Below are 56901 nucleotides of genomic sequence, written 5' to 3'. Positions count from 1 at the left end.
GGTGGCGCCCATCACGCGGCACCGGGACCGCACGGTGTCGTGAATCTTCCTGCGTTGTTGGTCGAGGTCGTCAACCTGCTTCTGCAGAGCTTCCGCTTGCCGCGCGAGCAGCGGGCGCGCGGCTACGCCTGTCAGCCTGGCCCGCGCGCCGGCCATGCGCCCGGTCAGTTCGCCGATGTCACTGGCGGCCTGCGCCGCATCGCGCTCCGCGCCCGCGATCTGCCTACGCGCACCATCGGAGATGGTCTCGGCCTCTGCGAGGTCAGCGCGCAAGGTGGCGAGCTGTGCTTCCTTCCGCTTCGCGAAGAGCCCGCTGGGGGTTCCCAACTGGCCGATCTTGAGGCGAAGCTGCGCGGCATCGGCTTCGGCTCGCAGCCCGCTCCCCTCAGCGGCCTCTTTCGACGTCGTCGCCGCGGAACGGGCCGTGCGCGCCGCGGAAAGCGCCTGCTCCAACGACGCCAGCTCGTCGTGCAAGGAGATGGCTGCGCGGGTGTCCTTCAACGCTTTCATCGCCTGGGTGAGGCTCTCGTCGAGCTGCTCGGATATCCGAGCGGTGATCCGGGCGGGGTCGACGAAATCGCCATATCGGTCGCGCAGGGACGGCACTTCGATATCCCCGGCACGCTGAACGAGTCCCTCCGTGAAGCGTTCTTCCGCCTTGAGAAGATCACACATCCGCTCCAACGCCTGGTCGACGGCGACCTTCGTCGGCGCGAGGAACAGGACGTTATGCCCCTGCCTGAAGCACCCCTCGACGATGTGGCCGACGACATCGGTCTTCCCTGTGCCGGGTGGGCCCCAGAGGAAGAGGATCTGACTGCCGAGGGCCCGTTCGATCGCAAGCCTCTGCTGGGAATTCAGCCTCAGCGCCTGCCAGTCGGACACCCAGCGCCCCGGGTCGGCGTCCTTGGCGACGACGGGATCGCCACGTCCGACGATCCATCCAGCGCTCTCGACCCGGACAGGGCTGTCGTCCTGTCCCACCGATTCCAGACGCTCGGCCATCAGGGCCAGACCGGCCGTATCGTCCTGCCGGATCTGGACGTGGGAAACAGATCTTCCCAGATCCTCCGTGGCGATCAGCCGCACCTTGCCGTCGGGCATACGGGAGACTTCCGCCGTCGTCCAAAGGCCCCGGGAGCGTGAGGGGCGAACGAGTACGGGCACGCCCTCAAGGGAATGATCCCACTTCTTGCAGACGAAAATGTATTCGAAGCGCCCCGCAGAAGAGGAAGCGAGTCGACCGCCGGAGAGCGATACCTTCTGCCTGTCCTGACCGTCGCCGCGTCGCTCAGCCTGAATTTCCCCACGAACCGCCGTCAGCAGCTCGGCTGCCGGATACGGCTGCTTGGTCTGCGTCATGCACCGCCCCCGTCATTTCCACTTCAGCGCAATGTTTGCACTGCGATACAAACATCTCCGCGCCACCCCCGAAAGCACGCGAGCGACATAGCGGCCCAAACACGGCGATTCCGCCTGGTTCAGATAGCTGTGTCATCACCTTGCTGGGGGCAGGGGAGGTCGGGGGCCTGGGGGTTCGGGGAGCAGGTGACCACGGCCAGGGAGAGGAAGGACGTGCGGCCTGCGTAGAAGCCCAGGGAGACGTCGGCGCCTTGGGTGAGGCGGGTTGTGGTGGTGGCCAGGAGGTGGGAGAGGCGGGCGGTGTTGGCTTCGCCTCGGGAGAGGAAGCCGGGGGCGTGTTCGGTGAGTTGTTGGCCCAGCCAGGTGGCCGCTTCCTTGGGTTCGTGGAAGGTGGCGCGGATGAGGCTCGGGGATTTGAGGAGCCAGTACGCCGTCTCCATGGGCGGCAGCTCGGAGCGGCGGAAGGTGTCGAGGAGGGCGCGGTAGTGCTCCTCGTCCTCCGGGGTGATCGGGGGCAGGGGGCGGTCGGGGAGGCGGCGGAGGTTTTCGTGGTCGAACAGTTCCTTCTCGCCCAGCCAGGAGTACGCATGGAGGTGCACGCGTCAGCCGTTCCCCCTGGGGTGGAGGGGGAAGGTCCGCTGATGGGGTGATGGGGGCTGCCGGGTCAGGAGACCGTGATCTCGGCTGCCGAGTCGTAGAAGGACAGGTGGTTCTTGATCTCCGGTACCGCGTCGATCGGCTGTGCGTACGCCCACACGACATCGGGGCGCAGGGCTGCGCCGCTGTTCGGGCCGATGTACGTCCAGTACGCCGCCTCGCCCTTGAAGGGGCAGGTGGTGCGGGTGTCGGTGGGCTCGAACAGGGTGAGGTCCACGTCCTCCGGCGGGAGGTAGTAGCGCACAGGCAGGCCGGTCTCGTGGAGCAGCAACGGGCGGTCCGTCTCGGCGACTACCTGGCCGTCGATGGTGACCTTGACGTGTTGCGTGCCGCGGGCCACCTCCACGCGGTGTCCGGAACCTGAGCCGGTGTGGGGGTGCGGGGTGGGCATCTTCACCGTCCTCCTCGGGGGGTTCTGCTGGGGGCCGTACTCAGGTCAACGCTTGCCCTCGGCCGTAGATTCCGATGTCTCCTCGCGGGGCCACGGGCGGCCGTCCTGGTCTTCCACCTCGCGGTTGAAGCGGGTCAGGGCCTCGCCGAAGCGGGACAGGTCCTCCGGGGTCCAGTCTTCGAGCAGCCGGGCCAGGCTGGTGCGGCGGCGGTCGCGTTCGGCGGTGAGGCGTTCGGCGCCCAAGGCGGTGACGCGGAGCTTGCGGGCGAGGCCGCCGTCGGGGTCGGGGATGCGCTCGACCAGGTCGCCGCGGAGCAGGGCGCCGGTCTGGCGGTTGACGGTCGAGACGTCGAGCTGGAACGCGTCGGCGAGCTGGCCGATCGACATCGCGCCCTCGGTGTCCAGGCGGGAGAGGAGTAGGTAGGCCGAGCGGTCGAGGCGGTCGGGCGCGCAGGGTTCATCGGCGGATGGTTCGCCCGGAGATGTCCTGCGGTCCCGGGGTGTCAGGACATGACATCTGGCGACCAGCATCAACTCGCGTTCCAGCAGTTCCAGCCGCTCCCGCACGCTTCCTCCTCGTCGCCCCCGCTCCATGGAACAGAAGTGTGCACGATACACAGCATGTGTAGGATGCACATCTCCTACTCATCCCTGTTGTACCGCTTGGAGGCCTCATCCGCATGGCCCAGTCAGCCCCAGCTCGCGTCGAGGAGCCCACCAGCGCCGCGCCGGTCGGCGCCGCGCTCCCGGAGCGCGAGGTCGGTGGCGGTTTCGTGGCGGTGCTCGCGTTCTGCGGCATCGCCGTATCGGTGATGCAGACGCTGGTCGTCCCGCTCGTGAGCGAGCTGCCGCAGCTGCTGCACACCACCAGCTCGAACGCGTCCTGGGTGATCACCTCGACCCTGCTCGCCGGGGCGGTCTCGACGCCCGTCATGGGGCGGCTCGGGGACATGTTCGGCAAGCGCCGGATGCTGATGGTCGCGCTGACCCTGCTCGTCATCGGCTCGCTGACCTGCGCCGTCACCTCCGATCTGGTCGTAATGGTGGTCGGCCGGGCCATCCAGGGCGGGGCGATGGGCGCCATTCCGCTCGGCATCAGCATCATGCGGGACGAGCTGCCGCCGCAGCGGCTGGGCTCGGCGATGGCCCTGATGAGCTCCTCGCTCGGCATCGGCGGTGCGCTGGGGCTGCCCGCCGCCGCGTTCGTCGCGCAGCACACCAGCTGGCACGTGCTGTTCTACGGGGCCGCCGGGCTGGGCGCGATATCGATCGCGCTGGTGCTGGCCGTCGTCCCGGAGTCCTCCGTACGCACCCCGAGCCGCTTCGACCTGGTCGGCGCGGTCGGGCTGACGGCCGGGCTCGTCTGTCTGCTGCTGCCCATCACCAAGGGCGGCGACTGGGGCTGGACGAGCGGCACGACGCTCGGGCTGTTCGGCGCGGCCGCGCTGATCCTGCTCCTGTGGGGCGTCTTCGAGCTGCGCACCGCCGAGCCGCTGGTCGACCTGCGGACCACCGCGCGCCGCCAGGTGCTGCTGACCAACCTCGCCTCGATCATGGTCGGCTTCTCGTTCTACGCGATGTCGCTGATCTTTCCGCAGCTGCTCCAGCTGCCGGAGGCCACCGGCTACGGTCTCGGCCAGTCGATGGTCATGGCGGGGCTGTACTTCGCCCCGATGGGCGTGGCGATGATGCTCGTCTCGCCGCTGTCCGCGCGCATCAACGCCGCCCGCGGCCCCAAGGTCTCGCTGATCATCGGCATCATCGTGATCGGTGCGACGTACGGCGCGGGCGTGGTGATGATCGACGAAATCTGGCAGGTCGTGACGCTGGCCACCGCGCTCGGCGTCGGCATCGGCCTCGCGTACTCGGCCATGCCGACCCTGATCGTCAGCGCCGTACCAGCCCGTGAGACGGGCGCGGCGAACGGTCTGAACACCCTGATGCGGTCCATCGGCATGTCCACCTCCAGCGCGGTGGTGGGGGTGATCCTGGCCCATCAGACGACGGACTTCGGCGGGGTCGCGCTGCCGAGCAAGGACGGCTTCCAGATGTCGTTCATGGTGGCGTGCGCGGCCTCGGTCGTGGGTCTGCTGATCGCTTTCTGTCTGCCCGCCCGGCGCCCTGCCCCGGTCACCTCCGCTCCTGCGGCCGTCTCCGTGCCGAGCGCGCGGAGCACGCAGATCGCGCCGAGCACTCCGATCGCGCCGGAGCCCGCCGTCGAGAAGGCGGTTGCGGAGGACGTGGCTCCCGCCGCCCTCTCCGGCAGCGTCATCCACGGCCGCGTCCTCGGCTCCGACGGCACCCCGCTCGCCGACGCCGCCGTCACCCTGATCGACACCGGCGGCCGCCAGCTCGGCCGTACGGTCAGCGGGCGCGACGGCCGCTACACCGTGACCGCGACCGGCAGCGCGAGTGTCGTCCTCATCGGCTCGGCCCCCGGGCATCAGCCGCAGGCCGCCACGCTGCTGGTGGCGGACGTCGCGGTCGTCTGTGATCTGCGGCTGACCGGAGGCGGCGGGCTGACCGGAGCCGTCCGGTCCGAGAACGGCGGGCCGCTGGCCGGGGCCACCGCGACCGCGACCGGCGCGGACGGCGAGGTGGCGGGTTCGGCGAGGACGGACGAGAAGGGTGCGTTCGCGTTCGCGGAGCTGGCCTCCGGCACGTACACGCTGACGCTCAGCGCCGACGGACACCGTCCGCACGCCACCCAGGTCGAGCTGACCGCCGGTGAGCCGATACGGGTCGACATATCGCTGCGGCCCGCCGCGCGGGTCGGCGGCACCGTACGTGACCAGGGCGGACGCCCCCTGGAGGACGCCCGCGTGGCGCTGCTGGACGCCTCCGGCGATGTCGTCGGGCAGTGCGTCACGGGCGCGGACGGGGGCTTCGGCTTCGCGGGGCTGACCGGTGAGCACTACACGGTGGTCGCCAGCGGTTACGCACCGGCCACCCGGCCGGTCACGGTCGGCGGCGCCGCCCCGGAGGCCCGGGACGTCGACTTTCTGCTGAGCCACGGCTGAGTCCCGGTCATGAGCCGCGGTTGAGTCTCGGCTGAGTCACCGCTGATTGTCGTGCCGCCCCGTGCAAGCGGGGCGGCACAGCAATGAGCACAACACACATAAACCCCCGGCGGTCCGCTGTTCCCGCTCATTCCTCGGGCAGGCTCTCCCACGCCTCGCCCTTGCGGAACAGCTCGTATCCCTCCGTGTCCGCGATCGACTCCGCCTCCGCGCGGCTGCCGACAGAGATCTCGTACGTGTGGCTGTCGACCGTCGCGTGGACACCTTTGCCGTCGGTGATCGTCTCGATCGAGTGCGTCTCGTAGATGACGCGCCCCGGCTCGGCCTTGCTCCAGACCACGTGCATGCTCACTGCCATCGGATCACTCCCGAAGACGAGCCCCCTGGTTTCAGGGTCTCACGGCACGCGGCTACCGCCTTCCGAAGATCGCCACATGCGCCAGGGCCAGCACCGCGAGCGCCCCGCCGAACCACATCACGCCGACGAGCGCGATCCCGTCCGCCGCCCGGCCGCCGAGCAGCGCGCCCAGCGATATCGCGATGTTGAAGACGCCGACGAACAGCGCCGAGGCCGCCTCCCGCGTGTCCGGCGCCGCGTGCAGCACCCAGGTCTGCGAGGTCACCGACACCCCGCCGTACGCCAGCCCCCACAGCGCCAGCAGCGTGACCGCCCCGCCGAGGGTGCCGCCCGCGACCGGGATGAGCAGGACCGCGGTGGCCAGAACGGTGAAGATGACCATGAGGGTGCGGCGCGGGTCGCGGTGGGCGGTGGCGCCCGCCAGGAAGTTCCCGGCGATGCCCGCCACGCCGTACGCGAGCAGCAGGGTGCTGATCAGTCCCGTCCGTACGCCCGCGACGTCCTCCAGCACCGGGCGGACGTACGTATACGCGCCGAAATGGCCGGTGACCAGCAGCAGCGTGGTGATCAGCCCGACCCGCAGCCGGGCGTTGCGGAACAGCCCCGGCACCTCGCGCAGCCGGATGGTCTCGGTCGCGGGCAGCGGCGGCAGGGTGACGGCGAGGGCCGCGGCGGTCGCCAGCGCCAGCGCGCCCATCCCGGCGAACGCGGCGCGCCAGTGGACCAGGTCGCCGATGAGCGTTCCGACCGGTACGCCCAGGACGGAGGCGACGGCGATCCCGCTGAAGATCAGCGACGTGGCGGGGCCCGCGGACTTCTCCGGCACCAGCCGTACGGCGAGCCCCGCGGCCAGGGTCCACACCCCGCCGATGCACACCCCGACCAGTACCCGGGCCAGCAGCAGTACGGCGAAGCCGGGGGCGAGGGCGGAGGCCAGGTTGGCCGCCGCGAGGAGTCCCATCAGGCCACACAGCACCAGCCGCCGGTCGAGGCGGCCGACGGTGACGGTCAGCAGGGGCGCGGCGACCGCGGCGACCAGTCCCGGCACGGTCATGGCCAGGCCCGCCGTGCCGGGCGAGACCCGCAGCGCGGAGCCGATGGAGGTGAGCAGGCCGACCGGGAGCATCTCGGTGGTGACGACGGAGAAGGTGCCGAACGCCACGGCGACGACGGCGAGCCAGGCTCTGAGCGGCGAGTACGCGGGGGCGGCTGACCCGGATGCGCCTGCCGGAGCGGTGAGTTCCGTGGTAGGGGGCGTGGAATTCGACATGACTCAAATGAACCGCCGCCTCTGGCCGGGAACAACGCCGAAATCCTCAGTCTTCTATGAGCGGGACTCATGGATCGGTGGAGCGGTCGGCGGAGCGGTCGGTACAGAAACCAGTAGAGGGATCGCAGGAGGGAGGCCGATGTCCGGGCTGGAGATCCGCGAACTGGAGTGTTTCCTCGCGCTCAGCGAGGAGCTGCACTTCGGCCGCGCGGCGGAGCGGCTGTACGTGTCGCAGAGCAGAGTCAGCCAGTTGCTGCGCGCGCTGGAGAGGCGGATCGGCGCCCGGCTGCTGGACCGCACCAGCCGACGGGTGCGGCTGACCCCGCTGGGAGAACGGTTCCTGGCCGAACTGCGGCCCGCGTACGACGCGCTGTACGGGGCGGTCGAGGGGGCCAGGGGCGCGGCGAGCGGCCTCACCGGCGTGCTGCGCGTCGGTTTCCAAGGGGCCGCCGACGAGCGGGTGATGGCCACGCTGGCGGCCTTCCGGGAGCGGCATCCCGGCTGCGAACCGGAGACCGTGGAAATCCCGATGGCCGATCCGTTCGGCGCGGTGCGCGGCGGCGAGGTGGACGCGGCGATCGTCTGTCTGCCGGTCGGGGAACCGGATCTGGTCCTGGGCCCGGTATTCTCCCGGCAGCCGCAGACGCTGGTGATCCGCGCCGGGCACCCCCTCGCGGGGCGGAACGCGGTGGACGCCGAGGAGCTGGCGAGCTGCCCGCTCGTCGCCCCGTGCGATCCGGCGCCCCGCTACTGGCGGGAGTTCATGGCCCCGCCCGTCACCCCCGGCGGCCGCCCCATCCCCCACGGCCCGCGGGTGCGCACTCTCCAGGAGGGGCTGACGGCGGTGGCGGCGGGCCGGGGCGGGATGCTGCTGTGCCCCCCGACCGCCGAGTACCACGGCCGCCGCGACATCACGTTCGTCCCGGTCGAGGGGCTGCCGGACTCGATGCTCGGCCTGGTGTGGCGGCGGGCCGGGGAGACGGCGCGGATACGGGCGCTGCGGCAGGCCGTGGACGAGCTGTGCGTGCCGCCGCTCCCCCGCACCGCTGGACCGCCGCCACCCCGCACCGCTGGGCCGCCGCTCCCCCGCACCGCGCTATCCGGCGGCCGTCCAGATCCGCCGCAGCGCCTGGTAGTCGACCACGGCGATGCCCTCCTCACGGAGGATGTCGCGCGCCTGGGGTGAGGTCAGGAAGGCGTGGTCGGTGCTGCGGATCTGCCAGCCGCCGGGGTCGACGGCCCGGGCGTGGGCGTCGTCGAGTCCCGGGTGCACGGCCCATTCGGTGAGCCCGGGCGGCAGCTCGCGCAGCAATTGGGCGTAGTGGGCCGCCTTGTCGTCGAGGCCGAGGGCGAAACTGTCCAGAAACGGGTGGTCGAGGGCGGGAAGTCCGCGCCGGCGCAGCGCGCGCCGGGCGGGTTCCCGCCAGATCCGTGCCGCGAGTCCGTACTCGGCGGCCAGGGTGAGCGTCAGATCGCGGATGTCCTCGCGGCCGCCGTCGGCCAGACAGTGCCAGTCCAGGTGGACGGGGGCGAGCCCGGCGTCCAGTACGGCGTCGATCTGGGCGCGGAACTCGCGCTCGACCTCCGCCGGGCGGGCCCGGGCCAGCAGCTCCGGAATCCCGGCGGGGTCGTACAGCTCGCCCGCCCCGTCCAGCAGCGAGGGCACCCGCTCCTTCGGCGACAGCGGCCCCCAGGGGAGGCGGGGCAGGTCGCGGACGAGGGTGAGGTGGACGCCGAACGGGATGTGCGGCCGCTCGCGCAGCAGTTCCAACGCCTGCGCCGCCGCCGGGCACGGCACCATCAGGCTGCACGACGCCGCGATGCCGTTTTCGATGGACTCGACGACGGCGGAGTTGACGGCCGGGTACATGCCGAAGTCGTCGGCGTTGAGGAGGAGCGCGCGGGCGTCGGGGGCCAGGCCCAGCAGCTCGGTGGAGGTGGGCCGGGGCGCGGGGTCCATCGGGTCGGCGGGGCCCATCAGCGGGTCTCCCTTCGCATGCACACCCGTGGCCAACGGTCCAGCCCGTGCCCGGCCTCGCTGCGGCGGATCTCCCAGAGTCCGGGGGTCAGCTCGGTCTCGGTCAGAGGCCGGAAACCGCAGCGGGCCGCGTAGTAGGGGGCGTTCCACGCCACGTCCACGAAGGTGGTCAGGGTCAGCGCGGGTACGCCGTCGGCGGCCGCCCGCGCCGCGACGTACTCGATCAGCGCCCGGCCCACCCCGCGGCGGGCGCTGTCCGGGTGCACCGAGATCTGCTCGATGTGGGTGTTCCCGTCGACGGGGTCGGTGATCACGTAGGCCATGGCCCGGTCCGTGCCGTCCACCGCCACCCAGACCCGCCCGGCGCGCTGATAGCGCCCCAGTTCCGCCAGGCTCAGGGGCTCGTCATCGGCGATCTCGTCCATCCCGATGTCACGGAAGCACCGTCCGGCGGCGCGCTCTATGTCCTGGAGATGGGGAAGTTCCTCGAAGGTGCTCGTTCGAATCCGCACCCCACCATCATCCTCCGGATGGGGCCGACAAAGAGGTGCCCCCCACCGCCGTGGAGAGCACCCTTTGGCCGTTCTTTCAACACAACCGTCCCCGGCCCGGGCCATCCCCACATGACCTCGGCATTTCCGGTGGCGGTGATCAAGAACCTAGCAAGCCCCGGGTAACGAGGTCATGTTGGAGGGGAAACTATTGGGCCGTACACCAACTCTTCACTTCATCGCCGACGTTCGGCACCAGCTCTACGCATCCCGGGCGAACAGCTCGTTCAGCTCGCCCTGCGGGATCTGGGCCTCGGCGAACGTCAGCGTCCCCCGCTCCAGCAGCTCCCGGGCGCTGTCCCGTACGAAGCCCAGCGCGGCGCGCGCGATGCTGCCGCCGAGGCTGAGGCGGGCGACACCTGCGGAGCGGAGGGCGTCGGCGGTGAGGCCGGTGGAGCCGAGGCCCATCACCACGTTGAGCGGGCCGTCGACCTCGGCCACCAGGGTGGTGATGCTCGCGAGGTCGTTGACGCCCGGTACGTAGAGGCAGTCCGCGCCCGCCTCCCGGTACCTGTTGGCGCGCCGGATCGCGTCGGCGAGCGGGACCGGTGAGGGCAGCATCAGGCCGTCGGTGCGGGCGGTGAGCACGAAGCCGGTGCCGTCCGCGTCCGCGGCCTCGCGGGCGGCGGCGATGCGGGCGACGGCCAGCTCCTCGTCGTACAGCCGCCCGTCCGCGAAGTCCTCGATGTTGCCGCCCGCGAGGCCCGCGCCGACGGCCAGCCGGACGGTCTCCGCGACCGTCCCGGGCTCCGCCCCGTACCCGTCCTCCAGGTCGCCGTTGACGGGCAGGTCCACGGCCTCGGTGATCTGGCGGACGCGGTCGAACATCGTGGCCCGGGAGACCGCCTTGCCGCCCTCCGGGATGGTGTGGTCGGGCCTGCCCAGCGAGAAGGCGATCCCGGCGCTGGTCGTCGCGAGCGCCTCGAACCCCGCCTCCGCAAGCACGATCGCGCTCCCGGCGTCCCAGGCGTTCGGCATCAGGAAACCGGTGCGGTCGTCGTGGAGACGGCGGAAGGCGGCGGTGTGGCGGGTGGCCATGGGGCAGATCCTCTCCGGCGGAACGGCAAGGCGGCGCGCGCCCGTGTACCGAGGGAACCACACGCCACCGACAACGCGTCGCAGCCATGTGGAGTGGCACTCGGCCCCCGACGAGCCGCCTCAGTCCTCGACCGCCCCCTGCGCGATGATTTCCCCCTGCGCGATGGCCTCCTCCACCTCGCCGGTCCGGGCGGCCTCCTCGGCGGCGAAGCGCTGCGCGTCCAGGCGCTGCGCCACCTCCTCGTCCTCGTTCATCAGCAGGTCCAGGTTGCTGTCGCCGAGTTCCAGGACGCCCATGTCGACGTAGGCGCGCTGCAGGCGTTCGCCCCACAGGCCGATGTCCTTCACGCACGGCACGATGCGGCTGAACAGCAGCTTGCGGAACATGTGCAGATACGGGGAGCGCTCGGCGTACTCCTCGGCGTCGGCCTTCGGGATGCCCAGGTTCTCCAGCACCTCGACGCCGCGCAGCCGGTCGCGCATGAGGTAGCAGCCCTCGATGACGAACTCCTCGCGCTCGCGCAGCTCCGCGTCGGTCAGGTCGCGGTAGTAGTCGCGCAGCGCCATCCGGCCGAAGGCCACGTGGCGGGCCTCGTCCTGCATGACGTAGGCGAGGAGCTGCTTGGGCAGGGGCTTGTCGGTGGTGTCGCGGATGAGGCCGAACGCGGCGAGGGCCAGGCCTTCGATGAGGACCTGCATGCCCAGGTAGGCCATGTCCCAGCGGGAGTCGCGGAGGGTGTCGCCCAGCAGCTCCTGGAGGTTGTCGTTGATCGGGTAGAGCATGCCGACCTTGTCGCGCAGGAAGCGGCCGTACAGCTCGGCGTGGCGGGCCTCGTCCATGGTCTGGGTGGCGGAGTAGAACTTGGCGTCGAGGTCGGGCGCCGATTCGACGATGCGGGCGGCGCACACCATCGCGCCCTGTTCACCGTGGAGGAACTGGCTGAACTGCCAGGAGGCGGCGTGGCGGCGCAGTTCGGCCCGCTCCCGCTCGGACATCCGGTTCCAGTGGGGCGTGCCGTAGAGGGCGAGCGCCTCGTCGGGGGTGCCGAGCGGGTCGTAGGGGTCGACCTCGAGGTCCCAGTCGATGCGCTTCGTCGCGTCCCACTGCTTGTCCTTGCCCTTCTGGTACAGGGCGAGCAGCCGGGCCCGGTGGTCGTCGTATTCCCAGTTGAACCGGGCGGCACCGGCGGCGGGCACCTGCCACATCGGGTCGCCGGGGTCCATGGCGTAGAGCTCCTGCGTCGACACGGCGTCTCCTTCGCCTCGCTGCGCTCCACCACATCCGCGGGGGAATCCGCTGGGGATTGACGGGCTTGCTGACACAGAGTCTCATAAGGGGTGTCCCGGCCGCGACCACTCCCGCGAGGTGTCTGACGACGATGACGATCCCGACCGAATCAGCCGCGCCCCGGGACGCGCTGGGGCTCCTCAAGGACCGGGAACGGGTGGCGGAACGGCTGCTGCGGGCCTCCGCCCGGCACTCGTTCGACCCCGACACCGAGCTGGACTGGGACGCGCCGCACGAGCCGGACAAGTGGTTCTGGCCGCCGGAGCTGGTCTCCCTCTACGGCACCCCGATGTGGCGGCGGATGTCCGAGGAACAGCGGATGCTGCTGTCGCGCCACGAGGCCGCGGCACTGGCCTCGCTCGGCATCTGGTTCGAGATCATCCTGATCCAGCTGCTCACCCGGCACATCTACGACAAGCCCGCGACCAGCGCCCATGTCCGCTACGCGCTCACCGAGATCGCCGACGAGTGCCGCCACTCCCAGATGTTCGCGCGGCTGATCGCCAAGGGCGGCACCCCCGCGTACCCGGTCTCCCGGCTCCACCAGAACGCGGGCCGGTTCTTCAAGACGTTCTCCACCACGCCCGGTTCGTTCACCGCCACCCTGCTCGGCGAGGAGGTGCTGGACTGGATGCAGCGGCTGACGTTCCCCGACGAGCGCGTCCAGCCGCTGGTGCGCGGCGTGACCCGCATCCATGTGGTGGAGGAGGCCCGCCATGTGCGGTACGCGCGGGAGGAGCTGCGCCGCCAGATGGTGCGGGCGTCGCGCTGGGAGAAGGAGCTGACCCGCGTCGGGTCGGGCGAGTTCGCCCGGCTGTTCTCGCTCGCCTTCGTGAACCCGCGGGTGTACACGGACGTCGGGCTGGACCGGCGGGCGGCCGTCGCCCAGGTGCGGGCGAGCGGCCACCGCCGCGAGGTGATGCGCGGCGGCGCCCGGCGGCTGACCGAATTCCTCGACGACGTCGGGGTGCTGCGCGGCGCGGGGCGTCGGCTGTGGCAGAGCAGCGGCCTGCTGTAGCGGGCGTGCGCCGGGGCGCCCTCGTCAACGGGGCGCCCCTCGCCACCTGCCCGGGGGCGGTTACGCTGCCAGGCATGACGACGAGCAGTGGCACCGCCCCGGCGGACGCGGACCGGGCGACCGCCGCGCCCCCGGCCACCGTGCGCCGCGGGGCGTACCGCAGGCTCAGCGTCGAGGCGCGGCGCGCCGAACTGATCACCGCCGCGCTCGGCCTGTTCGCCCACCACGTGCCCGAGGACGTGTCGCTGGACGACGTCGCCTCGGCCGCGGGCGCCTCCCGCCCGCTCGTCTACCGCTACTTCCCCGGCGGCAAGCAGCAGTTGTACGAGGCCGCGCTGCGCAGCGCGGCCGATGAGCTGGAGGGGTGCTTCGAGGAGCCGCGCACCGGCCCGCTCAGCAGCCGCCTGGGCAACGTGCTGGACCGCTATCTCACCTTCGTGGACGAGCACGACGCGGGGTTCAGCGCGCTGCTGCACGGCGGCAGCGTGGCCGAGACCTCGCGGACGAGCGCCATCGTGGACGAGGTACGGCGGGCCGCGGCCGAGCAGATCCTGCGGCATGTGGCGGCCGACGCGGCGGCGGACGGGCCCGCCGAGGAGCCCGGTGCCCGGCTGCGGATGATGGTGCGCACCTGGATCACGGCGGTCGAGGCGGCCTCGCTGATCTGGCTGGACGAGAACAAGCAGCCCTCGGCCGGGGAGCTGCGGGACTGGCTGGTGGACCACTTCGTGGCGCTGCTGACCGCCACCGCGGCGACCGACCCGCAGGCGGCCCGGGTGATGCGGGCCGCGCTCGCCGCGGAGCCCGCGCACGGCCCGGTGGGCGCGCTGGTGCGGCGCGTGGCGCCGGTGTTCGGCGAGGCGCGGCACCTGCTGTGAAGCTGGTGGGGCGGTGAGGAGCGAGGAGACGCCGTTCGTCGGCGGGCCGCTGGACGGCCGGGTGCTGCCGGTGCTGGTCGGCGCCACGGGGCAGCCGCCGAAGACGTACGAGGTCCCGGTCCCGGACGAGGCGGGCGGACCGCCGACCGTGCACGTCTACCGACGCGTCCCGGCGGGCATGTCCCGGCGGCTGGGGCTGATCCGGGGCTGGCGGTACGAGTACGACCCGGAGGGCAGGCCGGGCAGCGGACCGAAGTGGCCGTGGTCCAAACCGGGCTGAGGCGGTCGGGCCGATGCGACCGGGCAGAGGCGTGCACGGCCGGGCCGAGGCGTGCCCCGGACGGCCGTTCCACCAGCCGTGACCAGCCCTCCGGACGAGTGACCGTGTTGGGCCGACTCGCCCATCATTCTCCCGAAAGTACGACTGTCACGCCACGTTCCTGCTGAGGTGGTCGTCGGACCCAGTTCCCGCAGCCGGAGGTGTGAGCCCGTGTCAGGACGGATCGTAGGCTCGGTCTGCGCGGCGGCGATCACCGCGGCCGCCGCGCTCGTCCCGCCCGTCCCGGCGGCCACGGCCGCCCCTGCCCTGCCCTCCGCCCGGCCCGCGGACCGGTCCGTCGCCGGGCTGCTCACCCAGCTCAAGACGCTGTACCGGAAGGCGGAGGAGGCGACCGAGGCGTACAACGCGACCGAGGAGAAGCTGCGCCGCCAGCGGGCGAAGACCCGGGGCCTGACCGACGACCTCGCCCGCAGCCGCACCCACCTGGCCGCCAGCCGGGAGGACGCGGGGCGGCTGGCCCGCCAGCAGTACCAGGGCCACACCCCGCTCTCCACGTACACCTTCCTGCTGACGCTGCTCACGCCGCACCCGGAGGAGGCCGCCGACCAGGCGCGCGAGCTGGACCGGGCGGCGGTCCGGGAGGCCGCCGTCGTGGAGCGGCTGATCAAGGGCGAGCGGCACGCCGACGCCCTCGCCACCCGGGCCCGGACCGCCCTGGACAAGCAGCTGTCGCTGAGCGCGAAGAAGAAGAAACAGCGCGACAAGGTCAAGAAGCGGCTCACGAACATCGAGAAGATGCTCGCCTCGCTGACCGCCCGCCAGATCACCCAGGTGGCGGAGAAGGAGCGCGAGGAGACCAACAAGGCGCAGCGCAAACTGGTCGCCTCCGGGGCGCTCGGCGGCTCCACCCACCGGACCCAGGGCGTCGCCCCGCCACCCGCCCCGGGCCCCGCGGATACGGGTGCGGACGCGGGTACGGACACGGGCACGAGCAACAGCGGCAGCCAGAACACCGGCGACGCCCAGGGCGCGGGCGACGGCCAGGACACCGGACCGGTCCCGAACAGCCCGGCCGGGGGCGCGGGCGGGGGCGCGGGCAGCGGTACGACCACCCCCGGCACGGTGCCGAAGACCCCCGGGCGCCTCCCGATGGCCTCGGCTTCGGCCGGGCAGCGGGCGCTGCGGTGGGCGCTCAACCAGATCGGCAAACCGTATGTGTGGGGCGCCGAGGGGCCGAACGCCTTCGACTGCTCGGGGCTGACCTCCCAGGCGTGGGCACACGCCGGACGCGTCATTCCGCGCACCAGCCAGGAACAGTGGCGCCGACTGCCGAGAATCTCGCTCAGCCAGCTGCGCCCCGGTGACCTGGTGATCTACAACAAGGGCGCGAGCCATGTGGCGATCTACGCGGGAGGCGGCCAGGTGGTACAGGCCCCCCGCCCCGGCACCACGGTGCGGCTCTCCGCGCTCGCGTCCAACCCGGTGCAGGGCGTGGTCCGTCCAGGCGCTGGCCGGCGCTAGGGCCGCCGGTCGGGCACGAGGGCAGGCGGGGTCAGTCGCCGGTTCGGGGTCTCCAAGTACTCGGCGGGACGGTAGGCGCGCTCCTGCGCTCGGTCGGGGAAGCGGGCGCAGGGACTGGTACCAAGGCTGACGACCTCGTGGGAATCCGACTCCCAGTGGATCGACAGCCGGTAGCCGTCTTTGTCGGCGACCACGCCGAAGTTCTGCTTGTTGATGGATTCGCCCCAGTCGACTTCCCAGCCAGTCGCCGTGAGGTGGTGCTTCAGCCGGTCGAAGGCGGCCCGCACCCCGGAGCCGTCTTTCCTGACGACGGTCCAGGTGTGATCGACGTTGTAGACACCGTCGAGAGGCTTGTCCTCCATCGCTTCCAGGCCGTCGGGGTAACACTCGCCCGTCGAAGCGGAGTTGCTGGAATGGTGTTCGGCGGGGTCCCTTGGCCCGGACCTCGGCGTGAGCACGGGCCCGAGGTCCAGTACGCGGTAGGCGTCCTGGTTGTGGGCCGCCATGCGCCGCAGCATTTCCGGCGGCGGCACTTTGTCGTACCACTCCGGCAAGCCGTACATCAGGAACCAGGCGCCGCCGAACAGCATCAGCACGGGTGTGAGCACAAGTACGGTGATCCAGCGCCCTCTGCGGCTGGGCGCCGAGGCGGGCTCGGGTGCGGTCATGAACATCACCGTAGGCAGCCCCGCGGCGGCACGTATCCGTACGGATACTCACCTCGGCCCCCGCATCCCCGCGTACTCTCACGGGCATGGGGCTGGACATCACGGTGCTGGTCGCCGACTGGTCATGGCTGGGCGAGGCGCCGCCCGGGGAGAGGCTGTCGCGGTTGCGGGGTGCCTGGTACGCGGACGAGACCGGGCTGTGGGATCACGACGCGCCGGTGGTCGAAGGCGACTGGAAGTGGCCGCGGGGGCCCAACGGCGCCTTCTTCGCCGTCTACGAGTTCTGGCGCACCTGTGGTTCGTTCAAGGCGCACTTCTGGGCCGGGGAGCGGTGGGAGTCCGTACGCGACCATGCCGACCCGCCGGTGCGGGCCGGGTTGGACGCCTTGCTGCTCGGGCTGGTCTGGGGAGGGCTGGACGGTGAGGCGGTCCACGTGGATCGGGGCTTCTTCTGCGATGACCCCGCCGTCACCTACGGCGTGCTGCTCGCGAGGTCGCCGGACAGCGTGCGGGAACTGGCCGCGGTGTGGGAGGACGTACGGCCCCGGCTCGACGGGTTGCGTGGGGCGTTCGACGAGCATGCCGCCGCGCCCGGGCGCTGGGTCGGCGACTTCGACGAGTTCACCGGCCTGCTGGACGACTGGGGCCGCGTCCTTTCCGAGGCCGCCCGGCGGGGCTGGGGGCTCGTGGGGCTGAGCGAGTAGGGGGCGACCGGCCGCCTCGGGCGTGAGGTCAGGGGCCTTCGGGGAGGGAGGCCAGGTAGGACGCTGCCTTCTCCGGCTCGTAGAAGAAGTGCTCGAAGTCGGACGGGTCGTTGAAGCCGTTGGCGACGCGGTCGGCCACCGGGGGCAGGTCGCCCGCCGCGCCGAGCAGGTGCACGATGTGCTCCGGGGGCGGGGCGAGCATCGCGTTGGTCCACTTGGTGACGTGCCGGGCGGTCGCCCAGTAGCGGTCGAAGGTCTCCCGCATCCAGGCGGCGTCGAACGGCCGGTCGCCGTGGGCGACGATGCTGTCCAGGTAGGAGGCGGCGCACTTGGCGGCCGAGTTGGAGCCCTGGCCGGTGATCGGGTCGTTGGTGACCACGACGTCGGCCACGCCGAGCACCAGGCCGCCGCCGGGGAGTTCGCCGATCGGGTTGCGTACGGTCGGGGCGTAGCGTCCGGCGAGCGTGCCGCCCGCGTCCGTCAGCTCGACCTTGGTGGCCCGCGCGTACTCCCAGGGGGTGAACCGCTCCATCAGCTCCAGCGTGGCGGCCAGGTGCTCGGACGGGTCGGTGACGCCCTGGAAGACATCGGCCGGACCGCCCGGGACGCCCTCCCAGAAGAGGATGTCGGCGCTCCCGCTGGTGGTGAGGGTCGGCATCACGAACAGCTCGCCGACGCCGGGGACCAGATTGCAGCGCGCCGCGCTGTAGTCCGGGTGCTCGGGGCGCGGGCCGAGTCCGTGCACATAGGAGACGGCCAGCGCGCGCTGCGGGGTGTCGTACGGGGAGCGGGCGGCGTCGCGGCCGAAGAGCGAGACCAGTTCGCCCTTGCCCGCGGCCACCAGCACCAGATCGTGGCTCTGGGTGAAGAAGTCCAGGTCGGAGACGGACGCGCCATGGATGACCAGCTGGCCGCCGCGCTGTTCGAACAGCTCCGTCCAGCCCGCCATCTTGATGCGCTGGTCGACGGACTGGGCGTAGCCGTCGAGCCGCCCGACCCAGTCGACGGCGCGGGTGTGCGGACCCTCGGGGGTCGGCGGTCCGGCGATGGACACGCCGAGGCCCTCCATGCGCGGCGCCCGCTCCTCCCAGAAGTTGAGCTTCAGGTCGCGCTCGTGCTGGAGCGCGGTGTGGAACATGCACTGCGTGGACATGACCCGCCCGGAGCGGATCTCGTCAGCCGTGCGGTTGGCCACCAGGGTGACCTCGTAGCCCTCGGCCTGGAGGCCGAGGGCGAGTTGGAGGCCGGACTGTCCGGCTCCGACGATGAGTATCTTCCGCATGACCGTGACTCTCTCTCAGGCTCGGGACAGGAAGAGGAACGGGGCATTCCAATCCCCGAGAGGAGCTGAGGTTAGTTCACCCGGGTGATACGTCAACGGCGTGGCCCACCAGGGCGAGCAGCGCGTCCACCACCGTCACCCGCTGCCGCGCGTCCATGGTCACCACCGGCACCCCGGGCGATACGGAGAGTGCGTCCCGGACGTCGTCGGGGCCGTAGCGCGGGGTCCCCTCGAAGTGGTTGACCGCCACCACGTACGGCAGGCCCAGACTCTCGAAGTAGTCCAGCGCCGGGAAGCTCTCCTCCAGCCGCCGGGTGTCGGCCATCACGACCGCCCCGATCGCCCCGCGCATCAGGTCGTCCCACATGAACCAGAACCGCTGCTGACCCGGGGTGCCGAAGAGATAGAGCACCAGATCGGATTCGAGCGTGATCCGCCCGAAGTCCATCGCGACGGTCGTGGTCAGCTTCTCGGGCGTCGCGCCGAGGTCGTCCACATCCTCGCTGGCCCGCGTCATCAGGGCCTCGGTCTGCAGCGGAGTGATCTCCGAGACCGAGCCCACGAACGTCGTCTTCCCGACGCCGAAACCCCCCGCTATCACTATCTTGGTGGCGATCGGCGCCCGTGAGCGGTCCGTCTGCCAGCTCTGAAGCCGTTCTTCGGCGCCGGGTATACCGGCCCCGGGTATCTCCGACACATGCGGCGGCGTCACCGTCATCGTCTCAGAGTCTGTGAAGTCCAACGAGCACCCTTTCGAGCAACGCGCGATCCGGCTGGCCGGGACCCCGCCCGGTGCCGTACACACGGATCTTTCCCTGATCTGCGAGGTCGCTGAGCAGGACCCGCACCACGCCCAGCGGAATCTTGAGCATCGCGGAGACCTCCGCGACCGAACGCATCCTGCGGCACAGGTCGATGATGGCCCGTATCTCCGGCAGCATCCGCGCCCCCGGACCGCCGCCCGGCGCCGGGGCCGGGGGCCCGTCCACCGGCCCGTCGGCGGGCTCCAGCGACGCCACGAACGTCTCCACCAGTAACACATGCCCCGTGCGGGTGCGGCCTCCGGTGAGCGAGTACGGACGCACCCGGGCCGGTCTGCGAGCGGCCCGGCCGGACCCTGCCGTCACTGCGCCGACTCCAGCGACCTCCGTAGTTCGGACCGCAGCTCGGGGGTGAGCACATGACCGGCCCGGCCCACGAACAGCGCCATGTGGTACGCGACGACGGACATGTCGCAGTCCGGAGTGGCGTGCACTCCCAGCAGCGAACCGTCGCTGATCGCCATGACGAAGAGACTGCCCTCGTCCATCGCCACCACCGTCTGCTTGACGCCCCCGCCGTCCATCAGCTTCGCCGCGCCGAGCGTCAGGCTGCCCAGCCCCGAGACGATCGTCGCGAGGTCGGCCGTGGAACCCTTCGGGCCGTCCTGGACCGTCGGGCCCGCGGGAGCGGCGACATGCCGCGCGTCGGAGGACAGCAGCATCAGCCCGTCGGACGAGACGACGGCCACCGAGCGGACCCCCGGCACCTCCTCGACCAGGTTCGACAGCAGCCAATGCAGATTACGGGCCTCCGAACTCAACCCGTAGGTACTACTCGGCGCATTCACCCGCGTGCCTCCTCAACCGTGCCGCCACCGTCCTGCGCCCCCGTTTGCGCCGTGCCCCGTTGCCCGGCCTGCCCTGCCGTGCCGTACTGCTCGGCCGTGCCGTACTGCTCTGCCGTGCCGTACTGCTCTGCCGTATCGCGCTGCTCTGCCGTGCCGCGTGCGGCGATCTCGGCCTCCGCGTCCCGGCGGCCGTCCCGCGCGCCGCGCTGAAACCCGCCCAGCCTAGCCCGCAATTCCTCCGCGTTCACCGACCCGGTGCGCTCCTGCGGGTCGGGGTCGCGGAGGGCCACGCTCTGCGGCGTCCGCTTGGGAAGTCCCTTGCCCGTGCGGGGCAGTTGGCCGGTCGCCTCCGGGGCGCGGGAGTGCTGGTCGGGGCCGATCGCGTACGGGTCGTGAGGCTGCTCCCGCGGCTCCGGCCGCTCGGGTTCGGACGGGCCCCAGGCATCCGCACCGGCGGGCCGTACGGGACGGCTGTCGAACGGCTGCTCGCCGCCCGGCACGGTCAGCTCCATCGTGCGTTCGACGACGGGCCCGACCGGCACGACGGGCTCGGCGGGGTCGGCGGACACCGGCGCCGCCTTCGGGGTGCGCTTCGGCAGGACCGGCAGCTCCTCCCCCGGGCCGGGCGCCGGATGCCCGCGCGGCGGCGTCGGCTCCATGGGGTACGGGTCCTCGTCCCCGATGCCCGCCCAGGCCTCGCCACGGGCCGCCCACGACACCGTCTCGGGGCCCGCGTCCGCCTCGGGGGTGGGCTCCGTGACGTCCGTACCGTCCGCGCCGTCGTCCGCGTCGCCGAAGTCCGCCGCGGCGGCCACCGGACGGCGCTGGCCCGGCACCACGCCCGGAACGTCCGCACTGTCCGCACTTTCCGCCTCTGTGGCACCGGCACCGGCCGCGGCAGCCGGACGGCCGTGGACCGGGAGGGCGTTGCCGTTGGCCTCGGCTGCGGCGCCCGGGAAGGCGGGCAGGCCGGTGCCGCCGGGCGCGCCGCTCGCGGCGACCGGCGGGGCGGGCGGGAGTCCGGCGCCGGGCGGGCCCGCCGGAAGGATCTTGACGGGCAGGACGACCACGGCGGCCACCCCGCCCGGCTGCTGCTCGCGCAGCGACACCCGTACGCCGTGCCGTGCGGCGAGCCGGGTCACCACGTACAGGCCGAGTCCCAGCGGGTCGTCCGGCTGCGGGCCCTGGCAGTACTCGGGGACCGGGTCGGCGAGCCGTTCGTTCAGCTCCGCGAGGCGCTCGGGCGTCATGCCGATGCCCTCGTCCTGGACGGAGAGCATGACCTCGCCGCTCTCCAGCAGCCAGCCGGACAGCTGCACCGCGGCGTCCGGCGGCGAGAACGCCGTGGCGTTCTCCAGCAGTTCGGCGATCAGATGGCTGACGCTGTCCGCGGCGAACCCGGCCACCTGGGCGTGCGGCGGCAGCGACTGGATGTGCACCCGGTCGTACCGCTCGACCTCGCTGATCGAGGCGCGCAGCACGTCGAGCAGCGGCACCGGGCCGGGGTGGCCGGCCTGGTGCTCGGAGCCCGCGACGATCAGCAGGTTCTCGCCGTAGCGGCGCATGCCGGTCGCGAGGTGGTCGAGCTGGAAGAGCGTTTCGAGCCGGTCGGGGTCCTGCTCCTGCTCCTCCATGGACTCGATGATCGCCAGTTGGCGCTCGATCAGCCCGAGGCTGCGCAGCGCCAGGTTGACGAAGCTGCTGTGGACCCGGGCGCGCAGCCCCTCCAGCCGGGTGGCGACCGCGTCCCGTTCGGCGCGCAGCTCGGCCGTCTCGTCGGACAGCCGCCGCTGCTCGTCGGCCAGCCGGGTGCGGTCGCCGTCGAGCCGGGTCAGACGCTCGTACTGGCGCAGGGCGGCCTGGTGGAGTTCGTTGACGGCCCGTACGGCGTCGGCGAACTCGTCGTCGCGGCCCTTGAAGGCGATCGGCTCCTCGGCGGCCGGATCGGCGGCGACCCGGCGGGCGCCGAGCCGCAGCGCGGCCAGCGGGCGGGTCATCGAGCGGGCGCTGTGGACGCTGGTGCCGAGGGCGAGCAGCAGACAGGCACCGGCCAGCGCGATGCTCACCTCGATGGCGGTGACGTCGTCGTCGCGCAGCTGCCCGAGCCGGGTGATCTCGGCGGAGGCGAGCGCGGACTCGGCCCCGCGCATCCGGTCGATGCGGGCGGTCAGGGCCGCTGCGAGGCGGGTCTTGTCGACGAACAGGTCCTGGCCGGAGAGCTGGGGCTGATCGGTGAGCCGGTCGAGGTAGCGCTCGGCGGTGGTGACCTCGGTGCCGTTGACGGTGCGGTCGTAGGCGTCGCGCGCGGAGGCCGGGGCGAGCTGCCGGAAGTCGGCGAGCGCGGACTGCTCGCGCACCTCGGTGCGCTGGGCGGCCACGGTCAGCCGGGACCGGCCGTCGCGGTCGGCGAGCGCCGCGAGCAGCAGCCCGCGGGTGGCGGACGCCTCCTCCACGGCGCGGCCGAGCGGGGCGAGCGCGGGGGCGGGGCCGGTGTCGGCGTCCGCCGGGAGCTTGCGGGCGAGGGTGTCGGCGACCCGGTTCAGCGCCTGGACGGCCTCGGTGTACGCGTCGAAGACGTCGAGCGAGGAGCCCTTGCCGGTCAGGGCCCGCTGACGGATCTCGGGGAGGGTGTCCAGCAGCGTGGCGAGGGCGCCCGGAACCTGTCCACGCACCTCCTGGACCTGCCGGTCGACGCGGGCGCGCTGGTTCTCGGAGACGCCGCCGCCGGCGGCGGTGGTGCGGCCCGCGGCGACGAACGCGGTCATGGCGTCGCGTTCGTCGGCGAGGGAGTGCGCGAGGGCCACCGTGCCGCGGTTGGTCTCGGCGAGGTCGACCAGCTGCTGGGCCTCGGTGGCGTCGTCGAGGGCGCCGAGGACGGCGGGGGCACCGGCGGCGAGGACGGCGACGGAGACGAGGGCGACGGAGGCGGTCAGCCGGTTGCGGACGCGCGCGGGGCGCCCCCGCGGCGGCTGTGCCGGTGCCGGTGCTGGTTCCTGTGCCGGTTCCGGGGCTTCCGGCGTGGACCCCGCCTCCGGAAGGGGCCCGGCCGCCCCCTGCTCGTGCTGATCGCGGGGCTCACCGAGGTGCTTGCGCTTGGTGCCCCGAAGCCGCTTCTTCCGCACCGGTGCTCACCATCTTTTCTCGCCCGACCGCTGTGGTTCCAGACCGCTGTGGTTCCAGAGGTGACGACGGATCAACCCTTGTGTTTCCCCACCCCCGGCAGGGACTCCGACCCTTCCAGGGACGGCTCCGGAGCGGGTACGCATCACCTACCCGGCCCACCCGAACGAGTGAACCGCATTGCGTAGTTGAGCACCAACTTTCGTCACGGACCATACCCGGCGGCCGATTTTCCCGGGCTGGAAAACGCTTGCCCGTCCTGGCAGGATGCCCATCCCCCTGCCCACCTCCCCGGCCCCGTCCCCGGCCACCTTCCGGCCACGCCCCGGCCACGTGCCCGGAACGGGAGCGACCGCTTGCCGTCCGGCAGACTGATGGCATGCGCATCGAACTCGCGACCGCCCCCGGCGACCCGCGGCGCCCCAACGAGGACTACGCGTCCGTAGCCCTGCCCGCGTCCGGACACGGCGGCGCGCTCGTGGTGCTGGACGGGGTGACCCCGCCGCCCGACGGCGACTCCGGATGCGCCCACGGCGTGCCCTGGTACACCGCCCGGCTCGGCGGCGCGCTGCTCGAACTGACCGGTTCGCGGCGGGACACGACGCTCGCCGACTGCCTCGCGTATGCGATCACTCGCACCGCCGAGGCACATAGTTCAACTTGTGACCTTTCTCACCCCCTCACCCCCCAGGCGACCGTGGTCGTGGCGCGCTGGGACGCGGACCGGGTCGAGTACCTGGTGCTCTCCGACTCCGTCCTGCTCATCGAGCGGACCGGGGGCGCGGTGACGGCCGTGCTCGACGACCGCATCGACCGGCTGCGCGCCGAGGGCCGCCGGGTCGCCCCGCTGCGCAACACCGAGGGCGGCTTCTTCACCGCCGCGGCCGACCCCACGGTCGCCGCCAAGGCGGTCACCGGCAGCCTGCCGCGCCCGGAGGTACGGACGCTGGCCGCCCTCACCGACGGGGCGTCGCGCTGGGTCGAGGTGTTCCACGAGGGCGACTGGACCGCCTGCCTCGGACTGCTGCGCAAGGAGGGGCCGCAGGCGCTGATCGACCGGGTACGAGCGGCGGAGCACGCCGACCCGGAGCGGACGGCCTTCCCCCGCGGCAAGACCCACGACGACGCGGCAGCGATCCTCGCCGAGCCGTAACGAACCACCCTCCCACGACAGCCCCGCCCCACCGAGCCGTGGCACCCCGCCCTCGCGGGTCGGGCCCCGACGGCCCACGGACGGCCGTACGCGCGGCGGCGGGCCTGAGCGGGGCCGGTCGGGGTTGCCCGCCCTCGTCCGGCGGGCCGTCAGTGGGGGTTGGGCGGCGGTGGCTTCAGGGGGCGGGTACCGCAGTCGCCACACCCGCGTCGCCGGATCGGCGTGGCTCGCCGATCCTGACGTACATGAGCGCCCTACTGGTCCCGCTCCGCGCGGGCCGCCTGTCCGGGCTCGTCGGCTTCCTGCGTGCTGTTCAACCGGTGCAGCAGCCGCGCGAGTTCGTCGACCTCGCTGCGCTCCCAGGCGGCGAGCCGACGGGCGTACCGCGCGCGCCGGGCGCCCCGGACCCGCCGGAAGCGGGCCCGGCCCTCGTCCGTCAGCTGCACCAGGAAGGCCCGGCCGTCCGCCGGGTCGGGCGCCCGGGCCACCAGGCCGAGCCCCTCCAGCGCACGCAGCTGACGGCTCATCGTCGCCTTGCCCACACCGATGTACGCCGCGAGGTCCGTCGCACGCTGCTCCCCCGCGTCCTCCAGGATCATCAGCAGCCCGTACGCGGCGGATTCCAGGTCGGGGTGGACCTCGCGGGCCAATTCGCCCGAGGAGGCGCGGGCCCGGCGGAGGAAGACCGCCAATTCGCGCTCCAGCGCCAGGAACGCATGGTCCACACCAATACCGCCCACGGTGCCGCCCGCACCCTCCTCGGGGGGCGTTGCCCCGTTGTTGTGCACGTCAGAGCCCTCTCCGGGTTTTCACATCGTGAAACTTTCTTGCACGCGCGGCTGTTACCGCAGCTCCCTCAGTATTTCGCAGGATTAGACCAACGGCAGCCCACTCCGGCCCTTCCCCCTTCCCATCTACGCCCGTAGCGTCGTTCCTGACATGGCCATTCCAATCACATCCCCCCGCTCCCCCCACCGAGGCTTCGGAGGCACGCCATGCCTGTGCACAGATCCGGCCCGACCCGGCGCACCCCCAGCGCGCTGATCGGCACGCTCGCCGCCCTCCTCACCGCCCTCCTCACCGCGACCTTCGCACTGTCCGGCCCCGCGTCCGCCGACGACGACCCGGCGGTGGGCGGCGGCACGAAGGCCGTCCCCCTCCACCCCGAGGAAGACTGGGCGGGTTCGCAGATTCTCAAACACGAGGGCGGCTCCACGACCGGCGAGCCCCCGTCCGACCTGCTCGCCACCGTAGAAGGCGTGGACGTCAGCAGCCACCAGGGCAACGTCGCCTGGTCGACCCTCTGGAGCAGCGGGGTCAAGTTCGCCTACGTCAAGGCGACCGAGGGCACCAGCTACACCAACCCGTACTTCGCCCAGCAGTACACCGGCTCGTACAACGTCGGCATGATCCGCGGCGGGTACCACTTCGCCCTGCCGGACAACTCCTCCGGCGCCGCCCAGGCCGACTACTTCGTCGACCACGGCGGCGGCTGGAGCAAGGACGGCAAGACGCTGCCGGGCGCGCTGGACATGGAGTACAACCCCTACGGCGCCACCTGCTACGGCAAGAGCACCAGCGCGATGGTCAGCTGGATCAAGGACTTCACCAGCACCTACAAGTCGCTCACCGGCCGCGACCCGGTGATCTACACCTCCACCAGCTGGTGGAAGACCTGCACCGGCAACTCCAGCGCCTTCGGCGGCGTCAACCCGCTGTGGATTCCGCGCTACGGCTCCTCCGTCGGCGAGCTGCCGGCGGGCTGGGACTTCCAGACCATCTGGCAGTACACCTCCTCCGGCCCGACGGTCGGCGACCACAACCTGTTCAACGGCGCGATCGACCGGCTGAAGGCGCTCGCCAACGGCTGAGCCGACGGCCACGACGCCCCCCACACACGGCGCTCCTCGCCCTCCAGTGCACGGACAGGTCTGTCTGTACGCTGGAGGGCACCGGCCGTACCCCCGGCCCCTCCCGAGGAGCATGATCATGAGCGGCATCCGCCCCTCCGCCCACGACCGCATCCTGTCCACGGCGACCGAGCTGTTCAACGCCCATGGGATTCGGGGCGTCGGAGTGGACCGGATCATCGCCGAGTCGGGCGTGGCCAAGGCGACGCTGTACTCCCACTTCCGCTGCAAGGAAGACCTCGTCCTGGCCTATCTGCGCACCTCGGACACCTTCTGGCGCGGGGCGCTGACCGGGGCCGCCAAGGCCGCCGGGCCCGATCCGCGCGACCAGCTCACCGGCCTCTTCGACGCGCTGAGCGCGGCGACCCTGCGGGACGGCTTCCGCGGCTGCGCGTTCACCAGGACCGCGGGCGAGACGGAGCCGGGCAGCGCCGCGCACACCGCGACGGCCGAGCACAAGCGCACCGTACGGGCCTGGCTGACCGAGCTGGCCCGGGCGGCCGGAGCCGACGACCCCGCGCAGCTCGCCCTGCGGATCTCGCTCCTCGTCGACGGCGCGATGGCCGCGGCGGCGCTGGAGCCCCGGCCGGAGATCGCGGAGGCGGCACGGAACGCGGCGCGGGCGCTGATCGCGGAGGCGTGCCCGGCGCGGGTGTAGCCCCCTCGGATACGGCGATCGGATACGGCGAAGGGCCCGGTCGCGTACGAGCGACCGGACCCTTCCTCTCTCCCCTTCCGCCTTACGCGACGGCGAGATCGCGCTCGCGCGGCACCCCGGACGCCAGCAGGGCGCGGTAGCGCTCCTGGTGCACGGCGAGCTCCGCGTCGTCCAGCCGTAGCGTGCCGTGGACGACGAACGGCTCCTCGTACGCCATCCCGGAGATGTTCGCGGTCGCGTCGAACGTCTTGAGCAGGTCGACGACCGTGAAGCGGTTGAACCCGCCGGGCCGGTACATCTCCTCCGCGCCCCCCGTCGTGGTGGCGACGAGCAGCGCCTTGCCGCGCAGCGAGGTGCCGTTCGTGCCGTACGCGAAGCCGTACAGGAACACCTCGTCCAGCCACTTCTTCAGCAGCGGCGGCGCCGAGTACCAGTAGAAGGGGAACTGGAGCACGATCCGGTCGTGCTCCAGCAGCAGCCGCTGCTCGCGCTCGACGTCGATGTTCAGATCCGGGTAGGCGGCGTACAGATCGTGGAACGTGACGCCGTCCACCGGCCGGGCGGCCTCGGCGAGGGCGGCGTTGGCGCGTGAGGCGGCGAGGTCGGGGTGGGCGAAGACGACGAGAGTGCGCACGGCTTTCCTCCGCTGGGAAGCTGGGAACGACATACGAACAGACAGGTCTGTCTGGTTCGCCGCCAAAGCTACCAGACAGACCTGTCTGCCTCCTGCTCCTATCAGTCCCGGGGGAACTCGTCGGTCTTGAGCGTCAGGCCGACGACGTCCGTCAGGTTGAGTTCCTTCCCGAAGGGAACGGACAGCTCGGTGAGGTATTCGCAGCCCTTGGGCTCGGTGAACAGACGACACCTGCCGGTGTACGGGTCGGCGATCAGATAGACGGGGACTCCGGCCTCCGCATAGGTCGCCCTCTTCGAGCCGTAGTCGTTGGTGCCCGTGCGCTTCGAGATCACCTCGGCGACGAACTCGACGTCCTGGTAGCGCCAACGCCCTTTGGAGTCCTTGGCGGCCCCGTCGGCCAGCAGCGTCACATCGGTCGCGAAACCATTGAGGTGGCCGGGGTAATCGATGCGGACATCCGACTTGATCCGCCTGCGCGGGTACATCGTCCGCAATTGCTCGACGATATCCAGGATGATCTCCCAGTGGGTGTCCCGCTGCGGCGACATGAAGATGTTCCCCTCGACAATCTCGACCTTGACTCCCTCGGGGACGGGCATCTTCTCGAGCGCCTCGAACATCGCGTCCAAGGTCAGCTCGTCGCTGCTGTCGGCCATCTCGATCCTGCCAGTGTCGATCTGAGCAATCTCCATGACGGTCACTGTGCCGCTCCTCCCCGCCGCACGCCCATACGCATGCGACCGGTTAGTCCAACGATACGCACGGCGCCAGGTCACGCGTGGCCCGGAATCCCGTTCGACACGGGGTTCCGGGCCACGGCCACCGATGGCGTCCGTCACGCCGCCACCGGGACCTCCGGGGCGTTCGCCGAGGCGGGCTGGAGGGCCAGCTCCAGGACCTGGCGGACGTCCGCGACCGGGTGGACGTCGAGCTTCTCCAGAACCTCGGCGGGCACATCGTCCAGGTCCGGCTCGTTCCGCTTGGGGATGATCACGGTGGTCACCCCGGCCCGGTGCGCCGCCAGCAGCTTCTGCTTGACGCCGCCGATCGGCAGCACCCGCCCGGTCAGCGAGACCTCGCCCGTCATCGCCACATCCGGCCGCACCTGGCGGCCCGACAGCAGCGAGGCCAGGGCGGTGGTCATGGTGACCCCCGCGCTCGGGCCGTCCTTGGGCACCGCACCGGCCGGGACGTGGAGGTGGATGCCGCGTTCCTTCAGATCGCCGACCGGAAGCTCCAGCTCCGCGCCATGGGAGCGCAGGAAGGACAGGGCGATCTGGGCGGACTCCTTCATGACGTCACCCAGCTGGCCGGTCAGGGCCAGCCCCGCGCCGCCCGTCTCGGCGTCCGCGAGCGACGCCTCCACGTACAGCACGTCGCCGCCCGCGCCCGTCACCGCGAGCCCGGTCGCCACTCCGGGGACGGAGGTGCGGCGCTCGGCGGGGTCCTGCGCGGACTCCGGGGTGTGGTGCGGCCGCCCGATCAGCGGACGCAGCTCCGCCACGCCCACCGTGAACGGCAGCTCGCGCTCGCCCAGTTCGTGCTGGGCCGCGACCTTGCGCAGCAGCCGCGCGATCGAGCGCTCCAGGGTCCGTACGCCCGCCTCCCGGGTGTACTCCCCGGCCAGCTTGCGCAGCGCCTCGTCCGCCACCTCGACCTCGCCCGGCTCCAGACCGGTGCGCTCCAGCTGCCGGGGCAGCAGGTGGTCGCGGACGATAGTGACCTTCTCGTCCTCGGTGTAGCCGTCCAGACGCACCAGCTCCATGCGGTCCAGCAGCGCTTCCGGAATGGCCTCCAGGACGTTGGCCGTGGCCAGGAAGACCACGTCGGACAGGTCGAGTTCGACCTCCAGGTAGTGGTCCCGGAAGGTGTGGTTCTGCGCCGGGTCCAGGACCTCCAGCAGGGCCGCGGCCGGGTCGCCGCGGAAGTCGGAGCCGACCTTGTCGATCTCGTCCAGGAGAACCACCGGGTTCATCGAACCCGCCTCCTTGACGGCCCGTACGACGCGGCCGGGCAGCGCGCCGACGTACGTACGCCGGTGGCCGCGGATCTCCGCCTCGTCGCGGACGCCGCCGAGCGCGACCCGGACGAACTTCCGCCCCATCGCGCGGGCCACGCTCTCGCCGAGGCTGGTCTTCCCGACGCCGGGCGGGCCGACGAGCGCCAGCACGGCACCGCCGCGCCGCCCGCCCACGACTCCGAGGCCGCGGTCGGAGCGGCGCTTGCGCACCGCCAGGTATTCGGTGATCCGCTCCTTCACGTCCGCCAGGCCCGCGTGGTCGGCGTCGAGCACCGCCCGGGCGCCGGGGATGTCGTACGCGTCCTCGGTGCGCTCGTTCCACGGCAGCTCCAGGACGGTGTCCAGCCAGGTGCGAATCCAGCCGCCCTCGGGGCTCTGATCGCTGGCCCGCTCCAGCTTGTCGACCTCCTTCAGCGCCGCCTCGCGCACCTTCTCGGGCAGATCGGCGGCCTCGACGCGAGCCCGGTAGTCGTCGGACTCGTCCCCGGGATCGCCGTTCAGCTCGGCCAGCTCCTTGCGCACGGCCTCCATCTGCCGCCGCAGCAGGAACTCGCGCTGCTGCTTGTCGACGCCGTCCTGGACGTCCTTGGCGATCGACTCGGCCACGTCCTGCTCGGCCATGTGCTCGCTCAGCCACGTCACGGCCAGCTTGAGCCGGGCCACCGGGTCGGCGGTCTCCAGCAGCTCCACGCGCTGGGCGACGCTCAGGAAGGGCGAGTATCCGGAGTTGTCGGCGAGCTGCGAGACATCGTCGATCCCCTGCACCCGGTCCACGACCTGCCAGGCGCCGCGCTTGCGCAGCCAGCTGGTGGCCAGCGCCTTGTACTCCTTCATCAGCTCGGTGACGGCACCGGGCAGCGGATCGGGCACGATCTCCTCGACCGTGGTGCCCTCGATCCACAGCGCGGCCCCGGGCCCGGTGGTCCCGGCCCCGACCCGCACCCGCCGCACCCCGCGGATGAGCGCCCCGGGATCACCGTCGGACAACCGGCCCACCTGTTCGACGGTGCCGAGCGTGCCGATGCCCGCGTACGTCCCGTCGACACGCGGCACCAGCAGCACCCGCGGTTTCCCGCCATCGGTCCGCGCGGCGGCCTGCGCGGCCTCCACCGCGGCGCGTACATCGGTATCGGAAAGGTCCAGAGGCACCACCATGCCGGGCAGCACGACCTCGTCATCGAGAGGCAACACGGGCAGGGTGAGCGGTGTGGACAGCGAAGCCATGATCTCCCCTTCGGCAGGCAAGTTGAGCTATGCAGACTCAATGCCGAGAAGGGCTCAGGTGTTCCCGGAACCGTGTTCGCTGTGAGCGATCACCCGCGCCGCTGAGCGGCCCGGCGGGCGTAGGGCCAGCAGGTGATGCCGATGAGCAGGGCGAGGGCGTGGCCCCAGTCGGTGAGGGGGTCGGCGCGCACCAGGCTTCCGGCGATCAGTACCGCGCCGATCCCGCCGGTCAGCGCCCAGCGGGGGCGGGGCGGCAGGAGTCCGGCGAGGGCGCCCGCGCAGGCGACCAGGCCGTAGCTGACGCCGTAGTCGAGGCGGCGCAGCGAGCTGTCCGGGAGCTGGCCGACGGCGACGGACGCGGCGACCGGGATCTCGGTGAGCAGCGTCGCGAGGACGTGGCCGAGCAGGAAGACCCCGGCGGTGCGCAGCCCGCCGACGCGGCGTTCGAGCGCGCCGAGCACGAGGAGGAAGACGACCAGGTAGGGGGAGGTGATGCCGCCCACCACCCACAGCCCGCTGGCCAGCAGGGTCAGCAGCGGCCGCTGGGAGAGGTGGGCGACGTCGGTGCTGGAGACGGTGAGCAGGGCGTGGACGGTGCGGGGGTCGCCGAGGTGGGCGTAGAGGCCGGTGCCGAGGAGGATCAGGGAGTAGCAGAGGGTGAACGGCGCCGCGGTGAGGTCGGGCAGGAGGCTCCTCAGCCGGGGCCACACCGGGGCCGGTGACGCCGATGTCGTCATCGCGAGCCCCTTTTCCTCGTCTTCACTCGTCACGGGCGTGTGGTGTCATCCGCGTATCCCCGCCCCGCGCGGGTGCGGCGTATATCCACGCAGACCTCTCAACAACGACCGGCCCATGAGTCATCTCACCCGTCGCGCGATGTGAAGGCCGCCACATTTGCCGCCACATTTGCGCCACATCTATTGGTTGGACCACGGCCCGCCACGGCGCGAGGATGAGCGCGTCAGCGCACGCGAGGAAGCCCGGGAGGCCTGCCCCATGCAGTCGCCGTACGACATCGCCGACGACCGGCCGGTGACCGTCGACCGCCGGGAGGGGCCCTACGGCGAGGTCGTGCTGCGGCGGCGGGGCGGCGGCGCCGGTGAGGGCGGCCGCGGCGACGACGCCGTCTTCGAGATCATCGCCAATGGGTGCTTCCTGATGGACACCGCCGACGGCCGCTCCGAGCGCCTGCTGATCCGCTCCGCGCTCGGCGCGCTGCCGCCCGGCCGCCCCTCCCCCGCGCTGCTGATCGGCGGCCTCGGTGTGGGGTTTTCGCTGGTCGAGGCGGTTTCCGAGCCGCGGTGGGGGCGGATCACGGTGGTCGAGCGGGAGGCGGCGGTGATCGACTGGCATCGGGACGGGCCACTGGCCGCGGTGTCCGGCGAGGCGCTGTCCGACCCGCGGGCGGAGATCGTCCACGCCGATCTGGTGGAGCGTCTGCGCACCGCCGAAGAGGGTGCGGGACCCTACGACGTGCTGTGTCTGGACATCGACAACGGCCCCGACTGGACCGTCACCGAGGACAACGACGGGCTGTACTCCCCCGCCGGGCTCGCCGCCTGCGCGGACCGTCTCACCCCCGGTGGCGTACTGGCCGTGTGGTCGGCCCAGCCGTCACCCGCGTTCGAGCGGGCTCTCCGGAATGCCGGGTTCACACAGGTGCGTACAGAAGAGATCACCGTTGCCCGGGGTGTGCCCGACGTGGTGCATCTCGCGGTTCGAGGCGCGTAGCCGAGCCGCGTAGGCTGCCCTTACGCTTGCTTGCCTACGAAAAGTGGCCGGGAAGTGACCAGGCGCGGAGGCGTGGGTTTCGACACACGCGCGAACGGTAGGCGGCCGCGGATTCACGGGAACGACGCAGGGGCGGGCGTATGGAGCAGATGCACAACGGCCACAACGGGGGCGCCACGACCACCCCGGGGGCGCAGCGCCGAATCCTCGTCGTCGAGGACGACCCGACCATAGTGGACGCCATCGCGGCCCGGCTGCGCGCCGAGGGATTCCAGGTGCAGACCGCCGCGGACGGCCCGGCGGCCGTGGACACGGCGGAGGCGTGGCAGCCCGATCTGCTGGTCCTCGACGTGATGCTGCCGGGCTTCGACGGGCTGGAGGTCTGCCGCCGGGTGCAGGCGCGGCGGCCGGTGCCGGTCCTGATGCTGACCGCGCGGGACGACGAGACCGACATGCTCGTGGGCCTCGGGGTCGGCGCCGACGACTACATGACCAAGCCGTTCTCGATGCGCGAGGTGGCGGCCCGGGTGCACGTCCTGCTGCGGCGGGTCGAACGGGCGGCGCTGGCCGCGAACACCCCGCGCAGCGGGATTCTGCGGCTGGGCGAGCTGGAGATCGACCACGCCCAGCGCCGGGTGCGGGTGCGCGGCTCGGACGTCCATCTGACGCCGACCGAGTTCGACCTGCTGGTCTGTCTGGCGAACACCCCGCGCGCGGTGCTCTCCCGGGAGCAGCTGCTGGCCGAGGTGTGGGACTGGGCGGACGCCTCCGGCACCCGGACCGTGGACAGCCACATCAAGGCGCTGCGCCGGAAGATCGGCGCGGAGCGCATCCGTACGGTGCACGGCGTCGGCTACGCCCTGGAGACGCCCGCGGCATGACGAAGCCTCCCGGGACCCCGTGGGATCTGGACCGGCACCTCCGGCGGGTCCGGAGCCTGCCCCGGAGCGAGCGGATACGCAGCACTTGGGGCCGGGTGTGGGAGGCGCTGCGGCCGTTCGACCCGTACCGCTCGGTCAAGGCGGCGCTGGGCGCGCTGGTCATCGGGTCGGTCATCATCACGACCCTGCTGGTGTTCGCGGCGATGCACTCGGACACCGAGCTGCGCGTAATCACGGTCTTCTCGATCATCGCCTCGCTGCTGATCACCCAGTTCGTGGCGCACGGGCTGACCGCGCCGCTGGACGAGATGACCGAGGTCACCCAGGCGATGGCGCACGGTGACTACACCCAGCGGGTAGGGGCGGCCCAGCGCCGGGACGAGTTCGGCGACCTGGCGAGTTCGTTCAACCGGATGGCGGCCGATCTGGAGGCGGTGGACACCCACCGCAAGGAGCTGGTCGCCAACGTCTCGCACGAGCTGCGCACGCCGATCGCGGCGCTGCGGGCAGTGCTGGAGAACGTCGTGGACGGCGTCTCGGAGGCGGACCCGGAGACGATGCGGGTCGCGCTGCGCCAGACCGAGCGGCTGGGCCGCCTGGTCGAACAGCTGCTCGACCTGTCGCGGCTGGACAACGGCGTGGTGCCGCTCCACGCGCGCACCTTCGAGGTCTGGCCGTATCTGGCCGGAATCCTCAAGGAGGCCAGCATGGCCAAGGGGGCGGACGCGGGTTCGGGCAAGCACACCCGTAAGGACGTCCATCTCGACCTCGACGTCTCCCCGCCGGAGCTGACCGCGTACGCGGACGCCGAGCGGCTGCACCAGGTCATGGCCAACCTGATCGACAACGCGATGAAGCACAGCCCGGCGCACGGCCGGGTCAGTGTGCGGGCGCGGCGCGGTGAGGGGCCGGGGGGCCTGGAGCTGGAGGTCATGGACGAGGGCCCGGGCATCCCGGAGGCGGAGCGGCACCGGGTGTTCGAACGCTTCAACCGGGGCAGCCTCTCCCCCAACCTCCAGGGTCCGGCGTCCGGCACCCGCCCACGGCCCGGCCAGGGCAGCGACGGGGGGACCGGCCTGGGGCTGGCCATCGCGCGCTGGGCGGTCGATCTGCACGGCGGACGCATCGGGGTGGCCGAATCCCCTCGGGGCTGCCGGATCAAAGTCACCCTTCCGGGGGACGTCCAGAGATCAAAATTGACGTAAAGTCGGTGACGGAAGCGCACATCTGAGCGGTGTGGGTGCACTTTTGCGTACCCACATCCCGGACGGTTACAGCGGAACCACGTGTGTTTCCCGCCACGCCATGCGCTGAAACCCGCCGATGAGTGTGACTTAGACGACGTTGACCAGTGCGGCCTGCACGTAAGGGGTCAAGGGGCGTAGCCTTTATTCCCGCTGTCCACCACCTTGTGAAGCGGAAGAGGGCGGTTACCGCCGTGTCGCCACAGTCCCCCAACACCTCGAGCGTCTCGACCGACGAGCAGGACGGGCAGGGAACTAGCCCTGCCGCTGCCTTCGGACCCAATGAGTGGCTCGTCGACGAGATCTACCAGCAGTACCTCCAGGACCCGAACTCGGTCGACCGAGCCTGGTGGGACTTCTTCGCCGACTACAAGCCGGGCCAGGACACCGGCTCCGCGGTGGCCGCGCCACCACAGGGAGCGTCCGGAGGCGCTGCCCCGGCTCCCACCGCGGCGGCACCCGCCGCGGCCCAGCCCGCGAAGGCTCCGGCCCCGGCCAAGCCCGCGGAGGCGAAGCCTGCCCCGGCGCCCGCGAAGCCCGCCGCGGCGGCTCCCGCAGCCCCTGCGGCTCCCGCGGCGAAGGCTCCGGCCCCGGCCAAGCCCGCACCGGCCAAGCCGACCCCCGCCGAGCCCACGGCCTCCGCGAAGCCCGCGAAGGCCGAGCCCGCCGCCGGTCCCGAGCTGGTCACGCTGCGCGGCCCGTCCGCCGCCGTCGCGAAGAACATGAACGCCTCGCTGGAGCTGCCGACGGCCACCTCGGTCCGCGCGGTTCCGGTCAAGCTGCTGTTCGACCAGCGCATCGTCATCAACAACCACCTCAAGCGCGCCCGTGGCGGCAAGGTGTCCTTCACGCACCTCATCGGCTACGCCATGGTGCAGGCGCTGAAGGCGATGCCCTCGATGAACCACTCGTTCACCGAGAAGGACGGCAAGCCGACCCTGGTCAAGCCGGAGCACATCAACCTCGGTCTCGCCATCGACCTGGTCAAGCCCAACGGCGACCGCCAGCTCGTCGTCGCGGCGATCAAGAAGGCCGAGACGCTGAACTTCTTCGAGTTCTGGCAGGCCTACGAGGACATCGTCCGCCGCGCCCGCGCGAACAAGCTGACGATGGACGACTTCACCGGCGTCACCGCCTCCCTCACCAACCCCGGCGGCATCGGCACCGTGCACTCCGTGCCGCGGCTGATGCCCGGCCAGGGCCTGATCGTGGGCGTCGGCGCGATGGAGTACCCGGCCGAGTTCCAGGGCACGTCCCAGGACACCCTGAACAAGCTGGGCATCTCCAAGGTCATGACGCTGACCAGCACCTATGACCACCGCGTGATCCAGGGCGCCGCCTCCGGCGAGTTCCTGCGGGTCATGAACCAGCTGCTGCTCGGCGAGAACGACTTCTACGACGAGATCTTCAAGGCGCTGCGCATCCCCTACGAGCCGGTCCGCTGGCTCAAGGACATCGACGTCAGCCACGACGACGACGTCACCAAGGCGGCCCGGGTCTTCGACCTGATCCACGCCTACCGGGTCCGCGGCCACGTCATGGCCGACACCGACCCGCTGGAGTACCGCCAGCGCAAGCACCCCGACCTCGACATCATCGAGCACGGGCTCACCCTGTGGGACCTGGAGCGCGAGTTCGCGGTCGGCGGCTTCGCGGGCAAGACCATGATGAAGCTGCGCGACATCCTGGGCGTGCTGCGCGACTCGTACTGCCGCACCACCGGCATCGAGTTCATGCACATCCAGGACCCGAAGCAGCGCAAGTGGATTCAGGACCGCGTCGAGCGCAGCCACGACAAGCCGGAGCGCGAGGAGCAGCTGCGCATCCTGCGCCGCCTCAACGCGGCCGAGGCGTTCGAGACGTTCCTGCAGACGAAGTACGTCGGCCAGAAGCGGTTCTCCCTGGAGGGCGGCGAGTCCAGCATCCCGCTGCTGGACGCGGTGCTGGACGCGGCGGCCGAGTCGCGGCTGGACGAGGTCGTCATCGGCATGGCCCACCGCGGCCGCCTCAACGTCCTCGCCAACATCGTCGGCAAGTCGTACGCGCAGATCTTCCGCGAGTTCGAGGGCAACCTCGACCCGAAGTCGATGCACGGCTCCGGCGACGTCAAGTACCACCTGGGCGCCGAGGGCACCTTCACCGGTCTCGACGGCGAGCAGATCAAGGTCTCGCTCACCGCCAACCCCTCCCACCTGGAGGCGGTGGACCCGGTCGTCGAAGGTGTCGCCCGCGCCAAGCAGGACATCATCGGCAAGGCCGGCACGGACTTCACCGTCCTGCCGGTGCAGCTCCACGGGGACGCGGCCTTCGCGGGCCAGGGTGTCGTCGCGGAGACGCTGAACATGTCGCAGCTGCGCGGTTACCGCACCGGCGGCACCGTGCACATCGTCATCAACAACCAGGTCGGCTTCACCGCCGCCCCGGCGGCGTCCCGCTCCTCGATGTACGCCACCGACGTGGCGCGCATGATCGAGGCGCCGATCTTCCACGTCAACGGCGACGACCCCGAGGCCGTCGTCCGCGTCGCCCGGATGGCCTTCGAGTTCCGCCAGGCGTTCAACAAGGACGTGGTCATCGACCTCATCTGCTACCGCCGCCGCGGCCACAACGAGACCGACAACCCCGGTTTCACCCAGCCGCTGATGTACGACCTGATCGACAAGAAGCGCTCGGTGCGCAAGCTCTACACCGAGTCGCTGATCGGGCGCGGCGACATCACACTCGAAGAGGCCGAGCAGGCGCTGCAGGACTTCCAGGGCCAGCTGGAGAAGGTCTTCACCGAGGTCCGCGACGCCATCTCGACCCCGGCCCAGCCCGAGGTCCCCGAGCCGCAGCCGGAGTTCCCGGTCGCGGTGAACACGGCGGTCTCCCAGGAGGTCGTCAAGCGGATCGCCGAGTCCCAGGTCAACGTCCCCGACCGGATCACCGTCCACCCGCGGCTGTTCCCGCAGCTCCAGCGGCGCGCGGCGATGATCGAGGACGACACGATCGACTGGGGCATGGGCGAGACCCTCGCCATCGGCTCGCTGCTCATGGAGGGCACCCCGGTCCGGCTCGCCGGACAGGACTCCCGCCGTGGCACCTTCGGCCAGCGCCACGCGGTGCTCGTCGACCGCGAGACCGGCGACGACTACACCCCGCTGCTCTACCTCACCGACGACCAGGCCCGCTACAACGTCTACGACTCGCTGCTCAGCGAGTACGCGGCGATGGGCTTCGAGTACGGCTACTCGCTGGCCCGCCCGGAGTCGCTGGTCCTGTGGGAGGCGCAGTTCGGTGACTTCGTCAACGGCGCGCAGACCATCGTCGACGAGTTCATCTCGTCCGCCGAGCAGAAGTGGAACCAGACCTCTGGTGTCACGCTGCTGCTGCCGCACGGCTACGAGGGCCAGGGCCCGGACCACTCCTCGGCCCGGATCGAGCGCTTCCTCCAGCTGTGCGCGCAGAACAACATGACGGTCGCCGCGCCGACGCTGCCGTCGAACTACTTCCACCTGCTGCGCTGGCAGGTCCACAACCCGCACCACAGGCCGCTGGTCGTCTTCACCCCGAAGTCGATGCTGCGTCTGAAGGCCGCGGCCTCGAAGACCGAGGAGTTCACCTCCGGCGCCTTCCGCCCCGTCATCGGCGACGAGACGGTGGACCCGGCGGGCGTCCGCAAGGTGATCTTCTGCTCCGGCAAGGTCTACTACGACCTCGACGCGGAGCGTCAGAAGCGCGGTGCGAAGGACACGGCCATCATCCGGCTGGAGCGGCTCTACCCGCTGCCGGGCGCCGAGGTCCAGGCCGAGATCGCCAAGTACTCGGGCGTCGAGAAGTTCGTCTGGGCGCAGGAGGAACCGGCCAACCAGGGCGGCTGGCCGTTCATGGCCCTCAACCTGATCGACCACCTGGAGCTGTCGGTCGGCGCCGACGTCCCGGCGGCCACGCGGCTGGTCCGCGTGTCGCGCCCGCACTCGTCCTCGCCCGCGGTGGGGTCGAACAAGCGGCACCAGACGGAGCAGCAGGCGCTGGTGAGCGAGGCCTTCGAGATCTGAGGTCTCCTGCCCGTACCGGAAGGCCCGGCCCCCGCGATGCGCGGGAGCCGGGCCTTCCGGCGTAAGTGACGGGCGAGCAGTCGGCGTGGGAAGGCCGACCGTGACACGCTACAGAGCCCAGGACCGGCCGCTGTCGGGGCTGCCGAGCCAGGCGGTCTGGTGGTCGGCGGTGACAGTGAGGCCGAAGGCGTACAGCTCCGGCGAACCGGCCTCGCGCCACCACTCGTACGCCCGCTCCAGCTCGCCGAACAGGTCGCGTGGCCCCCACTGGTGGACGCCGCCGTCCCGCACATACGCCCAGGAGTCGGCGGTGGCGAGCCACCCGTCGCCGTCCCAGTGGACGCCGGGAAGCCGGAGCCCCAGGGCGAAGCGCGCGTGGAAGCTCATGTCCAGGAAGGACAGATCGAGGTCGGTCCGGCTGTCGCGGCTCTCCTCCCAGGAGGCGGCCGAGTACACCTCATGGAGCGGGTTGTCCGGCCGCCGCTGGCCGCGCAGATCCATGAAGGACATCGGCTGATCGAAGTGGCCACTCGCCGAGACGCCGTCGACCGCGACACGCAGGCGCACCATCCCGTGCGGCTGCAGCGTCGTCTTCCACGGCGTGACGACGAGCCCGCCGGGACGGGTCTGCTCCACCCAGGCGAAGGGAACCCGCTGGAGCGAGGCCGTGCACAGCACCCGGTCGTACGGGGCCTCGGGCGGCCAGCCGCCCTCACCATCCGTGGCCACCACCCGGAGGTGATACCCGGCCTCGGCCAGCCGCCGGGCGGCCGCCTCCGCGAGCCCGGCGTCCACCTCGACCGACGTCACGTTCGCCGCACCGGCCCGTTCGCACAGCAGGGCGGCGTTGTAGCCGGTACCGGTACCGATCTCCAACACCCGCATGTCGAGGCGTACATCTGCGGCGGCGAGCATGGTGAACACGGCGTTGGGAGCGCTGATGGAGCTGGTCGGCAGCGTGCCCTCGGTCCCGGCCGCCCCGTCGTCGACCTGGGTGACGACGGACGCCAGCGGATCGTGGACCAGCGCGGCCCAGGCGCCGGGGTCGTCGGCGGCACGCAGCGGGCGGTAGGCGTCGTCTCGCCACACCCATACCGTGTCGGGGACGAAGGCATGCCGTGGGACCTTGAGAAACACCTCCCGCATCCACGGCTCAGCGAACCCTTCCAGGTCGTCGAGCGCCTCGGCGGCTTGTGCCCGCAACTCATCGGGGCTCATTTCCGGTGCGTCCCACCTCCAGGCTTCGACACATCCGGATGCTGGCCGTCGCTGTCCCGTGGCGACGGCGGCCCAGGCTGCGGGTTCGGCGCCGACGGCTTCCCGTGATTGCCCATGGAGCTGGTTCCCTTCGTCTGTCCCGTGTCACCAGCGTGCCGCTGCAGGGGAAGGTCCCGATTCCCCATCAGAGGTATCCCCATGATGGGTACAATCCGGCTTGAGACTGCTGATATCCCCTTCTTGTCACCGAACCTCGGGAATCACGTGTCCAGCTACCTCTCGCCCGCCGCGCTTCCTCCCCACGTCCTCCAACGATCCGACGTACGGAGGGCTCTGGAGCGCCATGATTTCGGGGCCGTCTTCAAACTGATCCGGCAATGGGGCGGGATCAGCTTCTCGAAGATCGCGGCTGCCTGCGACATCAAGCCGGAACGGGTGGGCAAGTTGGCCCGGGGCGAGGGATCGATCACGACGTACGAGAAGATCACGCAGATCGCCGATGCCTTACGCATCCCAGGCGGCTTGGTGGGCCTCAGCCCCCCGCCCTGGGAAACCGACGAAGCGGCTCCCGTCGCATCGCTCGCACTACCCTCCCTCGCCCCGGATCACGATCTGCTCGACCGATTGACGAAGACCGTCCGTGGGGCCACTCGCGCCGACAGCGCGACCCTCGACTGGCTCGACCGCCTGCTCGCCGAGCACCGTAAGGCGGAGGACGACATCGGATCACGCCCGCTCGTCGGCATTATGCGGCAGCAGTTGGCCACGGTGGTCGGCCTCCACGATGCGGCCTCGGGGGAATTGGCCACCCGCGTCGTGCGACTCGCCTCCGAGCACGCGCAATTCCTCGCGTGGATGGCGCAGGACCAGGGGAACTCATCGGCCGCTCTCACCTGGTACGACCGTTCCCACGATTGGGCCCTGGAAGCGGCTGACGCCGACATGGCGGCCACGACGCTCAGCATGAAGGCACACGTGGCGTGGTCCACGGGCGACGGCCGCCGCTGCGCCCGGCTGGCACAGGCCGCCCGGTGGGCAGCCCCCGGGACGTCACGGGGCGTCCAGGGCATGGCGGCCCAGATGGAGGCTCGCGGATACGCGCTGAGCGGCGAGGCCGACGCGGCCCATCGTCTCCTCGACGAGGCGCAGAACCTCATCGCCCGCGCCGCCGAGCGACCGGAGGACGAGCCGCCGTGGATGTACTTCTACGGCGAGAACTGGTTCACCCTGCAGCGCGGCATGGCCGCGATGCATCTCCGCCGCTGGGATACCGCCGCCGACCTGCTGCGCACCGGTATCGGCGCCCTGCCCGCCTCGTACCGGCGCGATCGGTCCTGGTACAGCGCGTGTCTCGCGCACGCGCTCGCCGGGGCCGGCCATGCCGACGCGGCCGCGCACACCGCGCTCGGCTGCACCGCCGATGCCTCGGATGTGGGGCGACCTCACGCCTGGAACGAGTTGCACACCACCGCCGCACTGCTCCTACGGCGTGGGGCGCCCCAGGCGCGGGGCTTGATCGACGCACTGGCCGACTGCGGCTGAGCGTCCGGGCCGGGCCGCCGCATATCCTGGGGACGTAGATCCGTCTCGTCCACCCCCGGAGCGACCCTTGTACTTCACCGACCGCGGCATCGAGGAGCTGGCGCAGCGACGCGGCGAGGAGGAGGTCACCTTCGACTGGCTCGCCGAGCAGCTGCGGACGTTCGTCGATCTGAACCCGGACTTCGAGGTTCCGGTGGAGCGGCTGGCGACCTGGCTGGCCCGGCTCGATGACGAGGACGACGACATCTGAGGACCGGGCCGTGAGGGGCGCGGCCCTTACGCCACCACCGGGCCGCGCCCCGCGGTGCCCGCCTCGTGGTCGAGGCGGGGGTCGGAGACCAGGACGGCCTGCTGGAGGCGCTGGAGCTTGGCGGAGGGTTCCAGGCCCAGTTCCTCGGCCATGGTCATGCGCAGCCGCTGGTAGACGGCGAGGGCGCGGGTGCGCTGGCCGGAGCGGTGGAGGGCCAGCATGTACTGGCTGTGCAGCCCCTCGTGGAAGCGGTGTTCGACGACGAGCGAGGCGAGGTCGCTCAGCACCTCCAGGTGGCCGCCGAGCCGCAGCCGGGTCTCGATGCCGCGCTCGGTGACGGTGAGCCGGGACTGCTCCAGCCGGGCGACCTCGGCCTGCAGCGGGCGGCCGTGCGGGGCGACGTCGACGAGGGCGGGGCCCTGCCAGAGGGTGAGGGCCTGCCGGAAGGCGGTGTCGGCGGCCCGTTCGTTGCCGACCTCCAGGGCGCATTCGGCCTGGCCGACGAGCGTGCGGTAGTCGTGGACGTCGAGCTGGCCGGGGCGCAGGACTAATGCGTAGCCGCCGGGTCTGGTCTGGAGGACGTCGCGGGTGACCGTGGCGGAGGACGTGCCGAGCACCTGGGCGAGCAGTTTGCGCAGGTGCAGGATGTACGTCTGGAGGGTGGTGAGCCCGGTGCGCGGCGGCTGGTGGCCCCACAGCTCGGCCATCAGCGACTGCACCGGCACCATGCGGCCGTCGCTGAGCAGCAGCAGGGACAGGACTTTGCGCGGTTTCATCGCGCTGGGGACTCCGGACAGAGCGCCGTGGCGCAGGGTCAGCGGTCCGAGAACGTTCGCACGCATGGGTGCCACCTCCTCGCACGTCATGTGCGGTACGCGCGGACAATCAGGTCGGCGGCCTTCTCGCAGATGGCCGTGGCGTCGACGGCGGCGATCGGGCGGGTGCCGTACATCGACTGGTAGAGGCCCTGCTGGACGATGAGGGCCACGAACTGCTGGGCGGCGGAGGCGGGGTCGGGGACGGCCAGCTCGCCCCGGTCGGTACGGCGGCCCAGCAGTTCGGCGAGGTACTTCACCAGCTGCTGGGGCTCGCCCTCGGCGCAGGCCGGGCGCAGCGCGGGGTGGCGGGCGACCTCGGCGATGATCAGGCGGCGCAGCGCGGAGGCGCGTTCGTCGAGGAGTACGTCCAGGACGCGGTAGCCGAAGGCGGTGAGCGCCGCGCGGACGTCCCGCCCGTCGTCCTCCCCGTCGTTCTCCCCGTCGTCCTCCGCGGAGGGGGTGCTGAGCGACGCGGTGACGAAGCCCGCGGCGACCCGCTCCCGTTCACCGTCCACCGCCGCGAGGAACAGCCGTTCCTTGTCGCCGAAGTGGTTGTAGACGGTCTGTTTGGAGACCCGCGCCTGGTCCGCGATGACGTCGACCCCGGCCCGGGTGTAGCCCTCGCGCAGGAAGACGGCGACGGCCGCCTCCAGTATCGCCTGGCGCTTGGCGGGCTGCGGGCCCGCCGGCCGTCCCGCGGCGCCGCGCCGCGGACCGTTGTCCGTCCGCAACGGTCCAACCTCCTCGCTATCAGCCGGTCTTGCCCTCGATGGACCTGTGAGTCTAGCCTTCCCTCACCACGATGGACTAGCCCGTCCAGTCCATTTAATTCACCATCACGTACGCGTCCAACGCATCGCGTACGAGCCATGAGGAGAGAGCTCCATGAGCGCACCGGAGAACAGCGATGCCCTGCGGCACCTCACCCTCGCGCCGGAGGCGCAGAACCAGCTGTTCCTGGAGGCCCGTACGGCCAACGCCTTCACCGACGAGCCGGTGACCGAGGACCAGGTCCGCGCCATCTACGAGCTGACGAAGTACGCGCCCACCTCGATGAACCAGCAGCCGCTGCGCATCGTCATGGTGCGCTCGGAGGAGGCTCGCGGCCGCCTCGTACCGCACATGATGGGAATGAACCAGCAGAAGACCGCGAAGGCGCCGCTGGTGGCGATCCTCGCCGCGGACCTCGACTTCCACGAGGAGCTGCCGAAGCTCGTCCCGTTCATGGAGAACCCGCAGGCCATCTTCGCGGAGCCGGGCTTCCGGGAGACGTCGGCGAAGTTCAACACGGCGCTGCAGGTGGGCTACTTCATCCTGGGCGTGCGCGCCGCCGGGCTCGCGGCCGGGCCCATGAGCGGCTTCGACCCCGCGGCCGTCTCCAAGGAGTTCTTCGGCGACGGCCGCCACCAGGCGATCTGCGTGGTCAACATCGGCAAGCCGGGCCCGGACGCCTGGATGGGCCGGTTGCCGCGGCTGGAGTACGACGAGGTCGTCACCACCGTCTGACCGCCGTCTGACCCCGTCCGACCCCCAAAGCAGTTCCCCCCACAGGCGGGCCGCCCGCCCTCGCGGCAACGAGGGCGGGCGGCCTGGTTCCGTACGGAAGCGGCGGGTGTCAGCTTTCGATCAGGTCGTGGAAGGCCACGGTGTCGAAGATGTCCTCCATCCTCGCCGCCTTGCCGTCCCGCATGGTCCACGAGTGAACGAAATCCAGGGTGACGGTTCTGCCGCCGCGCGACGTCACCTCCCGGGTGCCGAACACCACGACCCGGTCGCCCTGCTCGATGAACTCCTCCGGCGCGAGTCTCATCCCGCCCAGCACGCTCGGGACGTGCGCCAGGAACTCCTTGACCCCCGCGTGGCCCAGCTTGGTGCCGCCGAGGCCGTACTTCGCCATCCCGGCCGGGTGCACCCATTCGACGTCCGGGTGCATGCCGGACAGGATGCCCTCGATGTCGCGGCCCCGGAATCCCGCGTAGCTCGCGCGGATGGTCTCGATGTTTCGTGATGCCACGGTCTTCGTCTCTCCTCGGCTCTTCCTCAGACGGCGTGCTGCGGCTTGATGTGCTCCGGGTGGAGGGCCTGGAGCGTGCGGCGTACGCCCTCGCGCCACGGCACCCGGCAGGGCCCGGTGATCTCCCGGCGGCGCGTGGGGGCGAACTGGTACGTCTCCCTCGTCACCTCACTCGGTACGAGCCGCGCCGGTATCCCGCTCAGCTCCTCCAGGTACCGCACCAGATCGGTCATCCCGACCGGCTCGTCGCCACCCCAGTTGACGAGGGTGGCGGGGGACGACGCGGCCGCCCACAGCGCGGGCACCTGGGCGACGAGGTCGTCGGTGTGCAGCAGCGAGCACCAGTTCTGGCCCTCGACGGGCACCGGGATCGGCTCGCCCGCGAGCATCCGCTTGAAGTACAGCATCGGCACCCCGCCGTAACCGCCGGGACCGTAGGCGATGTTGAGCCGGGCGATGGTGGTGGGCAGGTTCAGCACCCCGGCGAACGCCCGTACCGCGCCCTCGGCGGCGATCTTGCCCACGGGGTAGCAGGGCAGCCAGTCGGCCACCCCGTCGATGGGGTCGTCCTCGGCGTACGGGTGGTCGAGGGTCTGCCGCTTGTAGAGCGCGCCGGTCGAGACGAACAGGAACGATTCGGCGGTGCGGCAGTGGGTCATCAGCCGTCCACTGGCGGTGGAGTTGACCTCGACGGCGGCGTTGAAGTCGCCGTCCTCGCCGCGCCGCACCGCCGAGTGGAAGACATGGGTGAAGTCGTCCGGGAGTCCCTCGTATCCCGACTCCCCCAGGTCGTTCATGTCCCAGCGGAAGGTGGTGATTCCCCGGGCGCGCAGTGCCTCCTCGACGCCGGGGGCGCCGAACCGGCCCAGGCACCACACCTCGTTGTCTGCCGCCAGAGCTTCCGCCACCGGCCGGGCGACCTGCCCGGTGCCGCCGGTGACCAGGATCTTCTTGCCTTCCACCGTGCTCTTCTCCTCTGTGCGTTGCGTCCCGGTCATCCGTCGCCCAGCGCGCGGTCCAGCTCCTTGCGGAGGATGGCCTGGAAGGCCGCGACGTGCTGGGGACCCATGAGGGTGTAGTGCTCACCGGGTACGTCGATGTACCGGTTGGGCTCCGTGGTGTGCTCGTCCCACCTGCGGAGTTCGTTGTTCAGCCAGTCCTCCTTGGTGCCGCGCAGCGGGATGGCGTAGAAGACCGTCATGGACCGGGTGGTGCCGCTGGGCCGGTAGGTGCGGCCCAGGCCGGTGAGCCCGTGGGCCAGCTCCGCCCAGGCGGTGAACTTGGTGATGTCCAGGTCGAGTTCGGCCAGGCGGCGCTGGGGGGCGATCCGCAGCAGCCGCGCGAGCTGTTCCCGCCGGGGCAGGGTGCGCAGCTCGCCCGGGAGGTCGAGGGACTGCTTCTTGTTGATCAGATCGAGGAAGAAGGCCAGGTTGGCGGCGGTCTCGATGAAGTCGAGTTCGTCCATCCGGTACTTGATGTGCGGCGGCAGGTTGAAGCTGCCGGTGAAGTCGACGCGCTCGCCCTCCGCCTCCAGCGCCTTGGCGATCTCGAAGGCCACGGCCCCGCCGTACGAATACCCGGCGACCGCGTACGGGCCGTGCGGCTGCTTGGCACGGATGGCCCGCACATAGTGGTCCACCATCTCCTGGAAGCTCTCGAAGGGCTTCTCCCCCTCGTTGAACCCACGGGCGCGCAGCGCGTAGAACGGCCGGTCGCCGACGAAGTACTTGGCGAGGTTGACGAAGACCAGGACCTCACCGACGCCCGGGTGCACACAGAACAGCGGGGTCTTCGCGCCGCCCGTCTGCAGCGGCACGATCGGGTCGTACGCCTCGGCGGCGGGCGTGCCGCCCCCGGCCAGCCGGGCGGCGAGCTGCCGCACCGAGGGCGCCGTGAGCACGGTGATGATCGGCAGATCCGCCACCCCGAGCCGCCGGGTGACCTGGCGCCGCAGCCGCAGGATGTCCAGTGAGGTGCCGCCCAGGTCGAAGAAGCTCGCCGTCGCACTGATCCGCTCCGGGGCGGTGTCGAACATCTCGGCGTAGATCTCGGTGAGGACCCGTTCCGTCTCGCCCTCCGGCGGGGTGTGACCGCCCAGCCGCCGGGTGGTCAGCTCCGCCACCCGCTCGATGACGCCGTCGAAGCCGCCGGACTCCAGCCGCTTGCGCATCCGCCGCCGCAGCGTCTTGCCCAGGCTGGTCTTGGGGAACGCGTCCTTGGGCAGCGGCAGGATGAGGGACGGCCGGAAGCCCCAGTGGATCACCACGGTGGAGCGCACCGCGGTGATCAGACGGTGCAGTCCGGGCTCGTCGTCGTCCGCGAGCTCGGGGTGGACGGCGATCACCAGCTGTTCGGTGTCGCTGCCCGGGCGGCGGGTGGGGAACGCCGCGACATAGCCGCCCGCCACCCCGTCGAGCTGCTCCAGCGCGGCCTCTATCTCATGGCTGAAGTAGTTGACACCGTTGACGATGACGCTGTCCTTGCTGCGTCCGACGAGGGTCAGCCGACCGTCGTCGATACGGCCGAGGTCGCCGCTGCGGAACCAGCCGTCGGGGGTGAAGGCCTCCTTGGTGGCCGTCTCGTCGTGGTAGTAGCCGCCGGTGATCATCTCCCCGCTGAGCTGGAGCTCTCCGACCTCGCCCGCGGGCAGCGGCCGGTGGTCGTCGTCGGCGACGCGGATGCTCAGCCCCTCGACGGGGGTGCCGAGGTTGGCGAACTCCTGGCCCACGTCGGTGATGGGAAAGGCACGGTTGTAGATCGAACCGGCGCAGGTCTCGGTCATCCCGAAGGCGGGCCACAGGGCGGAGGCCGCCAGACCGTACGGGGCGTAGTGGGCGAGGAACGCCTCGCCGGTCGCGACGACATTGGCCTCGCCGCCGCTCACGATATGCCGCAGCGAGCGGAGGTCGAGCCCTTCACCGCCCGCCGATATCTCCTCCGGCAGCTCCCGCACCGAGGCATTCAGCGGGGCGAGGAGGAAATTCGGAGTGAAGGTCATCGTGACCTTGTGGCGGGAGACGATACGGAGAAAGTTCAGCGGCTCCTCAAGGACGACCGACGCCTCCGCATGCAATTGTTCGGCGCCGACGTAGAGCGGCAGCATATGCGCTTCCATGAGCGCGGCGACATGGTCGTAGGAAATCCAGTTGAAGGTGGTGTCGGCAGCTGTGAGCCGCTGCTTTCCGGCCTTGCCCGCCATGGACGCGAGAATGTTTCCATGGGTGAGCATGACCGCCTTGGCATTCCCGGTGGAACCTGAGGTCAGCACCAGCAGGGCAAGATCCTCCGGTGCGGCGAGGTGCACCTCGGGCGACGCTCCGCCGTCCGGGGCGGGCGCGCCGTCCGCGTCCCGCAGCCGCTCCACCGTGGCCGTGGCGAGTCCGGGCACGTCGGGCAGCTCGGCGCTCATCGCCTCGGTGGTGACCAGCAGCGGACGGTCCAGCAACTGGTCGATGTGGGAAAGTTGCGCTGCCCAGCGGGCCGGGTCGCCGGGGATGGGAACCATCGGGCAGGGCACGAAGCCGCCCAGCAGGCAGGCCCAGAGGACCGTCAGGAATTCCCGCTGCCCGTCCAGCAGCAGGGCCACGTTGTCGCCCGGTCTCAGCCCGTACCCGCGTAGCGGCGCGAGGAGTTGAAGCGCGGATCTCAGAAGTTCCGGATAGGACTGGCGTGTTGTGTCCCGTCCCGCCTCGGCGGTCACGTAACGTACCCCGGAATCGGAGTAGTGGTGTGCTGCCCGCAGGAGTAACTGGGCGACGGAGCACAGGTCTTGAGAATCGTTTGGTACCGAGTATTTCAAGGGTTGTGACGCCATTACCTTCACTGCCCTCTTTCTTCCCGATTCGAAGGGCACGAAGGTAACAGTCTCGAACATTCGTACTCCATGACGCTCTACCAGTGCTCTAGCGATGCTCTAGCGGAAATCCCTGGAGCAGCATTGGCCCTGGCGGCGGGCGATTCATCTCACACGGAAACCATCGCCGTGCCTCGCGCCGGATACATGTGTGCGGTAAAGGCACCCCGGCCCCGGGCCCCGCACCCGCCCTCGCCCCGTCCCCCAGGGGCTTGACTCCAGCGATCCACGATATATCGTGTCTACACAGACGCGATATGTTGCGTGACGCATCCAGCCAGGGAGGCCAGGGATGTCAGCCCCGTCAGAGTGGTCGTTCGGCGAACCACAGAAGCTCACCTTCGACGAGCCCGTCTCCACGCTCCATGTGCGCATCGTGGACGGCACGGTCAACGTGGTCGGGACCGACGGCGGTCCGGCCCGGCTGGAGCTCTCCGCCATCGAGGGCCCGCCGCTGAAGGTGACCCTGCACGACGGCACCCTGAGCGTCGCGTACGACGACCTCCTCTGGAAGGGCCTGCTCAAATGGCTCGACCGCAAGGGGTGGAACCGCAAGGTCCATGTCACCCTCGCGGTGCCCACGGAGACGGCCGCCTCGATCGGGGTCGTCAATGCCTCCGCCGTCGCCTCGGGGCTCGGCGGCCGGACGGATCTGCGCGGCGTAACGGGCGACGCCACCCTCGTCGGGCTGACCGGTCCGGTGCGTGCCGACACCGTCTCCGGCCGGGTCGAGGCCCAGGCCGTCACCGGCGATCTGCGCTTCAACTCCGTCTCCGGCGACCTCACCGTGATCGAGGGCTCAGGTCCGGTCGTCAAGGCCGACTCCGTCAGCGGCAACATGGTGCTCGACCTCGCCCCCGCCTGCGCCGCGAAGCGCGCGGACATCAGCCTCACCACCGTCTCCGGTGAGATCGCCATCCGGCTGCCGCACCCCGCCGACGCCAGGATCGAGGCGAACACCGCGAGCGGGCCCGTCTCCAACGCCTTCGAGGACCTGCGGGTCACCGGCCAGTGGGGCGCCAAGCGGATCACCGGGAACCTGGGCTCGGGCCTGGGCAGCCTCAAGGCCACCACCGTCTCCGGCGCGATAGCGCTGCTGCGGCGCCCGCCCGCCGACGAGGACGGCGACGGGGACGGGGACGGGGACGGGGACGGCTTCGCCGACGGGACGCCCGGCGACGGCCCGGAAAGCACGACGGACAGCACGACGGACAGCCCGGCCGACAGCACCGGCAGTACTGGCGACACCGGCAGCACCGGCGGCTCCCAGGGAAAGGTCCTCTGATGCCCCCCGTATTCGCCCACGGCCGACTCCGCCTGTACCTGCTCAAGCTGCTCGACGAGGCCCCGCGCCACGGCTATGAGGTCATCCGGCTGCTGGAGGAGCGCTTCCAGGGGCTGTACGCGCCCTCCGCCGGAACCGTCTACCCGCGTCTGGCCAAGCTGGAGGCCGAAAGCCTGGTCACCCACACCACCGAGGGCGGCCGCAAGGTCTACTCCATCACCGACGCCGGACGCGCCGAACTGGCCGACCGCAGTGGCGAACTGGCCGACCTGGAGCTGGAGATCCGCGAATCGGTGGCCGAACTCGCCGCCGAGATCCGCGAGGACGTACGCGGCTCCGCCGACGACCTGCGGCGGGAGATGCGGGAGGCCGCCCAGAAGGCCCGCACCTCCGGCAACGGCGAGAGCAAACACGGCCCCTGGGACGGCCCGTGGGACAACAGCGACAGCTGGCGGCAGGCGAAGGAGGAGATGCGGCGCGCGAAGGACGAGTGGAAGGAGCAGGCCCGCCGCGCGAAAGAGGAGAGCCGCCGCGCCCGGCAGGACGCCCAGCGCGCCCGTAAGCAGGCCAAGGACGCCCAGGAATTCGCGATCGAGGAGGTCCAGCGGGTCGCCCGGCGCGTTCAGGAGCAGACGCAGGAGCACATCCGGGCGGGCGACTGGCAGCGAGCGGTACGGGACGGTCTGGCCGAGGTCTCCCGCAGCATGGGCCGTATCTCCCGGCAGGACATGTCCCCATCGGGGTCGGCGGCCCCGGACGAGGGCACGAAGACCACTGCCCCGCCCACGGACGCACCGGAACCGGCCTCCGGCGCCGCTCAGCAGGCCGACGGCACCGCCGCCCACACCGCTGGCGCCGACACCGCTGCCGCCGCCGACACCGCCGATGCCGAGCGCGCCCCGGCCGAGCCCGCGTGGGCCGGGGAGTTCACCCCGTCAGGCGACCCCGCCCGCGATCTGGACCGGCTGCTCGACCGCTTCCGCGACGACATCCGCGACACCGCCCGGGACCACGGGGTGACCGATGACCAACTGGCCGACGCCCACCGCCGACTGGCGGAGACGGCGGCCCGCATCACCAGCCGCCTGCGCGGCCCGGCCAAGGACTAAGGCCTGACGTTTGGATCAGGGCCGGGCTCGCGGGCGCGTCCGGCGGCGCTTCGTCCCGCCGCCGGACGCACCCCCGCAGTAGCCTCGCCGGTATGCGACTGGAGACCCCCGAGGCGCGGCGGCGCTTCGCCCGCGCCCGGGTGCTGCGGCTGGCCACCACCGACGAGGGCGGCCGACCGCATCTGGTGCCCGCGACCTTCGCGCTCACCGCCCCGGACGGCGTGGACACCGTGGTCACCGCCGTGGACCACAAGCCCAAGCGGCACCAGAATCTGAAGCGGCTGCGCAACATCCACACCAACCCGGCGGTCTCCCTCCTGGTCGACCATTACGACGAGGACTGGCGGCAGCTGTGGTGGGTGCGGGCCGATGGCCGGGCGCGGATCGTGCCATCCGAGGCGGCGGCCGAACGGGCCGACCCGGTGGGACAGCTGGTCGGCAAGTACCCGCAGTACGCCGACCAGCCGCCGCGCGGACCGGTGATCGCCATCGAGGTCACCCACTGGTCGGGCTGGGCGTTCACCGAGGACCCGACGGACCACTGATCAGTCGTCGCCCCCCTTGCCTCCCTTGTCCCCCTTGTCGTCATCCTGGTCACGCGGACAGTCGAACGCGTTCCTGGGGCCCCAGGTCTTCGCCTCGTCGCCGCTGTCGCGTATCCCGCACTCCAGCGCGATCTCCGGAGACGCACCCCTGGTGTCGTGCAGGATGAGCATCCGCTTGTTGACGGGCACCTTGCCGCCCCCGCGGAAGATCAGCGAACCCGTGGCCCCGCGCAGCCCCTCCGCTCCGCCCACCCCCTGATCCAGCTCCGTCTGCACCCCGCCCCGCCCGAAGGGCGCCGTGCCCGCGCTCTGGTACGCCGCGTTGATCCCCTCGGACAGCACACCGAGTGCGTCCCAGGCGAGCGGCACCCGGGCGTCGTTGCTCCACAGGTCGCTCCCGTAGGCGGCGGCGTACCTCCGGTGGAAGTCGTCGCCCTTCACATTGGGCGAGTTGTCCTTCGCCAGGGCCTGTGCCGTGTAGTACAGCCGCAGTCTGAGGTGCTTCTCGCTGGGGCGCTGCTGCTCGACCACCGCGTTGTCGAGGTCGTTGCCGCCGAGCACGGTCGACTGGCCGTTGCAGCTGGTGCCGCGGTCGAAGTCGTCGAGGAGATTCTCGAATTCATGGGCGCGGGCCGCCCAGTACACCACCGTGCGCGGTTCCTCCTTGAGTCTGCGGCATATGCTCTCGGCCATCTGGGAGGTGTGGGAGACCCATTCGTCCCTTTGGCCTTCGCGTGCGGGCGGTGGCGAGGCGGAGGGGTGCTCGACCGGATACCAGATGCGGTGGACGTCCTTGAATTCCTCCGCGAACCGGTCGCTCAGATTCGCGCTGTAGATGTCGGTCGGGTCCCCGATCACCACCGCTTTCCTGGCGGGGGCGCACTTCCCGGGCGCGGTCTGCACGATATTGGCGTGCCGCGCGAAGTTCGCCGCGATGCGCGCCTCCCGGCGGTTGTCGGGGGCGACCTGACGGTACATCGGCGAGCGCTGCATCTCCTCGGCGGTCGCGGCGGTGCCGATCATGGGCAGCCCGGCCCCGGCGAGGGTGTTCCGGGCCTTCAGCGTGCCCGGGCGGCTCTGGCCGAGGCCGACCACGCCCAGGAACTTTTCGCCGTCACCGGCGCGCTGGGCGGCCTCGATCTCCTTCTTGAGTGCGCCGGCCGCCGCGGGTGCCCGTGAGAAGCGCTCGCCCGCGTCCATCAGGCGGACCTTCAGCCAGACCTTGCTGCCCTTCTGCTGGGCCGCCTGTTCGTTGATCTCCTCCTGGGCGAGCGCGATGCCGCGCACCTCGGGGATGGCGCCGCTGTACTTGGCCTCGTCCCAGTCGTCGGCGGTCACCGGCACCCCCAGATAGCCGACCATCCGGACCACGGCACCGGACCGGGCCGCCCGATCGGCCCGCTCGTTCTGCCGGGTGATGGCGGCCACCGCGTCGCCGTAGACGTCCCGCGGGGTCCGGTTCGGCGGGCGGCTCCGCCCGCCGCTGTCCCCACCGGTCCCGGACGCGGCCGGGGACGCCGACGCATCGCCGCCGCCGCCGAGGCAGGCGGTGTCGCTGCGCTCCGTCAGCCGGGCCAGGGCGTAGCCGCCGAGCAGCCCGAGTACGGTGACGCCCGCCACCACCGCGACGGCGGCCTCCGCCCGCGGCGCCCCGTCGGAGCGGCTCCGGCCGACGGCGATCTCCGGATAGCGGCCGAGCCAGCGGGCCGCGTCCTCGTCGTCCGCGTGCGGCTCGACGAGCACGCGGACCACCCGGGCGCCGCCCGCGCCGGTGGTCCCGATCCAGGACTTCAGCGTGATGGCGGCTTCCGCGAAGCTCTCCGTGCGCTCCCGGCCCGGCCGCACCGCGGCCACCAGCATCACTCCGGTGCTCCCCGTCTGCTCGACCGCCCGGGGGAACTGCTCCAGCAGCCGCCCGGTGTCGTCACCGATGGCCGGGGGCTGCGGGAAGACCAGCACGACGCGATGGCGGCGGCGCCGCCCCCAGGGCGAGAGCCGGGGATACCGGAAGGCACGCTCCAGGTCGGCGAGCAGCGCCCGCAGCAGCACATCGACGATGGGCTCGCGCCGCGCGGCACCGGGCGCGCCCACGGTCAGCCTGCAGGCGTCGGCGAAGAAGCCGGGGCCGCCCTCGGGCAGTTCGGCCCAGGTGCGGTACCAGCTGCCCTTGCGGGTCATCCGGCGGCCGTGGCGCCGCCCGTACCACCAGCGCGGCAGCAGGCCGAACAGCGGGCGGCGCAGCCAGTACCAGGCGGTGCCCGGGATGCTCGGCGGCGGTTCCTCCCCGCCGCTCACGGCCTGGAGAGCGCGCAGGAAGACCGAGTTGGCGCAGCGCGCCTCGTAGCTCCGGTCGCGCAGCTGCGTGGCCTGTGCGCCGGGCGGGCATCCGGCGAGGTCGGACTCGACGATGCCGCACATCAGCCGGAACTGAGGCAGCCGCAGTCTGCCGAAGCCGCCGGGCCGGTTGCGCAGCAGCTCCTCCTCGATCTTCTGGAACGTCACCCCCACATGCCCCTGAGGCGGGGCCTCGGCCTCGCCCGCGACCTGGGCGAAGGGAACGCGGGCGCGGCCGCCCGCGCTGAAGCGCGCGCACAGGCCGTCCGCGATCCGCCCGGCTTCGGGCCCCTCGGCCAGCTGGGTGAGCAGGATCTGCGGCGCCGGACCGCGGTGGCCCGGCGGCAGCGTGACGAGCTGTTCGAGCGCGTCGACCAGCAATTCGATTTTGGGCAAAGGCGGTACTGAAGCAGTCATGTGCATCCCCCCGCCACGAGTATCCGTGCCGACTCCGGAGAGCACCAGGACTTTTACGGAGAGTAACGGCAATGCGTCACTATCGACCGCGGACGATCGAACCAGTGTGCAATGGGCGCCATATTTGACCGCCGGTCAGGCCATGAGGCCGCAGACCGTCAGCCAGTCAGACCGCCGGACCGCCGGACCGCCGGACCGCCGGACCGCCAGCCAGTCAGACCGTCAGCACGACCTTGCCGAACAGGTCCCCGCCCGCCATCTTCTCGAACCCCTCGCGCGCCCGGTCCAGCGGCAGCGCCGAGTCGATCACCGGCCGCACTCCCCGCGCGGCGCAGAAGCTCAGCAGGTCCTCCAGCTCGTCCTTGCCGCCCATCGTCGACCCGACGACCTTCAGCTCCAGGAAGAAGATCCTGTTCAGCTCGGTGGCCTGCGGGTTGGGCCCGCTGGTGGCGCCCGAGATGACGAGGGTGCCGCCCGGCTTGAGGGACTTCACCGAATGCGACCAGGTCGCGGCGCCGACCGTCTCGATCACCGCGTCCACCCGCCGCGGCAGCCGCTCCCCCGGCTCGTACGCCCCCTCGGCGCCGAGTTCGACCGCGCGCTTGCGCTTGGCCTCGTCCCGGCTGGTCGCGACCATCCGCAGCCCGGCGGCGGCGCCCAGCACGATCGCGGCGGTGGCCACACCGCCGCCCGCGCCCTGCACCAGCACGCTGTCGCCGGGCCGTACGCCCGCGTTGGTGAACAGCATGCGGTAGGCGGTCAGCCAGGCCGTCGGGAGGCAGGCGGCCTCCTCGAACGACAGCTCCTTGGGCTTGGGCAGCAGATTCCAGGTGGGGACGGTGACCTTCTCCGCGAAGGTGCCCTGATAGCGCTCGGTGAGGATGGTGCGCGGCTCACGCGGTCCGACGCCGTGACCGCTCTGGCCGATGACCGAGTGGAGGACGACCTCGTTGCCGTCCTCGTCGATCCCGGCGGCGTCACAGCCGAGGATCATCGGCAGCGACTCCTCGCCGAGTCCGACCCCGCGCAGCGACCACAGGTCGTGGTGGTTGAGCGAGGCGGCCTTGACGTTGACGGTCGTCCAGCCGGGTCGCGCCTCCGGCTCGGGGCGCTCGCCCAGTTCGAGGCCGCTGAGCGGCTGGTCGCGGTCGATACGTGCGGCGTAGGCAGCGAACATGATCCCGACCATAGGCCGCAGGAAGAAACGACGGAACCACGCCGCGATGTGAGTCACACCGCCCGGCCCGCGACAGCGGGCAACAGCCGGGCCGGGCCGTCTCGTGGACGGCCCGGCCCTTACCGCTGCTCCGGCACTGCCGCTGAGGTCAGCGGCGCGCCACGCCCTCCGCGCGGGCGGCGGCGGCCACGGCCGCGGTCACGGCCGGGGCGACCCGCTCGTCGAACGGCGACGGGATGACCTTGTCCGCGCTCAGCTCGTCGGCCACGACGGAGGCCAGCGCCTCGGCGGCGGCGAGCTTCATGCCCTCGGTGATCCGGGAGGCCCGGACCTGGAGGGCACCGGCGAAGATGCCGGGGAAGGCGAGCACGTTGTTGATCTGGTTCGGGAAGTCGCTGCGCCCGGTGGCGACCACGGCCGCGTGCTGGTGCGCGACGTCGGGGTGGATCTCCGGGTTGGGGTTGGCCATTGCGAAGATGAAGGCGCCGGGCGCCATCTTCGCGACCGCTTCGTCCGCCACCGTGCCGCCGCTGACGCCGATGAAGACGTCGGCGCCGTCCATCGCGGTCTCCAGCGAACCGGTGAGCCCGGCCTTGTTGGTGAAGCCCGCCAGCTCGCGCTTGACGTCGGTGAGGTCGTCGCGGTCCGGGGAGACGACGCCCTTGCGGTCACAGACCGCGACGTCTCCGATGCCCGCCTCGGTGAGAATCCGGGCGATGGCCACGCCGGCGGCGCCCGCGCCGGAGATGACGGCGCGCAGCTGGCCGAGGGCGCGGTCGGTCAGCTTGGCCGCGTTGCGCAGCGCGGCCAGCGTGACGACAGCCGTACCGTGCTGGTCGTCGTGGAAGATCGGGATGTCGACGCGCTCCTGGAGCTTGCGCTCGATCTCGAAGCAGCGGGGCGCGGAGATGTCCTCCAGATTGACGCCGCCGAACGAGGGCGCGAGCCGGACGACGGTCTCGACGATCTCGTCCACGTCCCGGCAGTCGAGCGCGATGGGCACCGCGTCCACACCGCCGAACTGCTTGAAGAGGATCGCCTTGCCCTCCATGACCGGAAGGGATGCCTCCGGGCCGATGTCGCCGAGCCCGAGCACGGCGCTGCCGTCCGTCACCACGGCTACGACCTGGGACTTCCAGGTGTAGTCATGGACGAGCTCAGGCTGTTCGGCGATCGCGCTGCAGACCTTCGCGACGCCCGGCGTGTAGGCGAGGGACAGATCGTCCCGGTCGCGCACGGGCACGGTCGCCTGAACGGCCATCTTGCCGCCGCGGTGCAGCGCGAACGCGGGATCGAAGGGCTCTCCGTCGGTCACTCCGTCGGCTCCTTCGCCGCTGTCGCCTGCCTTGTCGCTGCGAGGATTCACCATCTCCGCTGCCACTTTTTGACCCCTTTGTCGTTTTCTGTCGAGGGTAACCGCCCCAGGTTCGGAGCGGGCGGGCACCGCGTCCGGTGCCGCGGGGCAGATATCTGCCACGCGTAGTCAGATACGGACGCCGGACGCGTCGCACTCGCGTCCTGAGCCCCGGATGAGGGGGGTAGCCGTCTGTTCTACCGGAAGCGTGTGCCCTGAACGAACGGCTTCCGCTTCGGTGGTGTTCGGAAACTTCTCATAACCGTCGGAAGCGGTCGAAGCAGCCTCGGATATGCATGCTGCCTTCACGCGTCATTCGCCGCATGATCACAATTTCGTACCGCTCCCCACACCTGGGCTGTACAGCCCGGTGTCCGTTTCCTGCGCACCACGGGGATCGCCCGTTATCCGATTTTGACATGGAAGGCAGCCCGGGCGTGTCCGTCCAGATGGCAAGATGCCCCAATCACACGAGATCGCGACACCCACACACGTGT

50 protein-coding genes (1 of these 50 running past the window's edge) are annotated in these 56901 nt (G+C 71.3%); 20 read left to right on the top strand and 30 right to left on the bottom strand.

Going from position 1 to position 56901, the window contains the following annotated elements; all coding sequences use genetic code 11:
• From ABZ370_RS22800 to ABZ370_RS22785, 4 genes are all read right to left on the bottom strand, one after another.
• Nucleotides 1-1362, bottom strand: the 5' end (the start) of a protein-coding gene (locus ABZ370_RS22800) for an AAA domain-containing protein (protein WP_358623838.1). It extends 1716 nt beyond the left edge of the window; 1362 of the gene's 3078 nt are visible here — the first part of the coding sequence; the start codon lies at nucleotides 1360-1362; the stop codon falls past the left edge of the window.
• 119 nt (nucleotides 1363-1481) lie between these two features.
• Nucleotides 1482-1961 (bottom strand): hypothetical protein, encoded by a 480-nt coding sequence (locus ABZ370_RS22795; RefSeq protein ID WP_358623835.1) that lies wholly within the window; start codon nucleotides 1959-1961, stop codon nucleotides 1482-1484.
• A 65-nt stretch (nucleotides 1962-2026) separates the two neighbouring features.
• On the bottom strand, nucleotides 2027-2410 hold the full coding sequence (locus tag ABZ370_RS22790; protein ID WP_358623832.1) for a DUF427 domain-containing protein: 384 nt from the start codon (nucleotides 2408-2410) through the stop codon (nucleotides 2027-2029).
• A 45-nt stretch (nucleotides 2411-2455) separates the two neighbouring features.
• The gene (locus ABZ370_RS22785; protein ID WP_358624113.1) at nucleotides 2456-2941 is read right to left on the bottom strand and encodes a MarR family transcriptional regulator; all 486 of its coding nucleotides are present in this window, start codon (nucleotides 2939-2941) and stop codon (nucleotides 2456-2458) included.
• 149 nt (nucleotides 2942-3090) lie between these two features.
• On the opposite strand from ABZ370_RS22785, the gene ABZ370_RS22780 reads away from it, so the two are divergent.
• Nucleotides 3091-5430 carry an MFS transporter gene (locus ABZ370_RS22780; protein ID WP_358623829.1) on the top strand — a complete coding sequence of 780 codons (2340 nt, stop codon included), beginning with the start codon at nucleotides 3091-3093 and terminating at the stop codon, nucleotides 5428-5430.
• A 127-nt stretch (nucleotides 5431-5557) separates the two neighbouring features.
• On the opposite strand, the gene ABZ370_RS22775 is transcribed toward ABZ370_RS22780, so the two are convergent.
• Complete coding sequence (locus ABZ370_RS22775) at nucleotides 5558-5788, bottom strand: hypothetical protein (RefSeq protein ID WP_358623826.1); 231 nt, start codon at nucleotides 5786-5788, stop codon at nucleotides 5558-5560.
• Between the two features lie 52 nt (nucleotides 5789-5840).
• On the bottom strand, nucleotides 5841-7058 hold the full coding sequence (locus ABZ370_RS22770; RefSeq protein WP_358623824.1) for an MFS transporter: 1218 nt from the start codon (nucleotides 7056-7058) through the stop codon (nucleotides 5841-5843).
• A 139-nt stretch (nucleotides 7059-7197) separates the two neighbouring features.
• Here ABZ370_RS22770 and ABZ370_RS22765 point away from each other — a divergent pair, with 139 nt between their 5' ends.
• A complete protein-coding gene (locus tag ABZ370_RS22765; protein ID WP_358623821.1) occupies nucleotides 7198-8244 on the top strand; it encodes a LysR family transcriptional regulator in 1047 nt (348 codons plus the stop codon).
• Here ABZ370_RS22765 and ABZ370_RS22760 read toward each other — a convergent pair.
• From ABZ370_RS22760 to ABZ370_RS22745, 4 genes are all read right to left on the bottom strand, one after another.
• The gene (locus ABZ370_RS22760; protein WP_358623818.1) at nucleotides 8155-9036 is read right to left on the bottom strand and encodes a polysaccharide deacetylase family protein; all 882 of its coding nucleotides are present in this window, start codon (nucleotides 9034-9036) and stop codon (nucleotides 8155-8157) included. The two genes, ABZ370_RS22765 and ABZ370_RS22760, sit on opposite strands and share 90 nt — an antisense overlap.
• Nucleotides 9036-9548: a GNAT family N-acetyltransferase gene (locus ABZ370_RS22755; protein WP_358623816.1), complete on the bottom strand. Its 513-nt coding sequence runs from the start codon at nucleotides 9546-9548 to the stop codon at nucleotides 9036-9038. Before ABZ370_RS22755 ends, ABZ370_RS22760 begins: the two co-directional genes overlap by 1 nt.
• Nucleotides 9549-9788: 240 nt before the next feature.
• Nucleotides 9789-10625: an isocitrate lyase/phosphoenolpyruvate mutase family protein gene (locus ABZ370_RS22750; RefSeq protein ID WP_358623814.1), complete on the bottom strand. Its 837-nt coding sequence runs from the start codon at nucleotides 10623-10625 to the stop codon at nucleotides 9789-9791.
• Between the two features lie 120 nt (nucleotides 10626-10745).
• Nucleotides 10746-11873 carry a ferritin-like domain-containing protein gene (locus ABZ370_RS22745; protein ID WP_358623812.1) on the bottom strand — a complete coding sequence of 376 codons (1128 nt, stop codon included), beginning with the start codon at nucleotides 11871-11873 and terminating at the stop codon, nucleotides 10746-10748.
• Between the two features lie 131 nt (nucleotides 11874-12004).
• Between ABZ370_RS22745 and ABZ370_RS22740 the strand changes: the two genes are divergently transcribed.
• The 4 genes from ABZ370_RS22740 to ABZ370_RS22725 all read left to right on the top strand — a co-directional run bounded on the left by ABZ370_RS22740 (nucleotide 12005) and on the right by ABZ370_RS22725 (nucleotide 15610).
• Entirely contained in the window at nucleotides 12005-12931 is a 927-nt protein-coding gene (locus ABZ370_RS22740) for a diiron oxygenase (protein WP_358623809.1), read from the top strand.
• A gap of 74 nt (nucleotides 12932-13005) precedes the next feature.
• Complete coding sequence (locus ABZ370_RS22735) at nucleotides 13006-13809, top strand: TetR/AcrR family transcriptional regulator (protein ID WP_358623807.1); 804 nt, start codon at nucleotides 13006-13008, stop codon at nucleotides 13807-13809.
• Nucleotides 13810-13822: 13 nt separating this feature from the next.
• Nucleotides 13823-14089: a hypothetical protein gene (locus tag ABZ370_RS22730; RefSeq protein ID WP_358623804.1), complete on the top strand. Its 267-nt coding sequence runs from the start codon at nucleotides 13823-13825 to the stop codon at nucleotides 14087-14089.
• A 210-nt stretch (nucleotides 14090-14299) separates the two neighbouring features.
• Nucleotides 14300-15610, top strand: a complete 1311-nt coding sequence (locus tag ABZ370_RS22725) for a C40 family peptidase (RefSeq protein WP_358623801.1) — start codon at nucleotides 14300-14302, stop codon at nucleotides 15608-15610.
• On the opposite strand, the gene ABZ370_RS22720 is transcribed toward ABZ370_RS22725, so the two are convergent.
• Nucleotides 15607-16278, bottom strand: a complete 672-nt coding sequence (locus ABZ370_RS22720) for a hypothetical protein (protein WP_358623798.1) — start codon at nucleotides 16276-16278, stop codon at nucleotides 15607-15609. The genes ABZ370_RS22725 and ABZ370_RS22720 overlap by 4 nt on opposite strands.
• An 86-nt stretch (nucleotides 16279-16364) precedes the next feature.
• Between ABZ370_RS22720 and ABZ370_RS22715 the strand changes: the two genes are divergently transcribed.
• Entirely contained in the window at nucleotides 16365-16982 is a 618-nt protein-coding gene (locus ABZ370_RS22715) for a hypothetical protein (RefSeq protein ID WP_358623796.1), read from the top strand.
• 28 nt (nucleotides 16983-17010) lie between these two features.
• Here the strand turns inward: ABZ370_RS22715 and ABZ370_RS22710 are convergent, their stop codons facing one another.
• From ABZ370_RS22710 to ABZ370_RS22690, 5 genes are all read right to left on the bottom strand, one after another.
• Entirely contained in the window at nucleotides 17011-18264 is a 1254-nt protein-coding gene (locus ABZ370_RS22710) for a styrene monooxygenase/indole monooxygenase family protein (protein ID WP_358623793.1), read from the bottom strand.
• Nucleotides 18265-18340: 76 nt separating this feature from the next.
• Nucleotides 18341-18982, bottom strand: a complete 642-nt coding sequence (locus ABZ370_RS22705) for an ATP/GTP-binding protein (RefSeq protein ID WP_358623790.1) — start codon at nucleotides 18980-18982, stop codon at nucleotides 18341-18343.
• A 4-nt stretch (nucleotides 18983-18986) separates the two neighbouring features.
• The gene (locus ABZ370_RS22700) at nucleotides 18987-19391 is read right to left on the bottom strand and encodes a DUF742 domain-containing protein (RefSeq protein ID WP_358623787.1); all 405 of its coding nucleotides are present in this window, start codon (nucleotides 19389-19391) and stop codon (nucleotides 18987-18989) included.
• Complete coding sequence (locus tag ABZ370_RS22695) at nucleotides 19388-19873, bottom strand: roadblock/LC7 domain-containing protein (protein ID WP_358623784.1); 486 nt, start codon at nucleotides 19871-19873, stop codon at nucleotides 19388-19390. Before ABZ370_RS22695 ends, ABZ370_RS22700 begins: the two co-directional genes overlap by 4 nt.
• Nucleotides 19870-22995 carry a nitrate- and nitrite sensing domain-containing protein gene (locus ABZ370_RS22690; RefSeq protein WP_358623782.1) on the bottom strand — a complete coding sequence of 1042 codons (3126 nt, stop codon included), beginning with the start codon at nucleotides 22993-22995 and terminating at the stop codon, nucleotides 19870-19872. Before ABZ370_RS22690 ends, ABZ370_RS22695 begins: the two co-directional genes overlap by 4 nt.
• A 377-nt stretch (nucleotides 22996-23372) precedes the next feature.
• Here ABZ370_RS22690 and ABZ370_RS22685 point away from each other — a divergent pair, with 377 nt between their 5' ends.
• Nucleotides 23373-24146 (top strand): protein phosphatase 2C domain-containing protein, encoded by a 774-nt coding sequence (locus ABZ370_RS22685; protein ID WP_358623779.1) that lies wholly within the window; start codon nucleotides 23373-23375, stop codon nucleotides 24144-24146.
• 254 nt (nucleotides 24147-24400) lie between these two features.
• On the opposite strand, the gene ABZ370_RS22680 is transcribed toward ABZ370_RS22685, so the two are convergent.
• The gene (locus tag ABZ370_RS22680; RefSeq protein WP_358624110.1) at nucleotides 24401-24886 is read right to left on the bottom strand and encodes a MarR family transcriptional regulator; all 486 of its coding nucleotides are present in this window, start codon (nucleotides 24884-24886) and stop codon (nucleotides 24401-24403) included.
• Nucleotides 24887-25141: 255 nt separating this feature from the next.
• On the opposite strand from ABZ370_RS22680, the gene ABZ370_RS22675 reads away from it, so the two are divergent.
• Nucleotides 25142-26017, top strand: a complete 876-nt coding sequence (locus ABZ370_RS22675; RefSeq protein ID WP_358623776.1) for a lysozyme — start codon at nucleotides 25142-25144, stop codon at nucleotides 26015-26017.
• Nucleotides 26018-26135: 118 nt separating this feature from the next.
• Nucleotides 26136-26714: a helix-turn-helix domain-containing protein gene (locus tag ABZ370_RS22670; protein WP_358623774.1), complete on the top strand. Its 579-nt coding sequence runs from the start codon at nucleotides 26136-26138 to the stop codon at nucleotides 26712-26714.
• 82 nt (nucleotides 26715-26796) lie between these two features.
• Here ABZ370_RS22670 and ABZ370_RS22665 read toward each other — a convergent pair whose 3' ends face one another.
• The 4 genes from ABZ370_RS22665 to ABZ370_RS22650 form a co-directional block, all read right to left on the bottom strand.
• The gene (locus tag ABZ370_RS22665) at nucleotides 26797-27348 is read right to left on the bottom strand and encodes an NAD(P)H-dependent oxidoreductase (protein ID WP_358623772.1); all 552 of its coding nucleotides are present in this window, start codon (nucleotides 27346-27348) and stop codon (nucleotides 26797-26799) included.
• Between the two features lie 101 nt (nucleotides 27349-27449).
• Nucleotides 27450-28043, bottom strand: a complete 594-nt coding sequence (locus tag ABZ370_RS22660) for a Uma2 family endonuclease (protein ID WP_358624108.1) — start codon at nucleotides 28041-28043, stop codon at nucleotides 27450-27452.
• 143 nt (nucleotides 28044-28186) lie between these two features.
• Entirely contained in the window at nucleotides 28187-30595 is a 2409-nt protein-coding gene (lon, locus tag ABZ370_RS22655; RefSeq protein ID WP_358623770.1) for an endopeptidase La, read from the bottom strand.
• Between the two features lie 89 nt (nucleotides 30596-30684).
• Nucleotides 30685-31365 (bottom strand): rhomboid-like protein, encoded by a 681-nt coding sequence (locus tag ABZ370_RS22650; protein WP_358623767.1) that lies wholly within the window; start codon nucleotides 31363-31365, stop codon nucleotides 30685-30687.
• 226 nt (nucleotides 31366-31591) lie between these two features.
• Here ABZ370_RS22650 and ABZ370_RS22645 point away from each other — a divergent pair, with 226 nt between their 5' ends.
• From ABZ370_RS22645 to ABZ370_RS22630, 4 genes are all read left to right on the top strand, one after another.
• Nucleotides 31592-32326, top strand: coding sequence for a spermidine synthase (locus ABZ370_RS22645; protein WP_358623764.1), 735 nt, complete (start codon nucleotides 31592-31594; stop codon nucleotides 32324-32326).
• Between the two features lie 140 nt (nucleotides 32327-32466).
• Nucleotides 32467-33207, top strand: coding sequence for a response regulator transcription factor (locus tag ABZ370_RS22640; protein ID WP_358623761.1), 741 nt, complete (start codon nucleotides 32467-32469; stop codon nucleotides 33205-33207).
• The gene (locus ABZ370_RS22635; RefSeq protein WP_358623758.1) at nucleotides 33204-34412 is read left to right on the top strand and encodes an ATP-binding protein; all 1209 of its coding nucleotides are present in this window, start codon (nucleotides 33204-33206) and stop codon (nucleotides 34410-34412) included. Before ABZ370_RS22640 ends, ABZ370_RS22635 begins: the two co-directional genes overlap by 4 nt.
• 233 nt (nucleotides 34413-34645) lie before the next feature.
• Nucleotides 34646-38488, top strand: coding sequence for a multifunctional oxoglutarate decarboxylase/oxoglutarate dehydrogenase thiamine pyrophosphate-binding subunit/dihydrolipoyllysine-residue succinyltransferase subunit (locus ABZ370_RS22630; protein ID WP_358623755.1), 3843 nt, complete (start codon nucleotides 34646-34648; stop codon nucleotides 38486-38488).
• Nucleotides 38489-38596: 108 nt separating this feature from the next.
• Here ABZ370_RS22630 and ABZ370_RS22625 read toward each other — a convergent pair whose 3' ends face one another.
• On the bottom strand, nucleotides 38597-39706 hold the full coding sequence (locus ABZ370_RS22625) for a methyltransferase domain-containing protein (protein ID WP_358623752.1): 1110 nt from the start codon (nucleotides 39704-39706) through the stop codon (nucleotides 38597-38599).
• Nucleotides 39707-39970: 264 nt separating this feature from the next.
• Here ABZ370_RS22625 and ABZ370_RS22620 point away from each other — a divergent pair, with 264 nt between their 5' ends.
• Together ABZ370_RS22620 and ABZ370_RS22615 are read left to right on the top strand one after the other, a co-directional pair.
• Nucleotides 39971-41248 carry an XRE family transcriptional regulator gene (locus ABZ370_RS22620; protein WP_358623749.1) on the top strand — a complete coding sequence of 426 codons (1278 nt, stop codon included), beginning with the start codon at nucleotides 39971-39973 and terminating at the stop codon, nucleotides 41246-41248.
• Nucleotides 41249-41315: 67 nt separating this feature from the next.
• A complete protein-coding gene (locus ABZ370_RS22615) occupies nucleotides 41316-41498 on the top strand; it encodes a DUF6104 family protein (RefSeq protein ID WP_358623746.1) in 183 nt (60 codons plus the stop codon).
• A 26-nt stretch (nucleotides 41499-41524) separates the two neighbouring features.
• On the opposite strand, the gene ABZ370_RS22610 is transcribed toward ABZ370_RS22615, so the two are convergent.
• Nucleotides 41525-42340 carry an AfsR/SARP family transcriptional regulator gene (locus ABZ370_RS22610; RefSeq protein ID WP_358623743.1) on the bottom strand — a complete coding sequence of 272 codons (816 nt, stop codon included), beginning with the start codon at nucleotides 42338-42340 and terminating at the stop codon, nucleotides 41525-41527.
• Nucleotides 42341-42360: 20 nt separating this feature from the next.
• A complete protein-coding gene (locus ABZ370_RS22605; RefSeq protein WP_358623740.1) occupies nucleotides 42361-43047 on the bottom strand; it encodes a TetR/AcrR family transcriptional regulator in 687 nt (228 codons plus the stop codon).
• Between the two features lie 154 nt (nucleotides 43048-43201).
• Here ABZ370_RS22605 and ABZ370_RS22600 point away from each other — a divergent pair, with 154 nt between their 5' ends.
• Entirely contained in the window at nucleotides 43202-43822 is a 621-nt protein-coding gene (locus tag ABZ370_RS22600) for a malonic semialdehyde reductase (RefSeq protein WP_358623737.1), read from the top strand.
• Nucleotides 43823-43931: 109 nt separating this feature from the next.
• Here the strand turns inward: ABZ370_RS22600 and ABZ370_RS22595 are convergent, their stop codons facing one another.
• The 3 genes from ABZ370_RS22595 to ABZ370_RS22585 are packed head-to-tail and all read right to left on the bottom strand — an operon-like array spanning nucleotide 43932 to nucleotide 48144.
• A complete protein-coding gene (locus ABZ370_RS22595) occupies nucleotides 43932-44330 on the bottom strand; it encodes a nuclear transport factor 2 family protein (RefSeq protein ID WP_358623734.1) in 399 nt (132 codons plus the stop codon).
• Between the two features lie 26 nt (nucleotides 44331-44356).
• Nucleotides 44357-45292: an NAD(P)-dependent oxidoreductase gene (locus tag ABZ370_RS22590; RefSeq protein WP_358623731.1), complete on the bottom strand. Its 936-nt coding sequence runs from the start codon at nucleotides 45290-45292 to the stop codon at nucleotides 44357-44359.
• A 32-nt stretch (nucleotides 45293-45324) separates the two neighbouring features.
• Nucleotides 45325-48144 (bottom strand): non-ribosomal peptide synthetase, encoded by a 2820-nt coding sequence (locus ABZ370_RS22585; protein WP_358623729.1) that lies wholly within the window; start codon nucleotides 48142-48144, stop codon nucleotides 45325-45327.
• Nucleotides 48145-48475: 331 nt separating this feature from the next.
• Here ABZ370_RS22585 and ABZ370_RS22580 point away from each other — a divergent pair, with 331 nt between their 5' ends.
• The 3 genes from ABZ370_RS22580 (at nucleotide 48476) to ABZ370_RS22570 (ending at nucleotide 51122) form a co-directional block, all read left to right on the top strand.
• Complete coding sequence (locus tag ABZ370_RS22580) at nucleotides 48476-49468, top strand: DUF4097 family beta strand repeat-containing protein (RefSeq protein ID WP_358623727.1); 993 nt, start codon at nucleotides 48476-48478, stop codon at nucleotides 49466-49468.
• On the top strand, nucleotides 49468-50577 hold the full coding sequence (locus ABZ370_RS22575) for a helix-turn-helix transcriptional regulator (protein ID WP_358623724.1): 1110 nt from the start codon (nucleotides 49468-49470) through the stop codon (nucleotides 50575-50577). The genes ABZ370_RS22580 and ABZ370_RS22575 overlap by 1 nt, the downstream gene beginning before the upstream one ends.
• A 92-nt stretch (nucleotides 50578-50669) precedes the next feature.
• The gene (locus ABZ370_RS22570; RefSeq protein ID WP_358623722.1) at nucleotides 50670-51122 is read left to right on the top strand and encodes a TIGR03668 family PPOX class F420-dependent oxidoreductase; all 453 of its coding nucleotides are present in this window, start codon (nucleotides 50670-50672) and stop codon (nucleotides 51120-51122) included.
• On the opposite strand, the gene ABZ370_RS22565 is transcribed toward ABZ370_RS22570, so the two are convergent.
• The 3 genes from ABZ370_RS22565 to ABZ370_RS22555 all read right to left on the bottom strand — a co-directional run bounded on the left by ABZ370_RS22565 (nucleotide 51123) and on the right by ABZ370_RS22555 (nucleotide 56431).
• A complete protein-coding gene (locus ABZ370_RS22565) occupies nucleotides 51123-53852 on the bottom strand; it encodes a hypothetical protein (protein WP_358623720.1) in 2730 nt (909 codons plus the stop codon). It abuts the gene before it with no gap.
• Between the two features lie 235 nt (nucleotides 53853-54087).
• Nucleotides 54088-55050, bottom strand: a complete 963-nt coding sequence (locus ABZ370_RS22560; protein ID WP_358623717.1) for a zinc-binding dehydrogenase — start codon at nucleotides 55048-55050, stop codon at nucleotides 54088-54090.
• Nucleotides 55051-55198: 148 nt separating this feature from the next.
• Nucleotides 55199-56431, bottom strand: a complete 1233-nt coding sequence (locus tag ABZ370_RS22555) for an NADP-dependent malic enzyme (RefSeq protein ID WP_358623714.1) — start codon at nucleotides 56429-56431, stop codon at nucleotides 55199-55201.
• Nucleotides 56432-56901 lie beyond the last annotated feature (470 nt).

Source organism: Streptomyces sp. NPDC005962 (genome assembly GCF_040629205.1).
Taxonomy (GTDB): Bacteria; Actinomycetota; Actinomycetes; order Streptomycetales; family Streptomycetaceae; genus Streptomyces.
The sequence above is the reverse complement of the archived record's forward strand: the minus strand, read 5'-3'. Positions and strand labels throughout refer to the sequence as shown.

Excerpts from the sequence above, each read along its gene's own strand:
- ABZ370_RS22685 (WP_358623779.1), top strand. The coding sequence starts at position 23,373 with ATGCGCATCGAACTCGCGACCGCCCCCGGCGACCCGCGGCGCCCCAAC.
- ABZ370_RS22585 (WP_358623729.1), bottom strand. The coding sequence starts at position 48,144 with ATGGCGTCACAACCCTTGAAATACTCGGTACCAAACGATTCTCAAGAC.
- ABZ370_RS22625 (WP_358623752.1), bottom strand. The coding sequence starts at position 39,706 with ATGAGCCCCGATGAGTTGCGGGCACAAGCCGCCGAGGCGCTCGACGAC.
- ABZ370_RS22715 (WP_358623796.1), top strand. The coding sequence starts at position 16,365 with ATGGGGCTGGACATCACGGTGCTGGTCGCCGACTGGTCATGGCTGGGC.
- ABZ370_RS22770 (WP_358623824.1), bottom strand. The coding sequence starts at position 7,058 with ATGTCGAATTCCACGCCCCCTACCACGGAACTCACCGCTCCGGCAGGC.
- ABZ370_RS22775 (WP_358623826.1), bottom strand. The coding sequence starts at position 5,788 with ATGGCAGTGAGCATGCACGTGGTCTGGAGCAAGGCCGAGCCGGGGCGC.
- ABZ370_RS22675 (WP_358623776.1), top strand. The coding sequence starts at position 25,142 with ATGCCTGTGCACAGATCCGGCCCGACCCGGCGCACCCCCAGCGCGCTG.
- ABZ370_RS22750 (WP_358623814.1), bottom strand. The coding sequence starts at position 10,625 with ATGGCCACCCGCCACACCGCCGCCTTCCGCCGTCTCCACGACGACCGC.
- ABZ370_RS22640 (WP_358623761.1), top strand. The coding sequence starts at position 32,467 with ATGGAGCAGATGCACAACGGCCACAACGGGGGCGCCACGACCACCCCG.
- ABZ370_RS22720 (WP_358623798.1), bottom strand. The coding sequence starts at position 16,278 with ATGACCGCACCCGAGCCCGCCTCGGCGCCCAGCCGCAGAGGGCGCTGG.
- ABZ370_RS22790 (WP_358623832.1), bottom strand. The coding sequence starts at position 2,410 with ATGCCCACCCCGCACCCCCACACCGGCTCAGGTTCCGGACACCGCGTG.
- ABZ370_RS22740 (WP_358623809.1), top strand. The coding sequence starts at position 12,005 with ATGACGATCCCGACCGAATCAGCCGCGCCCCGGGACGCGCTGGGGCTC.
- ABZ370_RS22575 (WP_358623724.1), top strand. The coding sequence starts at position 49,468 with ATGCCCCCCGTATTCGCCCACGGCCGACTCCGCCTGTACCTGCTCAAG.
- ABZ370_RS22645 (WP_358623764.1), top strand. The coding sequence starts at position 31,592 with ATGCAGTCGCCGTACGACATCGCCGACGACCGGCCGGTGACCGTCGAC.
- ABZ370_RS22780 (WP_358623829.1), top strand. The coding sequence starts at position 3,091 with ATGGCCCAGTCAGCCCCAGCTCGCGTCGAGGAGCCCACCAGCGCCGCG.
- ABZ370_RS22765 (WP_358623821.1), top strand. The coding sequence starts at position 7,198 with ATGTCCGGGCTGGAGATCCGCGAACTGGAGTGTTTCCTCGCGCTCAGC.
- ABZ370_RS22580 (WP_358623727.1), top strand. The coding sequence starts at position 48,476 with ATGTCAGCCCCGTCAGAGTGGTCGTTCGGCGAACCACAGAAGCTCACC.
- lon (WP_358623770.1), bottom strand. The coding sequence starts at position 30,595 with ATGGCTTCGCTGTCCACACCGCTCACCCTGCCCGTGTTGCCTCTCGAT.
- ABZ370_RS22710 (WP_358623793.1), bottom strand. The coding sequence starts at position 18,264 with ATGCGGAAGATACTCATCGTCGGAGCCGGACAGTCCGGCCTCCAACTC.
- ABZ370_RS22600 (WP_358623737.1), top strand. The coding sequence starts at position 43,202 with ATGAGCGCACCGGAGAACAGCGATGCCCTGCGGCACCTCACCCTCGCG.
- ABZ370_RS22610 (WP_358623743.1), bottom strand. The coding sequence starts at position 42,340 with ATGCGTGCGAACGTTCTCGGACCGCTGACCCTGCGCCACGGCGCTCTG.
- ABZ370_RS22785 (WP_358624113.1), bottom strand. The coding sequence starts at position 2,941 with ATGCTGGTCGCCAGATGTCATGTCCTGACACCCCGGGACCGCAGGACA.
- ABZ370_RS22570 (WP_358623722.1), top strand. The coding sequence starts at position 50,670 with ATGCGACTGGAGACCCCCGAGGCGCGGCGGCGCTTCGCCCGCGCCCGG.
- ABZ370_RS22760 (WP_358623818.1), bottom strand. The coding sequence starts at position 9,036 with ATGGGCCCCGCCGACCCGATGGACCCCGCGCCCCGGCCCACCTCCACC.
- ABZ370_RS22660 (WP_358624108.1), bottom strand. The coding sequence starts at position 28,043 with ATGGAGATTGCTCAGATCGACACTGGCAGGATCGAGATGGCCGACAGC.
- ABZ370_RS22735 (WP_358623807.1), top strand. The coding sequence starts at position 13,006 with ATGACGACGAGCAGTGGCACCGCCCCGGCGGACGCGGACCGGGCGACC.
- ABZ370_RS22705 (WP_358623790.1), bottom strand. The coding sequence starts at position 18,982 with ATGACGGTGACGCCGCCGCATGTGTCGGAGATACCCGGGGCCGGTATA.
- ABZ370_RS22635 (WP_358623758.1), top strand. The coding sequence starts at position 33,204 with ATGACGAAGCCTCCCGGGACCCCGTGGGATCTGGACCGGCACCTCCGG.
- ABZ370_RS22670 (WP_358623774.1), top strand. The coding sequence starts at position 26,136 with ATGAGCGGCATCCGCCCCTCCGCCCACGACCGCATCCTGTCCACGGCG.
- ABZ370_RS22560 (WP_358623717.1), bottom strand. The coding sequence starts at position 55,050 with ATGTTCGCTGCCTACGCCGCACGTATCGACCGCGACCAGCCGCTCAGC.